The organism is [Clostridium] polysaccharolyticum, assembly GCF_900111595.1.
Classification (GTDB): domain Bacteria; phylum Bacillota; class Clostridia; order Lachnospirales; family Lachnospiraceae; genus Clostridium_AI; species Clostridium_AI polysaccharolyticum.
In genome coordinates this window covers 195,658-236,221 of record NZ_FOHN01000003.1, presented here as the reverse complement: position 1 = coordinate 236,221, position 40,564 = coordinate 195,658, and the positions used below count along the sequence as shown (strand labels likewise).

At 37.0% G+C, this 40,564-nt stretch carries 28 protein-coding genes and 1 other RNA gene; 8 read left to right on the top strand and 21 right to left on the bottom strand.

The window, feature by feature from the left end:
• The first annotated feature begins 728 nt into the window (after positions 1–728).
• From BMY85_RS03330 to BMY85_RS03320, 3 genes are all read left to right on the top strand, one after another.
• Positions 729–1,907: an ROK family transcriptional regulator gene (locus tag BMY85_RS03330; protein ID WP_092476447.1), complete on the top strand. Its 1,179-nt coding sequence runs from the start codon at positions 729–731 to the stop codon at positions 1,905–1,907.
• 194 nt (positions 1,908–2,101) lie between these two features.
• Positions 2,102–2,311: a small, acid-soluble spore protein, alpha/beta type gene (locus BMY85_RS03325; RefSeq protein ID WP_330387199.1), complete on the top strand. Its 210-nt coding sequence runs from the start codon at positions 2,102–2,104 to the stop codon at positions 2,309–2,311.
• A gap of 192 nt (positions 2,312–2,503) precedes the next feature.
• A complete protein-coding gene (locus tag BMY85_RS03320; protein WP_143066309.1) occupies positions 2,504–3,229 on the top strand; it encodes a hypothetical protein in 726 nt (241 codons plus the stop codon).
• 314 nt (positions 3,230–3,543) lie between these two features.
• Here the strand turns inward: BMY85_RS03320 and BMY85_RS03315 are convergent, their stop codons facing one another.
• From BMY85_RS03315 to addB, 3 genes are all read right to left on the bottom strand, one after another.
• Positions 3,544–5,640 (bottom strand): methyl-accepting chemotaxis protein, encoded by a 2,097-nt coding sequence (locus BMY85_RS03315; RefSeq protein WP_143066308.1) that lies wholly within the window; start codon positions 5,638–5,640, stop codon positions 3,544–3,546.
• 75 nt (positions 5,641–5,715) lie between these two features.
• Positions 5,716–9,378 (bottom strand): helicase-exonuclease AddAB subunit AddA, encoded by a 3,663-nt coding sequence (addA, locus tag BMY85_RS03310; RefSeq protein WP_177180601.1) that lies wholly within the window; start codon positions 9,376–9,378, stop codon positions 5,716–5,718.
• Positions 9,335–12,802, bottom strand: a complete 3,468-nt coding sequence (addB, locus tag BMY85_RS03305) for a helicase-exonuclease AddAB subunit AddB (protein ID WP_092476440.1) — start codon at positions 12,800–12,802, stop codon at positions 9,335–9,337. The genes addA and addB overlap by 44 nt, the downstream gene beginning before the upstream one ends.
• 135 nt (positions 12,803–12,937) lie before the next feature.
• Between addB and BMY85_RS03300 the strand changes: the two genes are divergently transcribed.
• On the top strand, positions 12,938–13,360 hold the full coding sequence (locus BMY85_RS03300) for a hypothetical protein (RefSeq protein ID WP_092476438.1): 423 nt from the start codon (positions 12,938–12,940) through the stop codon (positions 13,358–13,360).
• Positions 13,361–13,439: 79 nt separating this feature from the next.
• Here BMY85_RS03300 and BMY85_RS03295 read toward each other — a convergent pair whose 3' ends face one another.
• The 5 genes from BMY85_RS03295 to BMY85_RS03275 form a co-directional block, all read right to left on the bottom strand.
• On the bottom strand, positions 13,440–13,727 hold the full coding sequence (locus BMY85_RS03295) for a hypothetical protein (protein WP_092476436.1): 288 nt from the start codon (positions 13,725–13,727) through the stop codon (positions 13,440–13,442).
• On the bottom strand, positions 13,717–15,660 hold the full coding sequence (locus tag BMY85_RS03290) for an NAD(+) synthase (RefSeq protein WP_092476434.1): 1,944 nt from the start codon (positions 15,658–15,660) through the stop codon (positions 13,717–13,719). The genes BMY85_RS03295 and BMY85_RS03290 overlap by 11 nt, the downstream gene beginning before the upstream one ends.
• Positions 15,661–15,834: 174 nt before the next feature.
• A non-coding RNA gene (ssrS, locus tag BMY85_RS03285) (6S RNA) lies at positions 15,835–16,013 on the bottom strand.
• Positions 16,014–16,026: 13 nt separating this feature from the next.
• A complete protein-coding gene (locus BMY85_RS03280; protein ID WP_177180600.1) occupies positions 16,027–17,529 on the bottom strand; it encodes a sensor histidine kinase in 1,503 nt (500 codons plus the stop codon).
• An 11-nt stretch (positions 17,530–17,540) separates the two neighbouring features.
• Positions 17,541–18,230: a response regulator transcription factor gene (locus BMY85_RS03275; RefSeq protein WP_092476429.1), complete on the bottom strand. Its 690-nt coding sequence runs from the start codon at positions 18,228–18,230 to the stop codon at positions 17,541–17,543.
• 198 nt (positions 18,231–18,428) lie between these two features.
• On the opposite strand from BMY85_RS03275, the gene BMY85_RS03270 reads away from it, so the two are divergent.
• A complete protein-coding gene (locus BMY85_RS03270) occupies positions 18,429–19,070 on the top strand; it encodes an Ig-like domain-containing protein (RefSeq protein WP_092476427.1) in 642 nt (213 codons plus the stop codon).
• 147 nt (positions 19,071–19,217) lie between these two features.
• On the opposite strand, the gene BMY85_RS03265 is transcribed toward BMY85_RS03270, so the two are convergent.
• The 5 genes from BMY85_RS03265 to rfbA are packed head-to-tail and all read right to left on the bottom strand — an operon-like array spanning position 19,218 to position 23,602.
• Positions 19,218–20,171 (bottom strand): AEC family transporter, encoded by a 954-nt coding sequence (locus tag BMY85_RS03265; protein ID WP_092476425.1) that lies wholly within the window; start codon positions 20,169–20,171, stop codon positions 19,218–19,220.
• Complete coding sequence (gene rfbB / locus BMY85_RS03260; RefSeq protein ID WP_092476423.1) at positions 20,171–21,247, bottom strand: dTDP-glucose 4,6-dehydratase; 1,077 nt, start codon at positions 21,245–21,247, stop codon at positions 20,171–20,173. The genes BMY85_RS03265 and rfbB overlap by 1 nt, the downstream gene beginning before the upstream one ends.
• 1 nt (position 21,248) lies before the next feature.
• A complete protein-coding gene (rfbD, locus tag BMY85_RS03255) occupies positions 21,249–22,130 on the bottom strand; it encodes a dTDP-4-dehydrorhamnose reductase (protein WP_092476456.1) in 882 nt (293 codons plus the stop codon).
• 42 nt (positions 22,131–22,172) lie between these two features.
• Entirely contained in the window at positions 22,173–22,715 is a 543-nt protein-coding gene (gene rfbC, locus BMY85_RS03250; RefSeq protein ID WP_092476421.1) for a dTDP-4-dehydrorhamnose 3,5-epimerase, read from the bottom strand.
• A gap of 14 nt (positions 22,716–22,729) precedes the next feature.
• Positions 22,730–23,602, bottom strand: a complete 873-nt coding sequence (gene rfbA, locus BMY85_RS03245) for a glucose-1-phosphate thymidylyltransferase RfbA (RefSeq protein ID WP_092476419.1) — start codon at positions 23,600–23,602, stop codon at positions 22,730–22,732.
• A gap of 178 nt (positions 23,603–23,780) precedes the next feature.
• Here rfbA and BMY85_RS03240 point away from each other — a divergent pair, with 178 nt between their 5' ends.
• Complete coding sequence (locus BMY85_RS03240) at positions 23,781–24,386, top strand: TetR/AcrR family transcriptional regulator (RefSeq protein WP_092476417.1); 606 nt, start codon at positions 23,781–23,783, stop codon at positions 24,384–24,386.
• A 21-nt stretch (positions 24,387–24,407) separates the two neighbouring features.
• Here the strand turns inward: BMY85_RS03240 and BMY85_RS03235 are convergent, their stop codons facing one another.
• Entirely contained in the window at positions 24,408–25,289 is an 882-nt protein-coding gene (locus BMY85_RS03235) for an alpha/beta hydrolase (protein ID WP_092476415.1), read from the bottom strand.
• 21 nt (positions 25,290–25,310) lie between these two features.
• Positions 25,311–26,189: an alpha/beta hydrolase gene (locus BMY85_RS03230; RefSeq protein ID WP_092476412.1), complete on the bottom strand. Its 879-nt coding sequence runs from the start codon at positions 26,187–26,189 to the stop codon at positions 25,311–25,313.
• Between the two features lie 103 nt (positions 26,190–26,292).
• Here BMY85_RS03230 and BMY85_RS03225 point away from each other — a divergent pair, with 103 nt between their 5' ends.
• Both BMY85_RS03225 and BMY85_RS03220 read left to right on the top strand, forming a co-directional pair.
• Positions 26,293–26,946, top strand: coding sequence for a peroxiredoxin (locus tag BMY85_RS03225; RefSeq protein ID WP_092476410.1), 654 nt, complete (start codon positions 26,293–26,295; stop codon positions 26,944–26,946).
• A gap of 174 nt (positions 26,947–27,120) precedes the next feature.
• Complete coding sequence (locus BMY85_RS03220; protein ID WP_092476407.1) at positions 27,121–29,622, top strand: Ig-like domain-containing protein; 2,502 nt, start codon at positions 27,121–27,123, stop codon at positions 29,620–29,622.
• Positions 29,623–29,697: 75 nt separating this feature from the next.
• Here BMY85_RS03220 and BMY85_RS03215 read toward each other — a convergent pair whose 3' ends face one another.
• The 6 genes from BMY85_RS03215 to BMY85_RS03190 form a co-directional block, all read right to left on the bottom strand.
• Positions 29,698–30,438, bottom strand: coding sequence for an ABC transporter ATP-binding protein (locus tag BMY85_RS03215; protein ID WP_092476406.1), 741 nt, complete (start codon positions 30,436–30,438; stop codon positions 29,698–29,700).
• Positions 30,439–30,558: 120 nt separating this feature from the next.
• Positions 30,559–31,335, bottom strand: a complete 777-nt coding sequence (locus BMY85_RS03210; protein WP_092476404.1) for an ABC transporter permease — start codon at positions 31,333–31,335, stop codon at positions 30,559–30,561.
• A gap of 12 nt (positions 31,336–31,347) precedes the next feature.
• Positions 31,348–33,486 carry a Coenzyme F420 hydrogenase/dehydrogenase, beta subunit C-terminal domain gene (locus tag BMY85_RS03205; RefSeq protein ID WP_177180599.1) on the bottom strand — a complete coding sequence of 713 codons (2,139 nt, stop codon included), beginning with the start codon at positions 33,484–33,486 and terminating at the stop codon, positions 31,348–31,350.
• A 27-nt stretch (positions 33,487–33,513) separates the two neighbouring features.
• A complete protein-coding gene (locus tag BMY85_RS03200) occupies positions 33,514–35,802 on the bottom strand; it encodes a polysaccharide pyruvyl transferase family protein (RefSeq protein ID WP_092476401.1) in 2,289 nt (762 codons plus the stop codon).
• Positions 35,803–35,831: 29 nt separating this feature from the next.
• Positions 35,832–38,213: a CDP-glycerol glycerophosphotransferase family protein gene (locus tag BMY85_RS03195; RefSeq protein ID WP_092476399.1), complete on the bottom strand. Its 2,382-nt coding sequence runs from the start codon at positions 38,211–38,213 to the stop codon at positions 35,832–35,834.
• A 182-nt stretch (positions 38,214–38,395) separates the two neighbouring features.
• Positions 38,396–40,276 carry a ComEC/Rec2 family competence protein gene (locus BMY85_RS03190; RefSeq protein ID WP_177180598.1) on the bottom strand — a complete coding sequence of 627 codons (1,881 nt, stop codon included), beginning with the start codon at positions 40,274–40,276 and terminating at the stop codon, positions 38,396–38,398.
• Between the last annotated feature and the right edge of the window lie 288 nt (positions 40,277–40,564).

Here is a 40,564-nt window from a genome sequence, read left to right as displayed (position 1 = left end):
AATTTTTCTTCTAAATACTGGTTCATTGTTTTCTCTACATATTTCTTCATAACACTCACATACCTTTCATTTGAAAATAACGTCCATCTCTTAGAATCTGACCTCCTGTCTGTTCTGTAAGACTTCGGTTACGGTTTACATTTATTTGTTCGTTTGATTTATCTAGATTATAGCATGTCAAAGGAGATATGTGTCGAAATATGAGGCTAATCAGTAATTAGAGGGGTTTTACATATAATTTTAAAGATACTAGTACACTTTAGAACAACATTAGAAATTTTTGGATCTCGATATATAAAAAGAAGTTGTGCACTTTTCCCATAATGCACAACCTTTATAAAAAATACTCCCTTAATCATTTCCTCATCATATGATTATGGAATAATCATACACCATAAACTCCCTAAAAAAACAAATGTGTTAAAATTGCAAACTTTGATGTAAGAATTTAAAATTTCATTCTTAACAGGATAAATTTCACTCCTTTTATTTACATGGACATGATTCCTTTATCTTATATTTTTTCCCACATACTATTGTATTTCACCTCATCTTCCTTAACTTATCCTATAATATAAATTTAATGATTTTTCCTCCTACTTAAATGCTTTTTCCCCCATAATAAAGGCCCGAAAAGATGCCTACTTTATACTTTTATGATCTTTGCTTTTATGATAAAATAAAGGAGAAGCAAAACACTATATAATCTAACAGAAAGGTATGACGTGATGATAAGAGGCAGCAAAGAATTAATACGTAATATTAACTGTACAAATGTTTTAGAAGAAATCATAACTTCCGATCCAATTTCCAGAGCTTTTCTTGCGAAAAAGCTAGGCTTAACAAAAGCTACCATTTCCAGCATCGTTCAGGATTTATTAAATCAGAAACTTGTATTAGAGATTGGAAGTGATGAAACAAAATTTGGCCGTAAGCCAATTCTTCTATCATTTAACCAGAAAGCGGGCTATGCGATTAGTATCGATTTGGGGGATACTATAATTTCTGCATCCCTAACGGACTTAAGAGGGGAAGCCGCACAGTATAAAAGCATTCAAGTACCAGAAGATCCAGATAAGATTACCGAATGCTTAGTTGAATTAATTCAGTCCATGGAGAAACTCACTTCCAACTCTATTTATGGAATTGTAGGTATTACCATTGGCATTCATGGGGTTGTACATCGTAACAGAATTACCTATGCAAAACATTTTGCATCTCATTCGGATATTTCTAATATTGATTTAATAAACAAATTGGAACAAATATTTCAAATTCCTGTGTATATTCAGAATGAGGCTAACTTATCAGCAATAGGCGAGTATACTTTCAAATCTACATACGACAATATTGCGAACTTAAATATACATAATACTGTTTCACTTGGCATGGTCCTGCACAATGTGCTTTACACTGGCAATAATGGCTATGCGGGTTCTATTGGCCACATGATTGTTGAGCCAGATGGAAGGCAATGTTCCTGTGGCAATCACGGATGTCTGGAACAGTATCTGTCTATCCCAAGTCTGTTACAGGATTACTCCGAAAAAATCCATGTACCAGATGTAACATTAGCAGATTTATTCCAAGGGTATGAAGATAAAACACCTGAAGCATTTGAAATCATGGATCAGTTCGTTAAATATGCTGCTATTTGTGTAAATAACGTAATGAATCTTTACAATCCAGATTACTTTGTAATCAATTGTGCTTTAACAAACCGTTTTCCAAGTTTAGTCGGGAAAATTCAAACTGTTCTTAACTGTGATTTAGGCTCACAGAAAAAAATTGCTGCATCCAGTTTAAATAATTCTGTCCTGTATGGAGGAATCTGTGTTGCTGTCAGAGAATTTTTACATATTAGTGACTTTACTCAGGCAGAGGAAAATACAGCACATTTATTTTAACTTTAAATTGCTATGATATATAAAACTCTAGGGCTGCTACACTCTTTCTTGACTGTAGCAGTTTTTCTGCTTTACAGCCAGATCCACTCAAAGTCCTTACTCTCTATGTATATTTCCATGTTATATGGTTACACTTTCATTATAATATGTTTTAAAAATCACTATGAATCACAAATTATGAGGGAGTGGTATTTGTGCCTAAAGAAAAAAAAGAAAAACCCAAAATTCTGAATATGGAAGATGTAAAGCAGCTTCCCAAAAAAGATCAGTTAAAATATGAAATTGCCGAAGAAATCGGTGTAGTAGATAAAGTGTTTAAAACTGGATGGCGTTCTTTATCTGCTAAGGAAAGTGGACGTATCGGCGGCATTTTAGCTAGCAGGAGCAAGCAGAAGGGTAACTAAGATAAAAAAATTAAAATCAGATTTATGTTTTGGGTTGGGTATCTGAATTCAGATTTTCAACCCTTTATTTTTTAGAACAAATCATTTTAAACCCTAAATGTATTTCTAAAAAAGGAATTTACTTCCTTTGTGCCATGTACTATAATGTTGAAAGTATTGTTTATTAATATAATTTTAATGGTGCTTACCATTTTGGGAACTTGTTATAACACCAATTGTATCAAATTAAATGCTCAAGAAAACACCAGTCAACATTACGAGATTAATGGAAAGGAATTTGATACTATTAAATACATAGATGATGGTAAAGTATATTTAACAGTCACACCAGCTGACTCCCCAACTGACGTTTTAAATTACATAATTTCTGAAACAGAAATAGCTGTCACATACAAAGGTAACACATATATAACACCACAAAATAATGTTTACGGCGAATCAAAAACAATCTTATTTGCTAAAACGCTAGCCACATCTTCAATAAAATATGGAAATAAAGTTTATGAAAAAATGAATAAGAAATACTATTATTGTTATGGTGTAAATGGAGAAATTGATTACCTCAAGATAGGTTGCAATTACAATTATCGTATTAACTTAACGTCCTTGTCATCTACAAGAAAAAGTAATGTTAACAAGTACATAAATTATATTGATAAATGCAATTCTGATTATAACGCTGTAATCGCTGCAGAAGGAGCTGCATTTGTTTCTGAAGTAATAGGATTCGGTGGTGGCGGTATTTTATTAGCTGCTGTAGCACCAGAAGCACTAGTTGTTGCAGTTTTAGCTGCTGGCTTTACTGGAACATTGGGTGGGTTAACCGCTGCTATCACAAAATTAATAAACGCTGCTGGAAACGCAAAAAAAGCAGGTGATATATACGATACAATAAAACTCTATGGTACGAAATTATAAAAACAAAGGATGGTGATTAAATAATATGGATAGAAAGAGACTAATTTTTATATTCTTCTGTTCAGCCTTTATAGGGCTTGTATCATTAATTACCCTTTTATTCGGTGTAGCAGGAATAATTGAACTTAATTTATATATGTTAATATTCTTTATTTTTATTATATCCGTTATCTTACTTTTGGATTCCGTTGCATGTCTACGCTACTTTATAGAAAAACGAACAAAGAAATAATATTTTAAATGTATCCAAAAAATACTGCCAATTTCATGACTTCACTACATCATGAGACTGGCAGTATTTATTTTTATAAATATTATACCGTAAACTTCTGAATTGCGTTCTGTAACAGTGATGCATCCTTTGCCATCTTATCTGCGGAACCTGACAATTCAAACATTTCCTCTGTCTGGCTTTGTGTTGTCGCATTAATCTGCTGTGCAGATGCGGCTGACTGCTGTGAAACAGCGGAAATATCCTGAATGGAATCTAAGGTATCTGCTTTTTCTGTTTCCATAGCTTCTACCTGTTCTTTAATTTTGCTCATATGCTGTACAAGCTTATTCATGTTAACATTAATTGTTTCAAAGGCATCTATGGTATTTGCCAATGCTTCTTTCTGGTTCTCTATCATCTGCCCAGCATTTCTTGCTGAATTGGCAGTTTCTTTTGTTTCTTCTTGTATGGAGCCAACTACTTCACTTATCTGGTTCACTGCTTCCATGGATTTTAAAGCCAGCTTTCGTATTTCCTCTGCCACAATGGAAAATCCTTTTCCAGCCTCTCCAGCTCTCGCAGCTTCAATAGAAGCATTTAAAGAGAGTAAATCTGTCTGCTCCGATATGTCGGTTATCACTTGTATAATCTTTTCAATCTCAATGGATTTACTTTCAAGTCTCTCAATTCCATTTGTAATTACGCTCGTTGCTTTAATAGTAGCTCTTGACTTTTTATTTAAATCATTTACTACCTCGATTCCATTATCTACTTTATTTTTTGTTTTCTCAAAAACTTCATCAATTCTTCTGGTTTCTACAACAACATCACCAATTCTATTGGAAAGCTCATTCATCTGCCTTACGCAAATGTCGGCTTCTGTTACTTGTTTAATTGCTCCTGTTGCCATTTCATTTACTGCTTCTGAAACCTCTTTCGAACAAGTCAGCATGGTATCAGAAGTTTTGGAAAGGACTGTAGCTGAACCAAGTACACTGCTGCTGACTCCTGAAACCTCTCCAATTAATTCCTGCATGTTTTCAAGCATATGGGATAACCGCATAGCCAATACTTTAAACTCATCATTTCTCTTAGTTGTAAACCTTGCAGTCAAATCACCCTCTGAGGCTTGGTTTATGGTTTTTAAAATCCTCTTAATGGTATTTCCTATCCCACTTGATATGTATGCACCAATTAAAATAGCCACTATTGCTGCTAACAGGGTAAATGCTATTGTAGCCTTGCCAATGGCATTGGCATTGGCAACCATCCGGCTCTTTGGAATCAGGTTACACAGCATTGCTCCTGTTTTTCCTACCTTATGGTAAAGGAACAGATAATCTTCCCCATGTACTTTTTCATAGGAGTATCCTGTCTCAGCAGCTCCCTCCACTGCCTTTTTATAACAGTCCAGTTCCGTAAATATATTTTTTTCTCCCTTTTTGACAGTTTTGCTTGCATACACTTCTCTCCCATCACGGGAAACCAGTGCCGTCTTACTTCCATCCAGATACATATCATTTAACATAGAAATAATAAACGCTTTATCTATATCTGCAAATACAAAAGTTTTCCCATTGGAGCTTTTTCTGATATATGCCAGCCCATAACTATCTTTTTTCAGGCCCATAACTTCATCTGCAAAAGCATGATATCCAAGCCAGGTATCCTGAAACTTTTTATCCTCTTCCAATTTCTTTCCTTCCGGTGTCTTCAAAAACTGTTCAAAGAAGGTCGGATCCATTTTCACATTCTGATTGGTTATTGGATTACGGTCTTTTCCAATCATAACAATGGAACGCAGTGCATCCACAGTAACACCCGAATTAATCAAATCTACTTTTACTGAACGGAACGATGCATTTTTTTCCAAATCACTTACATGATTGTTTGTAAAATATGTACTGTAATCAGAAGTAGAAACAATTCTGATTACATGCTGCACCACATTTTTAGTAACCATACTAAAATAATTATTGCTTGCCTGCATAGTATCATTTGCCGTAAGTTCGTATTGTTTCATCATTGCCCTGGAAACCTGTCTATAGGAAAATCCCCCTAGTGCAACAATAAAACATACTGGAATCAAAAACGAAATAATAAGTTTCGAGCGTAAACTTCTTATTTTAGAATCATTCTTAGACTTAGGAACTGTCCTTTCAGGCAAATCACCTTTCACGACCTTTTTCCTTTTCAATCGAATCACCCTTTCGTTTCTTGATATCCTAATTGTACCATATTCCAAATTTATCTTCCATATATAATTGGATATTTATTCAATTTTTAGTACCTTTTTCATAGCGAATGAATATAAATACTTTTCCGTAACCTCTTTATTCAAAACCTTGTTTAACGCCAATGCATAATATTCAACCTGAGAGGCATATTTTTTTACAAATTCTTCCTCTTTGCCATAAGGAATATAATCTGTCTTGTAATCTATTAATACCACCCCATCTGCTGTTTCGTAGTATGCATCAATAATACCCTGAATCAAAACTAATTCTTCACTGGTACTGCCAATTGGAATGGTATTGGCCGGAACCCCCATAACAAACTGTTTCTCCCTGAAAAGACGGTTTTCACACTCTGCCTGCTTCATTTGTTTTGCCAAATCAGTATGAAAAAATGCCTGTATTTTTCTAATGTCTAAACTTTCTTTTTGATCTCTGGTAATTTTCTGTTCCTCTACAAGCCTGTCTAATTCCTCACCCACATCTTCTTTCTCATTTATCTTTGCAAAGCAGATTTCCTGCATAACCTTATGATATAGGATACCTCTTGCTGCTGGTGTTTCCTCTGTCTCTTCTTTCATGAACTTAGGTATCACTGCAGCAGAGCCTTCTGTTCCTTCCTTATTTTTTTCCTCTTGAACTGGTGACACAAGATTCTTAGCCTCCTCTTCCTGTCCATATCTTAACTTTAACTCTGTAACAGAAAACTTGGCTGGTATTTCCTGTTCACGACTAAATGGATACGGAAAAGAAAGCTGGTATTTTATCTGATCCCGAATTTCACCACTATGAACCTCTTGTGTATCCCACTGAAGCAATGCCTCTCTATCAAACTGATGTCCCACAGACTTTTCTACTTCTGAAACAATAAATGGGTGCCAGCTTTTTTTGGTGATTTCAATTGGCAAAGTATTTGGATAGAACAAACAAGAACCTACCCAGCTAAAATACGAGTTTGCTTGGGAAAGTTCCAGATAACTCATTTTTTCACTCTGTCTGTCTCTGGATTTCTCCCATTTTGCCATGGTATCTTCTAGCTTTTTCACAAAACCAGTTAAAATGAGCTTCTCTTTGGCACGTGTCAATGCAACATAAAGCACTCGAAGTTCTTCCCCTAAGCTTTCTAAAGCTATCCTTTTCTGAATTGCACGTTTCCGTAATGTAGGCTTTTTTAATCTGATATCCACATCAATAAAATCTGCTCCCAGCCCCAAGTCCTCATGTACAATCAATTTGCTTCTTGCATCCTGAAGATTAAACGGTTTGCCCATGCCTGATACAAAGACTACTGGAAACTCAAGCCCTTTGCTCTTATGAATGCTCATAATGCGTACAGCATCCATTCCATCTTCCGATAAAAAAGCTTCCCCAAAATCTATGTTATATTTATGAAGACGCTCAATATAGCGGTTGAATTGAAACAAGCCTTTATAGCTGGTTCCTTCAAAATCCTGTGCTTTTTGTAACAGCATATCCAGGTTTGCCATTCTCTGCTCACCAGCAGGCATTACCGATACATATTCATAGTACCCCGTATCCTGCATTACCATTTCTATCATCTGATGAATAGGCGTGTAGGGAAGCATTTTCCGATACTGCCAAAGTTTTTCCAAAAAGATTTTCAGCTTCTCTTTCAAGACTTCATCCTCGCCATTTTCTCCATAAAAGACTACTGCATCATAAAAGTCATCTGCTTTATCTTTTGCACGAATCTTCCCCATTTCCTCGGAGGTCAGCCCAAACATTGGGGAATGAAGTACCGATGCAAGGGGAATGTCCTGTTTTGGATTATCAATAATGTGAAGCATATTCAGTACCGTTTTTACCTCGATGGCAGAAAAATACCCACTCTGAGTATCGGATACAGCAGGAATTCCTTCTCCTGTAAGAATTGTTACAAAATCTTCTGACCAGCCTGAAACGGTTCGCAGTAAAATTACAATGTCACTATACCTGACAGAACGGTACTCCTGAAGTTCTCCATCAAAAACCTGAAATCCATCTGCCATCAACGCCTTGATTTTCTCAGCAACAGCACGTGCTTCTAGCTCTCTTTGGCTTTCTTCTGCTGTTTCTTCTAATTGCTCTGCTTCTATTTCCTCTTCGTCCGTTACGAAAATGATTTCTACACTTTTTGCATAATTCGCATCATTTTCTGGATATCCAGCTCCAAGATACAGTGCTGCCTCTTCGTCATATTCTACTTTTCCTAACTTATCCTGCATAATCTGGCCAAAAATAAAGTTGGTAAAGTCTAATACAACACCACGGCTTCGAAAATTTTTACGCAGATCAATTCTCTGGTACTCACTATCCCCTTCTTTCCAAGGCTTGTAAGACTTTAATTTCTCCATAAACAGCTCAGGCCTTGCAAGACGGAATTTATATATGCTTTGCTTTACATCTCCTACCATGAATACATTAGGCTTTCCAAAACGGATTTTGGATACACTGGCCAGCAGAAGTTCCTGCACATTATTGCTATCCTGGTATTCATCGATCATGATTTCTTCATAATACTGGCTTAACTCATTGGCCACCTCTGAATAGGTCACCTTATCCCCATCGTGATCCGCAATAAGTATATTAAGGGCATAATGCTCCAGATCATTAAAATCCATAACCTTTTTTTCAAGCTTTTCCGTCTGAAAACGGTCATAAAAATCCATTGCCAGATTTAAAAGAACGCACATATCCTCCTTGGTATTAACCAGATCCTCATACATACTTTGTACATCTTGATAGAAGTATTTTTTCCTTACATCCTCCACTGCATCTTTTACTTCTTTTCGTAATGCTTTTACTTCCTCTTTAAGTTCTGGGTCCACTTCGTCTTTCTTTGAAATCCTCTTTAATTTCTCCCATTCCAGACTGGAAAGTGCTTCATACAATTCCTGGTAAGTTTTCTTTGTAACAAGATTCTTAAGAATCTGATAATCCGATTCCAGTGCACTATAATAAGCAGCTGGACCATTTGCCTCACCACATAGCTCCATAGCATATTCTATCTTTTCTGGAAGGCTTTCAAACATGCTACAGATATATTCTGTCAGGAAATGCATCCAGTCTGTCTGCTCCATATCCTCTACTGAACTTATTAAAAGGGACTCTTTCTGTTTTTCAAGCCATTCCTTTGGCCAAGGATAACTAATGGAAAAATTGTAAAGCTGCAGAATGAATTTTTCAATTCCTTCATCCGTTTTTCCTGTGGAATATGCTTCAATAAAATGCAGAAAAGCTTCCTCTTCTTTTGCATACTCCTCTTCTAACAGTTCGGCTACTACATCCGCTTTTAATAACTGCAGTTCTACTTCATCTACTAAGCGCACACTTGGATCTAATTCAATTACACTAAAATAATTCTTTATAATGGATTTACAAAAACTATGAATGGTCGTTATCTGGGCACTATGAACCAATGTCATCTGCTTTTGCAAATGAAGATTGTCCGGATTCTCCATTAATTTTTTCTCCAATGCCTTTTCAATACGTTCCCGCATTTCGGAAGCTGCCGCCTTAGTAAATGTCACAATCAAAAGATGGTCAATATCAATAGGCCGTTTTTCATCCATTACCATCTGAATAATTCTCTCTACCAGCACCGCTGTTTTTCCAGAACCTGCTGCCGCAGAAACAAGAATGTTTCGATCTCTTGAATCAATTACTTTCTGTTGTTCCGTTGTCCATTTCACACTTGCCATGAATCTCCTCCCATATAGAATCTTTGTCCATTTTCTTAAGCATTCGGTACTGGCTTCCCGGCAGCTTCTTATCAAACCCACAGATTCCATCATACTTGCAATAATCACACGCCGTCCGTTTTTCTAATTTATATGGCTCTGCCTTAGTATTTCCCTCTACAATTTCCTGCCCAAAATCCTGCAGCTTACTTTTCGCATACTGAGTGAGAGCGTAAAACTGTTCCTCTTTTGCCACGCTGGAATACGCACTAAATGCTCCTTTCGCCGTCAACTCTACAGGAATTACTTTAGATTTTACGGACTTTTCTTCTGCAAATATATGATCCAGTTTTTTCAAGATTTCTCTGTCTTCATTTACCAGTCCATTTACCTTTAATTCTTTTAAAATGTCCTCCTCCATTTCTTCTTTAGATGGTTTTCCTGCCAGACGTTCAATCATGGGATCCTCAATGCGGTAATAGAAAATTCCTGCTGGAATTACTTTTTTTACTGGATATGCCTCCTTGGTAATCTCCATCGCTGCATCTAGATACACCACAAGCTGTAACTGTAATCCGTAATAGATTTTCTGCAAATCAAATCCCGTTGTTCCCGACTTGTAATCAATGATTTTTACATATACATTTTCCTCATCTTCACAAGAATCCACACGGTCAATTCTTCCTTTCAGACGCATAGTAAACTCCTCTCCTAACGGCATAGTTGCAGCTTTCCGATTGTCAATTGGAGTGAAGGATACTTCATATCCCGCTGGCTCAAAATCCCCTTGGGCAATCTGTTTACATAACGCCCATACGGTACGAGATGTCATCCTCTCTAGCCTGGTTACTAGATATTCATTTCGTTTTGTACTGAAAATAGCATCATTTCCACGTTCTTCAACAGCCTGTATAACAGCTTCCTTAACAAACAGTTCTCTCTGGCCTTCCATATCTTCTGTACTTAGCTGATGCCAGGTAAATCCATTCTTTTTTATCTCCTTAGAAAAATTCTCTATGGCTGCATGGAACAAATCTCCGATATCTGGTATTGCAACCTGAAACTGCTTTCTTTCCTGCAATGCCAGCCCATATGCCATAAAATGAGCAAATGCACAGGAAGCGTACTGTTCTAATCTAGTAACACTATTCTCTAACTCTTCCCCATAAAGTGCTTTTACTACTGCTTTCGAAAGTCCTTTTTCCTCACTTTTGTAATACACGCCATCCAAAAGATGTAACAGTTTTTCTCTTCCCTTTTTTGTAGACCAGTAATACGTAAATAATTCCTTCCAGGCATCTTCCTGTTCTTCCTTTGGAAAATTCCGAAGACCTCCAAGCAAATAACGAAGCCCCTTGTCTGCGTCCAGAATGTATTGTATTTTCGTCTGCAGATTACTTTCCTCCAGCACTTGAAGCTTAGAGTAAAGTTTCTTCATCTTTCCAATCAGATAAGATGGCTTTTTCGCCTTTCCATCTGCTCCTATATTACAATAAGTCAAATACAGCCTTTCACTAGGTTTTGTCATATTTAAATATAAATAAAACTGCTCTGTATAAGCATTTTCCCGCTTTGTTGGTGCAAGTTCTAACTTAGCCGCCTGAAATGCCTCACGGTCCATATCCGATAACAGGCCACCACCGTCTCCTATTTTAGGAATTACGCCATCATTTACTCCAATAAAGAATAACGCTTTAATGTCCTTTAAACGGGTTCTTTCAATATCACCAATTACAATCTGGTCTACCCCTGGAGGAATTAAACCGACTTTAATTTCCGAATACCCTGTATCTAATAATTCCTCATATTCTTTTAAAGTTACCGTTTCATCTCCAAGCAGTTCCACCATTTTATCAAACAAATCCATAATGATACGGTAAATCTGCTGGAACTCCTTCACTAAAAGCGGTTTTTCTTCTTCTTCAAACTGTCCGCAATATGCCTCAAGCTTTTCAAAAATGTTCTGGCCTGCAATAAACTGATACAATGCTTTTGTATAAGCAAGAACCGTATTTGATTCTTTCACTTCCTGTTCAAATACCAGAAGCGGTTCCATCATTTTACCACGGATATTATTTAAAAGTCCATAATCCAATCCATTTTCTCTTTTGCTTCGGTTCCGAAACGGTTTCTTCCAGCTGTTCAGCCCACGTATACCATGTGCAATACAATAATTCTCTAATACATCAATTTCTTTTTCGCTAAAGTCTAGTAATCCTGTTCTTAGATAGCGGAATACGCTTTCATAAGTAAAGTTACTGTTAAACATCGTCAGCATAGAACGAAGTAATTCAATAAATGGATTGGAGCGGATATCTTTCTTATGATCTAAGAAAAAAGTAAAGCCCGCCTTATAAAATTCTCTCTCAATAATATTGGCATAGCTTTCTACATCCCCTGTTACCACTGCAATATCCCTATAACGATAGCCTTTTTCCCGAATCAGATAATTAATCTGGCTTATAGTATACAAAACCTCTCCTTTCGGACTAGAGGCACACATAATCTGAATGTCATTCTGCTCATGACTATAACTTTGATATGGAAAACGAAACAAGTTCCTTTCTAAGACAGCAAGCGGCTTACTGTTACGATAACGGTACGGAACCTCTTGTCCCTTTCCTGCATACCACGGTTCTAAAATCTCTGTCTTCGTATCTCTTGCAATCTGATACAGCTTATCTATAGTCTGTTTACTTAAATGAAAGAGCTGGAACTTTTCCGTTTTCTTACTAAGGGATTCCCTGCGGTCCAGAGTTACGGTAACATAAACCTTTGGACATAGTATCATTAACTTTTCCAGTACCTTATACTGATTAGGAGTAAACCCAGTGAATCCGTCAAAGCAGATGGTACTGTTTCTTATGATTCTGGATTCCTCAATACTGTCACATAAGGCTTCTAAAACTTCCTCTGCTGTAATATATTTATGTTCTAAAAGTTCTCGAAAACGCCTGTAGACTAGGAGAGTATCTTCTAGTTTTGCCTGCAGCAATGGCTTTTTCTCTGTTAACTCCACCATCTTTTCCAGTTCTTCTAAGCCAATGCTGTACTGCATAAATTCAGATAATAAAGACTTTACCTCTGCCACAAATCCAGATTTCTTAATATCCCCTTTTAACACAGTCAGTGATTCCTTTTTCTCTTCTAATGCTTTTCGCACCAGCATGCTCTTTCCCGTCTCTTCAAGCACAACCAGATCCTGCTGCCCGATTTCCTCAAAAATACGATAGGATAAACGCAGAAAGCTCAAAATATCTATATTCATAATGCCATGCTTTGGGTCCATGGCAACCAGTTCTTTCTGCGTCTGTAACGTAAACTGTTCTGGTACAATGATGATAAAATTCTGTTCTGGATGCTTTCTTGCATCTTTAATTATTTTGCTATAAAGTTCGTAAGATTTTCCTTCTCCTGAACTTCCAAGCACAACTTGTAACGCCATATATGCCTCCCTTTTCCGATCTCTTTGTCATATTTTTCGCTTTTGTCTCATACTATTGTATTAATCATTTATTATATTACTAAAGGCGAATGATACGTTACTTCGCACAATTTAGTTAGTATTTTGGAGGTTCTCATGTCAAAAACTAGAATTGTCGTAATCCAAATGAAAGAAATTGTCTATACTGCAATTTTTGTAGGACTTGGAATTCTGCTCATTTTACTTTTAGTCTTAATGTTCCTTCCAAAAGGCAGACATAAGACTTCTCAGGCACAATATGTACCTGGCGTTTATACTCACCAGATAACACTAGGGGAATCCTCTCTAAATCTTGAAGTTGTTGTAGATGAGAACCATATCAATAATGTGTCCATTACCAACTTAAGTGACTCCATTACAACAATGAATCCATTAGTTGAGCCAGCCTTAGAAGATCTTACGAAACAGCTTAAAAACAACACTTCCTTAGAGGAAATCGTCATTTCAAAAGATTGTAAATACACAGAAATGCTTTTGATTCAAGGTGTTGAAGAAGCATTGGAGAATGCCGTATCCTAACGATTCCCTTACATATTTATTTAAAGAAATAGTTCTACCGCTAAGCTTCCTGCTTTACGATAGAACTTTTTTTCATTGGCTACATCAACTTAAAATCGTCCCAGTATTTCTCCACTGCATCCTCTCTTACTGCACGATAGTATAACCTTGCTATTTCCTGTGGCACTTCCACTTCTGCATCTTCATTTTTTAATTTTACTATGATATCATCGGATGATTTATATTTCAGGTAAGGCTGTTTTGGATTTTCATCAACCCAGGCACGTGCTTTTTCTTCCCATTCCATAATATCATCTTCTGTTAAACAGTCATACTCCGTCATTTGAAACTTAATCTCTTCTATAAAATCTTCAAAATCAAACTCCATATTCAGCCTCCAATGTTTTTAAATCATCTAACCAGATCTGCACGCTTGCATCACTTGGCATTCTTAAATCACCTCTTGGTGATACTGCAACACTTCCAATTTTTGGACCATCTGGCAAGCAGGAACGTTTAAACTGCTGAGCAAAAAATCTTCGGTAAAAGCTGGCCAGCCATTTGTAAATGGTCTTTCCATCATATTTTCCCTTAAATGCCTCTGTCGCAAGGAAAAATATTTTAGCTGGCATATAGCCAAAACGTAAAATATAGTATAAGAAAAAGTCATGTAACTCATAAGGACCAACGATATCCTCTGTCTTCTGTGCAATCTCACCATCCTTTGGCGGCAACAGTTCTGGACTGACTGGTGTATCTAGTACTTCATTTAAAATATTAGCAAGTTTTTTATCCTCTGTGGTGTCTGCATAGTATTTTACCAGATAACGCACAAGAGTTTTTGGTACGGAAGAGTTTACCCCATACATCGACATATGATCTCCATTATAAGTAGCCCATCCCAACGCAAGTTCCGATAAATCTCCTGTTCCAATTACCATGCCACCAAGCATATTGGCAATGTTCATAAGCACAAGAGTACGCATACGTGCCTGTCCATTTTCATACGTAACATCCTGTGTCTCTAAGTCATGTCCAATACTTTCTAAATGCAAAGCAACTGCATCATGAATCGGAATCTCTTTTAATGTTGCACCTAGTACTCTGGTTAATTCCACCGCATTGGTATATGTTCTGTCTGTAGTTCCAAAGCATGGCATGGTCACGCAGATGATGTCTTTTCTGTCTAGTCCTGCTTTATCAAACGCCAAAGCTGTTACTAATAAGGCTAAAGTAGAATCCAATCCACCAGAAATACCAATAACTGCACTTTTACAATGTGTATGCTGTAACCTTTTCTTCAGTCCCATTGCCTGTAACAGAAGGATTTCGTTGCAACGCTCTTCCTGTTCGTGTTTGCTGCTGGGTACAAATGGTGTCTGACGGTACTTTCTTGTAAGCTTCACTTCCTCCACTTTAGAAAATGCAAAATCTATAAACGTATAACCTTGTTTTGACTCATCTTCTACAAGATAGGTAGAGATTCTTCTTCGTTCATTCTGGATATGCTGTAAATCAATTTCTGTTACAATCTGCTCGTTTAAAAATCGCTGCGATTCCTTTAACACGATACCATTTTCAGCAATAATATTATGTCCGCTGTAAACTAAATCAGAAGTAGATTCTCCTTCTCCTTCGTCTGCATAGATATAAGCACATATCAAGTTGGAAGACTGCCCACTAATGAGTTTTCGGCGATATTTTGCTTTTCCCGTTGTTTCGTCACTTGCAGATAAATTGGCAATTACAGTTGCTCCTGCATTTACGTGCATGGCTGATGGCGGTACAGCTACCCATACATCTTCGCAGATTTCCAGACCAAGTATAAAATCTTTCATATTGGAACAGCGGAACAGAAGCCGGGTACCAAAAGGAATTGCCTCTTCTTGTCCATCCAGATAAACATGGTCTGTTATGTTATTACCGATTGCAAAATGACGTGCTTCGTAAAACTCAGAATAATTAGGAATATGGGTTTTAGGAACAATTCCGATTACTTTCCCGTGAAATAAAACAGCCGCAGCATTATAAAGAACTGCATCTTTTGTCATTGGAAAACCTACTGCTATCACACTGTCACAGTCTTTTGTTTCTTTCGCAAGATACACAAGCTGCTTTTTGGTTTCCTCTAGCAAAATGTCTTGTAAGAATAAATCACCACAAGTATATGCTGTCATGCATAGTTCAGGGAAAACAATAAGCTTTACGCCTTCTTTTTCCTTTTCTTTTACGATCTTTAAAATCTGTTCTGTATTAAATTTAGGATTTGCAACCTGAACGTCTGGAGTCGCAGCACAAACTTTCAAAAAGCCACGTTTCATATTGATCCTACCTTTCTATTTTGTCAAATCATTAAAGATTATTTTCATATAAGATTTATTATATGTATTCTACTGGAAAAATACAAGGTTAAGCTGGAAAATGGAAGTACAGCAGAATTTCTCTTCGCTTCATGTATTAAAAAAGCAGTGCCGAAGCACTGCTTAATTATCATATACTCTCCCAAAATGCCGGTTCTTGGATTTTGACGCCTAGCCAATGCTAGGTGGGCAACCGCAAACAAGCCTCTGCCTTCCTCTCCAGTCGGAGGCCTGGCATCCTCTTGTTAATATAGGAATCCCAATTCAATAAATGTAGGTTCAAAATACAAGATTGTCGAACACCCCAGGAATCTTTTGTTTGTTCTATTATAGCATCTGGTTACATGTCTTGTCAAAGACAAATTGAAATGTGGAACCTTTTCCCAGTTCACTTTCCACATTTATTACGCCTCCGTGCTTCATTGCAATCTGCTTTGCAATCACAAGGCCAAGGCCAGAACCCTGCTCATTTTGTTTTAATTTAGATTTATAAAACTTCTCAAAGATATACGGCAATTCTTCTTGTGCAATGCCAATTCCCTGATCCGTTATCTTTATTGTAATGTTAGTATGTACTTCTATTTCAATTTTTATGTGCGACTGCTCATTGGAAAATTTAACTGCATTATCCAGTATAATCAAAAACATCTGGCGTAATCGATCGTAATCTCCCATCATCATAATGCATTCTTCTGTATGAAGGCATTCTATCTCAATCTGCTTCTTAGCAGCAACAACATGTATCCCCCGAATAATATCGTGAAACACCTGAATTAGATTTACTGGTTCTTTTTCAATCTGAAAATCCGGATTCTGCATTTTTGATAAAATAAGCAGATCTCCTACTAGACGTTCCATTGACTTACATTCGCCTAACATTCTTTCATAATACTGCTGCTTCTTTTCTTCCTTTGAAACCACTCCATCAACTAACATTTCCGAATACCCACGCATGACTGTAATAGGTGTTCTAAGTTCATGGGAGACATTGGCAAAGAAATCTCTTCTAGTCTGTTCCATATTGTTTCTTATTACTTCATTTTCTTTTAACTTATCCGACAAAACATCAATGGAACATGCCAGTTCACCAATTTCTCCACCGTTACGAATGTCTGATTTTGCTTCATAATCACCTTCCGACAGCCGCAATGCAACTTTTCTCATAGCAGAAATTGGCCTTGAAAATTTTCCTGCCAAAAATATTGAAACTACAAAAGAAACAATTAGTGCTGCAATACTGCTGATTATGATATAACGTTGCCCATTATAAAGAAGCATCTGGTCTTGTGGTGCTGATACCAGCATTACCGCACCAGTAACATTTCCACCAGTGTCCTTTACAGGTACTGCTACACATACACTTTGCCGATGGTACAGCTGGATATAGCCTTTGTTAGACGCAACCTTCCCTTCAAATGCAAGCATTACTATTTTATACATTGCTTTTGGAAGACTCTCTATCTGCGATACTGTATTGTAACTTGTAAAATAACTGCTTAATGCGATTTGGGAATTTACATTCGAAATAATATAAATATCTGTCTCATTTTTATCAAATAGGGATTGCATAGTTTCTAGATAAGATGAAAATCCTTTGTAATCGTTCAGTTTGGCATAGTTTGATACATTTTGCGAAATACGCTCTGACTTCTTGACTAAATCATTGCGAAATGTCCGGATTGTGTTATCTTCATAGAGTTTCATATAAATAACACCAAGCAGAATTGCAAACATGCAGACTACTAATGCAAAATACATAAATAGCTGGAATAGCAGTTTCTGATAAAAACGCTTTATAATTCCACCTTCTCTTCGTCCTGTTTTTTCCATTCCTTTCTCCATTATTCACTCACATCAAACTTATAACCAACACCCCATATGGTTTTAATAGACCATAACGGATGCTCTACCTTATCCAGTTTTGCACGCAGTCTTTTAATATGAGAATCAACCGTCCTTGAATCTCCAAAATAATCAAATCCCCACAGACTGTCTAATAAATTATCTCTGGTAAAAACTTTATTGGGATTATTGGCAAGAGTCCACATGGTTTCTATCTCTCTTTTGGTCAATGACATTTTCTGCCCTCTTATTGTCAGAACATATTCATCTAAATTAATTGTCAAATCTGCAATTGAAACCTGATTTCCGCTTTTGCTAGGACTGCCTGTATTTACTCTTCTTAAAACAGCTCTTAAGCGGGCCATGACTTCACTAGGACTAAATGGTTTTACTATGTAATCGTCAGCCCCAATGTCTAATCCCATAATCCTCTCAAAATCCTCTCCTCTGGCAGTAATCAGAATAATCGGCACATTGGATCTGCTTCGGATCTTCCGGCACACTTCATAACCGTCTTCCTTTGGCATCATAACATCCAAAAGGATTGCCTGTGGCGTGTGTTTTTCAAATAATTCAATGGCTTCTGCCCCATCTTTTGCTATAAGAGGATCATATCCTTCTTTCTCAACATAGGTTGATAAGATATCTGTAATATCCTCGTTATCATCTGCTATTAATATGGCTCCCACTATAATCCCTCCATATACATGTAATTTCCCACATTTATATTACATTATTATAATCAATTCTGGACTTTTTCACAAGTATCAAAAAATATTTGTAAATATATATTTTTTCTTAACTTTTTCTTAAGCTGCCACTTTTTTGACAAATGTACTAGTTATACTAAAGTAAGATGTATACTAATATAGAAAGGGGGTCAAATCATGAAATTATCTTCTTTTGTAAAGAAATTCAGCATTGGTGCAGTTCTATTTCTTGCCTTTTTCATTTTGCCAAATCCAGTTCTGGATAAACATGTCTGTAAGGTAAAAGCATCTGAAGTAGAGATAGATGATGATGTATCAAAGATAAAACTGAATGTGAAGTCCAAATCTTGCATTGTGGATGAAACATACACTTTAAAAGTATATCGTACAACCAGAAAACAGAAGATCAGTTTTAAGTCTAATGACTCTTCTATTATAACGGTAAAAAAGACAAGTGATAAAGAAGCCGAAATTGTCGCCAATGAAGTCGGCGAAGCAACGGTTACTGTTACAGTAAAAGAAGGTTCTAAGACTGTAACATCCCTAAAATGCGATGTCACGGTTACGCCTCCTGCTCTTAGTGTAAAACTAATTGATGGCAAGCTGAAATTGTCCGTAGACGACAAAGTAAGTCTGAAAAAGGATTTAAAACCATCTATAACATGCGAAACACCAACTTATATATCAACCAGGCCGAATGTTGTAACTGTAAGTTCAAGAGGTGTTGTCACAGCAGTTGGTGAAGGAAGTGCCTACGTATATGCCAGTATTGCCAATGGTACCTATGACCGATGTTACATTGAAGTTGTCAAAGAATAATATGCATCTCAGCAGTAAAAGCCGAGATAACATAAGCATGCAAATAAAGTGAGAATTCCCACAGGAACATTGATTCCTATTGGAATTCTCACTTTGTTTACATAAAGAAAATACATCCTTTACATTGTTTCTCATCACAAGCATAGATTAAATCAAGCCTGTTACTCTCAAGATATAAATCCCCCCTGTTAATGTAATAGAGGATAGAAGCGTGGATAATACAACAATTCCAGAGGCAAGAACACCATCGTTGTTCATATTAACAGACATAATGTAACTAGTAACCGTTGTTGGAGCTCCTAACATAATCAGAAATGCTATTAAATCATGATTCCGAAATCCAAGTGCTACTGCTGCTGGCATAAATATAAGAGGCAGGCCTACTAATTTTAAGAAAGTTGCCCATATAACTGGTTTTACTTTCTCTAATGCTTTTCCCGTTTCAAATCCAGCTCCAATAGCCAGCAATCCCAAAGTAGAGGCCATACTTCCCATATTTGCCATAGGTTTTTCTACAATCGGTGGCAATTTTTCATATATATGTAGCAAAGAACCAATCATGCCTAAAAAGATTCCTATAATAATTGGATTTTTTAAAATATTAAAAAAAGCCTTTTGTATGCCATTTTTACGGTCATCTTGCTGGAAGTTTCCTCCAAATGTCAGTACAATAACCGAATAAATATTGAATAACGGAACTGCACCTATAATCATCATAGGTGCCATTCCAGAATTGCCATACATATTTTGAATAAAAGCAACTCCTAGAATAGCTGCACTTCCTCGAAATGAGCCTTGTACAAACGATCCAATGGATGTTTTCTCCTTTAGAAAAACACAGGCTAGCCCCCATATTCCAAAAAATGCAATAGAAGTGCTAATCATACAGAATAAAACAAAACGAATATCAAATATATCACGGATATTGACTGTTGCAATGTCCCGAAATAATAAAAGCGGCAACGCAACCTTAAATACAAATTTATTGCTAATGCGGACAAACTCCTGTGTCAGCATTCCTGTTTTTCCAAAACACCAGCCAGCCAGCATTAATACAAATACTGGCATGGTAGCATTTAAACTAAAATAAAAATCTTTCATTATATAGAATACATTTCCTTATAGTATTCCTGATATTGTCCTGAGGTAATGTTCTCCATCCATTGCTGATGCTTTAAATACCACTGAATCGTCAAACGGATGCCATCCTCAAATTTTGTTTCCGGATACCAGCCAATGTCCTCTTTAATTTTATCAGGCGCAATTGCATATCTTCTGTCGTGTCCCTTTCTGTCTGCAACATAAGTAATCAGTTCTTTGGTAACACCTGCCCTTCTGGCATCGTCTGCTGGAAGGATTTCCTGCAATGTATCTAAAATAATCGTTACTATCTCTATATTCGTTTTTTCATTATGCCCACCAACGTTGTATACTTCACCTAGTTTTCCATTATCAATTACCATAGAAATAGCTTTGGCGTGATCTTTTACGTAAAGCCAGTCTCTTACATTTAACCCGTCTCCGTAAATCGGCAATTTCTTTCCAGATAAAGCATTATTAATCATAAGAGGAATTAACTTTTCTGGGAACTGGTATGGACCATAGTTGTTACTGCATCTTGTAATATTGACTGGGAACTGATACGTATCTGCATAAGATTTCACAAGCATATCTGCTGATGCTTTACTTGCAGAATATGGGCTATGCGGGTCTAGAGGAGTTGTTTCATAGAAAAATGTATTTCCTTCCTCTAAAGAACCATATACCTCATCTGTTGAAACCTGAAGATATTTTTTCCCTTCTTTATAACCATCTTCTGTCTCCCATGCATTCTTTGCTGCATTTAACAGATTCAAGGTGCCCATTACATTGGTCTTTGCAAATACTTCTGGATTACGGATACTTCTGTCCACGTGTGTTTCTGCTGCAAAATGTACTACATAGTCCACATCGTGGCCAGCAAATATCTGTTCAATGGCTGCTTTATCGCAAATGTCTGCTTTTACAAAAATATAGTTAGGATTGTCTTCTACCCTCTTTAGATTTTCAAGATTTCCTGAATACGTTAATGCATCTACATTAATCACTTTTACAGCTTCTTTTTTCGTTTCAAATAAGTATTCAATAAAATTGGCTCCAATAAATCCAGCGCCGCCTGTTACCAAATAAGTCTTCATGCTACTTTCCTCCCTTTTTCTGGAACCACTCTGCATAATCCTGCAATGCTTCTTTCCATTCTTTCATCCGATAATCTGTCTCTTTATTTAATCTGCAGTTGCAAAGAACGGAATACTCCGGCCGATTGGCAGCTGCATTATATTCTTTACTGGTAACTGGATGTACAAGAACTGTTTTGCCAAACACGTTAAAAATTTCCTTGGCAAACTCATACCAGGTTGTACTGCCTTCACATGTTCCATGATAAATTCCATAACGGCTAGTCTGTGCAATAAACCAAATCATCTTTGCCAGTTCTATAGCTGTTGTTGGTGTTCCATGCTGATCCATTACCACACTAAGCTCTTTATGTGTTTTAGAAAGATTAAGCATTGTTTTAACAAAGTTCTTGCCATCTCCGTATAACCATGCTGTCCGGACAATAAATACTTTATCCCATTCTTCCATAACAGCTTTTTCACCAGCTAGCTTTGTACGGCCATAGGCACTTACAGGGTTTGTCTCATCTGTTTCAACATACGGTTTTTCCGACTTTCCATCAAATACATAATCCGTAGACACTTGAACCAGCTTAGCATCTACAAGCTTTGCTGCTCTTGCAAGATACCTTGGCCCATCTTCATTTACCTTTGCCGCATTTTCTTCATCTGTTTCACACTGATCCACCTTGGTATAGGCAGCACAATTTATAATAATATCTGGTGCTTCTTCCAGCACCACGGAACGGACCGCTTCCTTGTCTGTAATATCCAGTACAGTAACTGGAAATGGTGCTTCCAAAGCAGATGTCTTGCTTGCCGTTGCAAAAACTGTTACCTCAGGCTCCTGCTGCAATAATTCCTGCAAAGCACGTCCTAACTGCCCATTGGCACCCGTTAGCATAACTTTCACGAAACTACCTCCTGCTTAATATTCATATGTTTCCTATTTTGTAAATGGAGCGTATTTTCCATCTTTCTCAGACAAAATTACTTCTGCATCAATCTCAGGCCACTCAATTCCGATTGCTGGATCATTCCACATGTACCCTGCTTCTTCTTCTGGGTGATAATAATCTGTTAATTTATATAAAAACTCAGCATAATCCGATAATACCAAAAAGCCATGTGCAAATCCTTCTGGAATATAGAACATATTTTTCTTTTCACTGTCTAGCACAATGCCATACCATTTTCCATAAGTCTTTGAATCTTTTCTGATATCAACTGCAACATCAAATACTTTTCCGCTTACTACACGCACTAATTTTCCCTGCATATGTTCTTTCTGGTAATGAAGGCCTCTTAATACCCCTTTTTTGGATGCACTTTGATTGTCCTGTACAAATACCATATCCAGGCCAGCTTCTTTAAACTGCTCATATTCATAAGAGACAATATTGTATCCTCTTGCATCACCAAATACCTTTGGCGTAATTTCATATAATCCTTCAATGTCTCCGCATTTTTCAAATGTAAAGTTATTCATTCTTTTGTCCTCCTCTATATCAAATCCTGGGCAATATCCATTAAATATTTTCCATATTCGGTCTTAAGCAATGGCTGTGCCAGCTTAATCAGCTGTTCTTTCGTAATAAATCCCTTTTTATATGCAATTTCCTCAATACAGGAAATATATAGCCCTTGTCTTTTCTGAATAGATGCAACATAATTAGAAGCATCTAAAAGAGAATCATGGCTTCCCGTATCTAACCATGCCAATCCTCTTCCCATCTTTTCTACATACAGCTGTCCCTTTTCCATATACGCATTGTTTACAGCAGTAATTTCCAGTTCGCCACGGGCAGACGGTTTTATGCTTTTTGCAATTTCAATTACCTGATTATCATAAAAATACAATCCTGGAACTGCATACTTGGATTTTGGATTCTCTGGCTTTTCTTCAATAGAAATCGCTTTTCCTTCTTTATCAAATTCTACGACTCCATAAGCTCTTGGATCTCGAACCAGATATCCAAAAACAACTGCGCCTTCCTTCAATTCTGCACATCTTTTCAAAGTACTGGAAAAACTTCTGCCATAAAAAATATTGTCCCCCAAAATCAAACAGACCGAATCATTTCCAATAAACTCTTCTCCTAAGATAAAAGCTTCTGCCAGACCATTTGGTTCTTTTTGAATTTTGTATGAAATTGACAGCCCATATGGTTCCCCTGTTCCTAAAAGCTGTTCAAAACATGGCAGATCACGTTCTGTTGAAATAATCAATATTTCTTTTATTCCTGACAGCATCAATGTAGACAGTGGATAATAAATCATAGGTTTATCATACACTGGAAGAATCTGTTTGGAAACTGCTTTTGTAAGGGGATACAGCCTGGTTCCTAAGCCTCCCGCTAAAATTATGCCCTTCATTTTCTTACCTCCATTACAAATCTCAATTCTTTTATTATATCCCACCTATTGTTTTCATTCAATAATAAATCATAATTTTATATTTTACATTGACTTTACAGAAAGGAACTTCTTATAATAGAAGAGGAACTTAGATCAAAAAACTAATCTTCTAAACCTGAATGAAAGGATGTTTACTATGGGAAAGGTAGAGCGAAAAAAGAAGGAAAAGAAAGATGCTCTTTTAAGTACAGCTTTTGAATTATTTACAACAAAAGGCATACACAAAACTTCTATCGCCGACATTGTTGAAAAAGCAGGTGTTGCAAAGGGTACCTTTTATCTCTACTTTACTGATAAATACGATATTCGTAACAAACTGATTTCTCATAAAGCAAGCCAGCTATTTCACAGTGCTAAGGAAGCAATGCATAAAGAGGCAGATCTGACGGAAGTGTCTGACCGGATTATTTTTATTATAGATCATATTTTAAACCAGCTTTCGGAAAATAAGGTTTTATTGAACTTTATTTCAAAAAACCTAAGCTGGGGAGTTTTTAAAAGTTCTATTATTACCAAAAAAGATGCCGATGAAATTAATTTCTTTGATGCTTATGCTGCATTAATAAAAAACTCTGGCTATACATTTCAGAATGCTGAAATTATGCTGTATACCATTATTGAACTAGTCGGTTCCACCTGCTACAGTCCGATTCTATACAACGAACCAGCTACAATTGAAGAATACAAACCATTTTTATATCAGACAATCCGGCATATAATAGAAACCCACCGCCTTTCATAGGGGTGGGTTTCTTTCTTAAATTTATCCGTCAAAAACTTCTTGTATAAAGTTCTTCATTTCTATCCATGCTGCTTTTGTTTCTTCCAGATCTGGCACAAATATCTGAAAATCATGTGACTGTCCTTTGTAAATTGTATGTGTAACATCTACACCTGCTTTTCTTGCAGCTTCAGCTACCATCAAAGCGTCATCTTTCAATATTTCAAATGAACCACTTTGTATCAGCAATTTGGGAAAGCCTGTATAATCAGCATAAACTGGTGATACATAAGGTTCTTTCAAGTTTTCTTCCTTAAAATATCTGGAGGCCATTACTTCGTCGTATATAAACTTATCATTAATACCTAATATAAGGTCATTGTACTTATTTTCTTCCCTAGAACCTGCTTTTGTCTCAATACATGCCCACGGAGATATTATAATCGCTCCCTTTGGCAATGGCAGCTTATTATCTCGTAAATAGAGCATAGTTGTCAATACAAGATTGCCACCTGCTGAATCTCCTATAAACACAATATTCTCTGGATTATATCCTTGCTCCAGTATCCACTTATACACAGACAAAGAATCTTCTAATGCACTTGGTGCCTTATGTGTCGGTGCCAGACGATAATCTATGCTAAACACTTCCGCACCACCAGCAATCTGAGAATACTGTACCGCAACTTCACGGTATAAGTCCAATAATGGTGCAATATATCCTCCCCCATGAAGATGATAAATTACTTTTCCATTTTTGTTTTTTGGTATCAGATGTTCTACAGGTACAATCCCTTCCGTTGTCCTTTCTAGTATAAAATCATCTGTAGGCTTCCAGTCAGATGGGATAAATACTCCTGCTTCTATTTTTGACAAGTTTTCAACTAAAACATTCACAAACTGCTTTTGCTGTTCATACGTCATAAGTAGTCCTCCTTAAGTACTTTATTGAAATACTTTATTCATAAATAACTGCATCTCTTTCCATGCCTTTTTACTTGCCTCTTCTTCTGCCAAAGATAATGGAAATGCATGGGACTGCCCTTCATAAATAATGTGCTTTACATCTACTCCTGCTTTTTTTGCCGCTTCTGCAACTGCACTAGAATCGTCTCGTAATACCTCGTAACTTCCTGCTATAATAAGCAGACTTGGAAATCCCGTATAGTCTCCATATGCTGGAGAATTGTAAGCATCTTTTAAGTCACTATTTTGAAAATATCTGGAATTATATACTTCAGATGCGATTTTTAATCCATTTGTACCGAGTAATAAATCTTTCTCTCTGTTTTCTGTCATAGATGGGTATGTAGACTGGATGCATGTCCAAGGTGATAGTGCTATAATGCCTTTAGGTAAAGGAATTGAATTATCTTTTAAGAAAAGCGTTGTAGTCAAAACGAGGTTACCACCTGCAGAATCTCCTACGAATACAATATCTTCTGCATGGTATCCCTTCTCTAAAATCCATTGATAAACTAAAACAGCATCTTCTAATGCCGCTGGTGCCTGATCTGTTGGTGCTATACGATAATCTATCATAAATATCTCTGCATCTCCTGCCATTTTAGAATAATGGACTGCTGCCTCCCGATACATATCGCTTAAAGCAGTCACAAATCCTCCTCCGTGTAAAAGATAAATTACCTTTCCATTGCTTTTGGGTGGAATTAAGTGCTCCGTTGGCACATGGTGCAATGTATATTTTTCCAATACATATCCCTCAGGTACTTTCCATACGGAAGGCAGAATTTCACCACATGGCACTGAAGCGAATGCCTCAATCGCTAGTTTTATTGCTGCTTTCTGTTCTTCATATGTCATATTAATTACCCCCTAAATAAATAATAACTACAATTAAATTGTACCACATTTTTCAGAAGCCGCATACAATAAAGTGTTTATTTTAACCAAAAGGAGTTCGTGTATGGAAAGAAAATCATTAAGCATCGGCCAGAAGGCTCCAGATTTTACCGCTGTAACTACTCAAGGTGATCTTAAGATGTCCGATTACAAAGGAAAATGGGTTGTATTCTTTTCTCATCCAGGAGATTTTACTCCTGTCTGTTCTACTGAGTTTCTTGCATTTGCAACTATGGCAAAGGAATTTGAAGCACGAAATGCGCAATTACTTGGCATCAGCATTGACAGCAATCCTTCCCATCTTGCCTGGGTCCGTGCAATCTTTGAAACAACTGGAGTTACTGTCCCATTTCCAATTATTGCAGATCGTGTCGGTGACATAGCAAAAGCTTACGGCATGATAGCTGATGATGTAAGCAGCACAGAAACCGTCCGAAACGTATTTCTTATTGACCCTGAACAGAAGATCCGTGCAATTCTTATTTATCCTCTTACTAACGGAAGAAATATTCCAGAAATTCTTCGTCTGCTTACAGCACTACAGACAACTGATAAATACAACGTGGTTACTCCTGCCAACTGGGAACCAGGAGAGGCTGTGCTTGTTCCTGCTCCAAAAGACTATTCCAGCCTGCTGGTACGTGAAGATAACCAGGAATCTTTAGGTCTTGACTGTGCTGACTGGTTCTGGTGCTATAAAAATATTAATGATAAATAGTCCAGAATTTTTATTTACCGATTCTGCTAGACAGATAAAAATTTTCTATCCTTTTATCTGTCTAGTTCTTTACTGGTATATATCTGTATATTTTTACTTCTCTCTTTTACTTATAGGAATTTTATAGTAAAATGGATACGGAAATATAATGCAAAGTTAAAAAGGAGGAGTATAATGAAAAAAAGATTTTGTCTATTCTTATCACTATGTTTAGTTTTCATCATGTGCATTACGGTTACCCCGTTAAATGCTGCAGCTACATATAAACTAAATGCCAGTAGCCGCACTTTAAACGGAGTTGGTAAAAAATGCACTTTAACCTTAACTGCACCTCGAGGAACAAAGGCAACATGGAAGTCTTCCAGCTCTGCTATCGCCAGTGTTTCTTCTAAAGGAATTGTTACAGCGAAAAAGAAAGGTTCTGTTACCATTACCTGTACTGCCAAAAAAGGCACCCTAGTAAAAAAACTCACATGTAAAGTAACTGTAAAAGTTCCAGCAAAGGCTGTTGAATTTACTAATGCCGTCATTGATGAAGAATACGATGCCCACATAATTGAGCTAGGCACCACCTATGATTTCAATGCCCGAACAATTTCATCTTCTAGTAAAAGCTCATCCACTGATGTAATCCGCTTCTATCTAAAAGATACCACAAAGGCTGATGTAAATGAAAAAACAGGCCTTGTCACTCCAAAAAAAGCTGGCTACACAACTTTAACTGCCTGCTGTGGTGCTACAGCTGAAAAAGCAGCTGCACCAGAGAATACCAAAAAACAGTCCATTCATCTGTTTATTAAAAAACCATCTGTAACTGTAGTAGATTGTGGTTTACTCAGCAGTCATGAATTGCTTATTACCTTTAATCAGGCTATGGATCCTTCTACCCTGCTGGCAAATACCAAACTGCTTCCTGCTATTGCAATTCAAGGTGATAGCAAAGCCAGCCAGTTAGGCACTCTAACAGGAAGCATTTCAGAAGACCAAAAAATCCTAACCATCCATAGCCAAAATGCATTTAACGGTGTTTATACTATCTCATTAGGCAAAACCATAAAATCTATGTCCGGCTATCCTTTGACACCATTTTCAGAAAGCAGGACATTAAAGGATACCGTTGGTCCTACCTATTTAGGATGTACTGTGGATGATACAGGATTAATTGTATCCTTAAACTTTAATGAACCTGTTTCCATCACCAATTTAGTAGCAAAAGATGCAAAACGTTCAGATGGCAAAACCCTTGTAAATCCAGCAGCATTTACTACAACTGGCAATTACAAGCTTTCAGAGGACCAAAAATCAATCCTGCTAGATCTGACAGGACTTTCACCAGTGGATCAGAATGCTGGAATCAGTTTAACATTATATGGAATTGTGGATTTGGCAAATAACCCAACCAATCCTTATCCTTTAATCGCTGCCATTTATACCAACACTACTTCTACTGGGCAAGCCCAGCTACAGAATCTCTATCGCAATGGAAACAGTGTTGTCGCTGTTTTTGATAAATCGATTCAGATTCCTGGATATGCTCTTGTCAACAATGTTATGCTAAATGGTGAGGTAAATAAATTTAATAAAAAAGAAGTCATTTACCAGATTCTTGATACTGGCCTGCTTAATACAAAGACTTCTGTTTCTGCAGTATTGTACAATTATAGTGCCTACAATGCTGGAGCTACTGCCACCTCTATGCAGCGGACAATAAACTTTGGTACTGCTTGTGCAATACCAGCGGTTACTTCTAGCAGCTTTACTACCAAAAAGGGGAATTCCTCTTCTTCTACTGTACTTACTTTAACCTTTAATGAACCAGTAACCCTTCTTGCTTCTAATGGCAAGATTAGTGGAAAGAGCATGTTAGATGGCATTATCGGAGCCGAAACCAGCTACAATTATACGGCGGAAGCTTCCCAGAACATTGTAACACTTACTTTCACTAATACCTTTACAGACCTTGCAACCTATTCCTTTACACTTCCTGATTTTATGGTTTTGGATGGATATTACAATTACAATGGTTCACAAACTATTACTGTAACCAAAGAAGTGGGGGAAACTGCTGCATTGCCAGCCCCATCTGCCATTCAGCTGGCAGGGAATGCGAATCAGTATATCTACATAACCTTTGACAACATGCTTGATAATGTTTCTGCTGAGAATAAAGCAAATTATAGCATTTCAGGTGTAACGGTTCAGTCTGCACAGCTTGTTTCCAATTCCTATGGCTGTCCTTCCGTTGTAAAACTTACGGTAGCTCCTGATCCCATTACTGCTAACGCACCTTATCCAATAAAAATTTCAAATATTAAGGGATATAAAAATGCATATTCTGCTATGGAACCTTATAGCATAATGATTATTTTAACCAATAACCAGGCATTAGAACCATCTAGCCTAAAGGCCTCTGCTACTGGCAAAACCATTACGCTTGATTTCCCAGTTTCTTTAAGAACAGGGAATCCTCATAACGCTAATTATACTGTTACGGTCAATGGCAATGCACTCACTGTAGAAGACAGCAAAATAAAATCCAATCAGATAATACTTACATTAAAAGAAACTTTGACAAAAGGACAGCTTATCCAGCTTAAGCCTTTAGCTGATAACTATATCATGGATATGAATAACCAGAGACTTTTAAATCTTCCTATCACGATTACGGCAAGCTAGGAAGAGAAAGCAATCGTGAATTTGCTAATCCAAAAAGAGATACACATCCTGTTTTGTGTATCTCTTTTTTCATCTCTATCTGGTTTTTTCTGTATAAACGGCAGCAACGTCTTCAATCTCTCCAATGGCAATTAACTTGCCATGCTCTAATATTATTCCTTTATTACAGATACGTTTTACCTGTGGCAAGGAATGTGACACAAATAGCACTGTAACTCCACTATCAAACATTGCTTGAATCTTTGCCTCACATTTTTTACGGAATTTTGCATCTCCTACTGCAAGCACTTCATCTAGAATCAAAACATCTGGCTGTACCACAGTTGCTATTGCAAATCCTAAACGGGATTTCATCCCGGAAGAATAATTTTTTACTGGAACATTGATAAAATCCCCTAGTTCTGAGAACTCTACAATTTCATCATATTTTTCACGAATAAAATCTTTTGAATACCCAAGCACCGTTCCATACAGATAAATATTCTCTGCTCCAGTGTATTCTTTATCAAATCCTGCTCCAAGTTCCAGTAATGGTACAATCTTGCCTCTTACTGTTACAGAACCCTCTGATGGTTTCTGAACACCCGCAATTACTTTCAAAAGAGTACTCTTGCCAGCACCATTTAAACCTAAGATGCCAAGCCGGTCTCCTTTATTTAACTGAAAAGTAACATCATCCAGGGCAAGAAATTCATTGTACATAATTTCCTTTTTAATAAACTTGATAAAATATTCTTTTAAGTTATCTACTTTTTGCGAACTAATATTATAACGCATCGTGACATGATTCACATCAACAGCTACTTTACTCACCATGTACCTCCATTTTCAAGAACTACGTTTCTCTGCATCTTCTTTACACGTAAAGAACTTTATACATAAAGAACTTTATACATAAAGAACTTTATACATAAAGAACTTTATACATAAAGAACTTTACACGTAAAGTATAAACTTATCCTGTTTCTTATAGAACATCAGCATGCCAATGAACAAGGTACCAAAGCTGAACACACATGCATATAAAATATGTCTTACTTCAATCGGTGTGCTAAATACTGCACAACGGAATAAAGAAATCAGATTATAAATCGGATTCAGCTCTAAAATCCAGCCCTTCCCAGTTTTATATAATCTTTCTACTGGATAGAAAATGGCAGATGTATACATGATAATCATCAATGCAACGCCCCACAGATATTCTAAGTCACGGAAAAATACGGACATGGTTGCCAAAATCATTCCCACTCCATAAGCCATTACAAAAAGCAAAATTAATGGCACAACAGAAAACAAAATATAATAGGATATATTTACCTTTAATACAATACTTACAGCTACTAGCACAATCAGTGAAATTAAAAATGTCACATAATTGGAACATACGCTAGATAACGGATAAATGTATTTTGGTACATATACTTTCTTAATCATTCCACTATGGCTCCGAATGGATCTCATACATGCCTTGGTTGAATTTGCAAAATAAGCATATAAAAGACGCCCTGTCAATACATATACCGGAAATGTTTTATCCGTTCTTCCATATAAGCTTCCAAACACAGTACTTAATACAATCATTGTTAAAAGCGGCTCAATCAGCGTCCAAAGGATTCCCAGATAAGAACGTCTGTATTTTAATTTAATATCTTTTTTTACTAACTCACCTAACAAATGCCTGTATTTCAAAAAGTTTTTAAAATATTTATTCATAGTTATCTCCATCTACTTCTTCAGATCATTAAATTCCTCAAGTAACTGATTGATATCCTCTCCCTTTTCCATTCTATGGAAAAATTCATCACTATCCATTTTATAGGAAATGGGTTCTCTATGGTTCTTTTTAAATATCTTTTCTACACTGCTGTCAATCCATATAAACTCATCTTTTGCCATGTCCCAAAGTTCCTGGCCTCGTTTATTATTAATTAATACAAAACTAGCTCCCTGATTATCATACATTTCCGGATGAATCTCCTGAATACCCCAGAAATCACCGATTGTTACGTCTCCTGCCCTGTTTAAATAAGTAAAACGGCAGCTGGTACAGCTTTCTCTGGCAATATAATCATTCGCAAAAATCCTGTAATAATTATTGGAACGATTCACCACCCGTAATGGTTCCCTGTCTTGAAACTCAACGACCATGCTGGTCTGATGTGCCTGCCAGCCATTTTTCTTCTGCCGGAAGGTCACATTGGTTACTTTGGAACCAAACTTATCTTCCAAATACTTCACATATGCTTTAAATACCTTTGCAGATGGGCCTGCATGGCAGATAATTTCACATATGAACAGTTTTTCGTAGTCCTTTCTTAAGAAAGCACGAAGTGCGGAACACTCGCAAGGAAGACCTGAGAATAATACATATTCCCCCTGATCAAGCAGTTCCTTGATTCGCTTATAGCTTCCATCTAACAGACTCTTACAGTATTTAGAACCATAGAATGCTTTTACACCTTCCATTGTATTGGCAACGTCAGATACTACATTCATATCTTCATCATATTTTGCTCCAGCAACGTAACCATGCTTGTCTTCAATAATATGTCTGGCAAATCCAGGAAACATAGCACCTGAAGTGCTTCCCTTTCTCGTATCCAGTTCCTTATGGTATGCGGCAATTGCTTTCGGATATGTTTCCTCTTTCCCTGCAAGTCGAGGCTGTTGTATGACACAGCTCTTTTTACACAATCCACAGGAAATACAAGTATCTTTATCCACAACAGGAAAATAATGTCCCCTTTTGTCTGGTGTCATTTGAATAGCTGTTACAGGACAGACTTCTGCACAGGCATAACAGCCACAGCAATCCTTCTTCAAAATATCTGTTGGTGCATCAACAAATTCATCTTTCTTTGGTTCTACACCTGTCAGCATGTCTAAATGGGCATATGCTCCCTTTTTCTGCTCTGAAAGACGTTTATGCAATGCATAGCCATTATATAGCTTAAACTGTTCTATTCCCTGATACTCATCTGCATTCGCCAACATGTTTCCTTTTAATTTCACATCCTTAAGGAGTTTTGCAAGCCATTCCTGACCTTCTGCATTTTCGTTTACATACAAAAAAGGTCTTTTATAAATCATTGAAAACATAACGCTTCGTTCATTATCCGTAATGACATATTTTGCGCCCTTAACTACTCCTAGGAATTTCTGTGAAGTTTTAATGGTTTCCCCCTGAAAACCATGTTTCAACGCAAATCCACCATCTAACGTGATTACCCTTAATCCAGTATCTCTTTTGACCTTTTTGGCTAATTCAATCAGTTTCGGATCCTTCTTTCTGGTATCTAACAAAATGTAATCTCGGATGGAGTTATATTTTTTTAAAATCAAATTATATTCATTGGTCCGAAGAAGAAGGGTATTGTCACATAAAAGCGGAATCTCCTTCACATATAAACCGGCTAAATACTTCTGATCCTCTGGCTTGCTTACAGATATGGATTTAAACTCCTGAATCAGCTTCTTAATTGGACCTTTCTCAATTAACCCATATTCAGAAGAATCCATACCTACATTGTATGCATATTTTTCTATATCAATACCCTTTAACATAAGTGCTTTTTTGGCAGCACCTGCATGTCTGGATTTCCATGCCTTTACGCCTGTTACAAAAACCAGGCTTTCTTCCTCCAGAGCCTCCTCAAGTTCTTGACGGGAAGCAATTCTTTTATAATTAGGAAAGAGTTCCCCAAATGCTTCCGCCTCACTTCTCCCCATATTGGTTTTTTCTTCTATATCTAAAATCTGCACTTCCAAATCACGTTTTGCAAGTGTTCTTTGCAGGCTCCATAGACGAAGGCACTCTAATACATCTTTTCTATCTAAACTAGTTACCAAATTCACTTTCATCATTTTCCCCATTTCCGGACTATGAAAAATCTAGCGTTTTCTTCTTCTTCTTTTTTTCTTGGTAGAATTAAATGCCGCTAAAATCTTCATAATGTCAGCCTCCCCGATCTGATTCATAAGCTGGCTTCTCTGCATTGTCAATTTAATTGGATGTTTTACAGAAAAGTCTGGGAAGCTGTCCTTGTCTGTCTCTTCAAAAATTAAGTCGCCATTTGCCTTATTCCAGAGTTCCATGCCTTTTCTAGTATTTACTTGTACATAAGATGTGCCGAACTCATCGTTCATCTCTGGGCAATTCACCGCCGCATTTTTATATCTGCCAAGGGTAATATCAGACACGCTCTTTGTACCTTCCATAAATTCACAGGAATAACAGGATGGACGCTGGATATTATTATTTTTATAAGCATTCATATAATCATTCTTTCTCGTCTCTTGTAAGAAAATCTCACCAGATTCAAATTTCACGATCAGATAGCCTTTTGTCTTGCCACGGAATTTATTATCAAATTCTATGCTTTCGATTTTGGAATGATACTGTTCTTCCAGCTGGTTCATATACTGTGTATACACTTCTGGTGAAGCAAAACCTGTACATAACATATCAACCGTATATAAATTCTCATACTCTTTTCCAAGATAAGCTTTTAATCCTGCAATTTCACAAGGATTTCCACTATACAATACCATCTGGCCTTTTTCTAACAGTTCTTTTACTTCCTGCTTGATTCCAGCACTTTCTGGAGTCACATATTTGGCATCACGGAATGCTGCTGCTTCTTTTCTATTGCCTGCAACCGCATATTCTCCCTGATTATCGTCTTTTAGACGGACACCTGAAACCTTACCGTTTTCCTCAATTACTTTATTGGCAAGAGCTGAGAACACGCCACCTGCCGAACTTGTAATCTTAGTAGCCACATCTTTATTGTAAGCAGCAAAGATTCTCCTCTCCTCTTTCTCCTGATCATTAAACAAAGATGGATGCTTGTAGATACAGACTTTCTGGCAGTCTCCACATTCCTTGCACTTGTCACTGTGGATCTCTGGATATATAAAGCCTTCTTTATCTGCTTCCATTGTAATGGCATTGGCTGGACAGACAATTTCACAGGCACGGCATCCATAACAGGTAAATGGATCTGGGAAATCAAAGTATGTCTTGCGTTCTGCCTGTTCTCCTGTCCTTCTAGGTCCTGCAAGTGCTTTCTTTAAAAATGCTTTGGAACTGCCCGCCATATGATTCCGTCTTTCTTCCACCTTATCATAATCAATTGCAAGTTCCCTTAAATCCTCTGGCAATTCCTCCGGTGTACCCAGCAGATGACTGCCGATTCCCAATTCTCCTAAGAAGAATCTCATACGGTCTGGATTCTGGAAATGGGGAATCGTAATAAACTCTCTATGGTAAATCATGGAAAATACCGTTGCGTGGAATGAATTTGCAACTACATATCTTGCATTGGCAATCCAGCCTAGGAATTCTTCCGGGCCACCATCAAGAAACTTTCCACACTCATTTTCAAAGGAATAATCTGGCCTATTATGAACAATCGGAAGACCTGTTCTCTTGGAAAGTTCTTCTGCCATTGCATTCAGACGCTCATCCACTTTAACCAAATGGACATTATGCACATAAATGTATTCCTGTTTTATCTTTGGATCTTTTTTCAGCTCATCATATTTGCTTCTAGGAAGCAATAAGGTTGGATCACATACCACTTCTACTTCATCGTCAATAAAACGAAGTACCTGTTCTTTCGCCTTTTGTTCACGTACCGAAACATAATCAAAGTTATGAATATATTTCTGGAACTGAAGTGCTTCTACATCTGAGATTTCATCTTTGCCAATACTAGCCGCATAGGAAATACGTTTTACTTCTGGCTTGCCAAAATTCAGGAAATAGCCTGGATTCATCTTGGTAAATACACCATTCCAGATCTGGTCACTGCCTGCAATCATGGCATCAAAGTCAAATTCTGCTTTCGATAACTGTGCAAAATTGTACACTGGAGGCTGTGTTGTATTTAATGTGTGATTGATAAAATGCTCAAATGCATGGTGTCTTTTGAATTTATCTTTATCACGGGTATATGCTTTCAAATCCTGTGCCTTATGCACTGCCTTATTGAAAACCGCCTTTTTGTATGGATTTCTAGGCTTGTATAAACGGTATAATTTATCAATATCAAAGATTCTGTAATTTATAACAGAAGGCTCATGCCCCTCGCTTTTTAAATACTCTTGCAGTGCCCACGCCTGTAATACCGCACCGTAGTTGTGTGCACTGTTAAATGTTACAATACCAATTTTCATAGTAACCTCTTTCCCATCATCTTAATCCTTTAGTCAAATAAGCTCTCAAACTGTGCAACCGCTCTTTGGTTATATTGTTCATAATCAACATTCATGGCTTTTACAGTTCCATTCATAAACGCCTTCATTCCGCCTACTAGTCCTGCCTGGCTTGGTTCTACCAGATAACCGCCGAACTCTCTCATAAAGCCCTGTGGCCCAACAATATCCGTTGACATGCTTGGAATGCCTAATGCATCTGCTTCTAGCATTGTAAGTCCCAGACCTTCGTAAACAGAAGAAAGAATGAATAAATCACAGCGTTTTAAAAGCGGCATAGGGTTACTCATAGCTTTAATCGTAATAATCTTCGCCTTTGACTTGCTGGCGTATTTCATCGTTTCTTTCCAAAGAACTCCATGTCCACCAATAATGATTAATACAGTGTCTGGATATTCTTGTGTAAACTCTTCAAAGGATTCCATTAACATCTGATGTCCCTTTTCAGGTGAATACCGTCCAATGGTAATGAATTTCTTACAGTCACTGTTTAAGACATCCATTACTTCATCAAAACTTACATTGCAGGCTGTATTCGGATCAAATGCCACAGGCTGTTCAGCACGCTTGCGGATATCCAGATGTGCATGGCAGTTGTTTACTACCACTATATTCTCTTCCTTCCCGCTAATCTCTACTGTTGCCGGAACAATATCCTGCGTAACTACTGCAACCTTATCATAATTACGGTATGCAGACTCTAGTGTCAGCTTATGCTGGTTTCCACGTGTCCTGATTTCCGCCACCATGTCATTGTGTACATAAATGAATTTAGGTCCATCAAATCGTTCAAACATGTTGATGATTTTCTTTTCATATCCAGCAAACTGAATCATATAATCAAATTTTACGCCGCCAAAATGTTTCAGAAGTTCTCTTTTATACAAACGGTCTAAGTATTTCTTTGTAAAACCATTGTTAATATCTTTTTTAAAGTACATCAGATAAGCTAATGCTTCTTTTATCGTAAAGCTTGCATCACTTGACATTGGCATAATGCTTACGCTTTCTGGTATTTTGGATACTCTAAGGGGCTGTTTTTTTACTGCCATTTCGGTAAAGGATACAAAATACTCCCGTTTATCTGTATCAATGTTGTGGAACAGGTTTAGCAAGGATGTTGTTAAGCCATTCTGTGCCAGAGCAGAACCATACATTAATACTTTTGGTTTTTTGCTGGTATCGAAGGTTTCTTCTTTACATACCTTTTCCCCTTTGATTACATGGGCACAGATTCTCTTTGCTGCATCTGGGCCATCGTAAGTACAGCATTCTTTCCTGAATTCTGTGTCATCATAATTTTTCGGTGTATTCATTTCATGGACTAACTCTTCTACTCGTTTTACCACTGGAAACGGGTAATCGTTAATGTTTACATATACCCCCCGTTCACCAAGGTACTCTGTCTCATCATATGCCCATAAAATAATCTTTTTCCCTGTATTGGCAAAATCATAGAATACAGAAGAATAATCGGTAATTAAGCCATCACAAGTATTCATAAACTCATATACATCATATTGTGACGGATAATCCTTAATATGCTCATATTTTGAAATATCCAATGCACTGCTGATAAATGGGTGCAGCTTCACATACATAATCTGATCTTCTGGCATCTGTCTGTCCAGATCATTTAACAGATATTCTGTAATAGCAAGCAAATGTCCTGTATTTTTATTGGTCAATGTTCCACGCCATGTTGGCATGTAAATAAATATTTTTTTATCTTCCACTCCTAGTTCTTTACGAATGGCACTTCCTGCATTTTTATCAAAAAATACGGAGTTTCTAGGATAACCTTCCTTTAAAACTGTTCCCTGGTATGCCTTGTCTAACTCATAAGCGGATACCATTTTTTCTTTCATATATTCATTTGGATATACTAGATAATCTGCGTACAATAAGTTTCTTTGTACATTTCCCATAGCATATGCACGGTCTAACACATCCCGTCCCATATATTTCAGAGGGGTGCCATGCCATGTGTTGGTGATAACCTGACCTTCTTTTTTAATATACGTTCTAGTGAAGGTTGTATCCGTAAATAAATATTTAGCTGTAGCAAGAATCTTATAGTACTCATATGTGTTTGTTTCCACAAAGGTATAATTGCCAATCTGGTACTTATCTAACCTGTCCTTTATTTCTTGGCGCTTTTTTGCGGTGCAGGAAAGCACTACCTTATAATCCTTATATGAACTGCCTGTTACTTCTTTCAGGATATGGAACATATTTCCTGCTAAATCTCCACCATTTTTGGATTCTACCAGAATTAAGTTTTCCTTGATGCTTTTTTTCTCGTAACAGTGCACGTAATAAGAATTCAGCGCAATTACTTTGCATTTTTTCACAACCTTGCCAAGTTTCATCTTCTTTACTCCTTTACTAGCCTATCCATGTATTCCTAATTTCAATATCCTTAATATAATATAGCACATTCCTTTAAAAGTCAATGTCTGATACTTTGTGCCCTTTACACAGCAAAAAGCAGTTATCCTTATTCCTTTTCCATAGGATAACTACCTTTTCATCCTTTTATTTCGATACCTGATTATACAACATGAATAAAATTGGTTTTTCTTAATGTAGTCCGATTGGAACGATCTACAAATTTTATATAAACAGTTCCTGCAAAACCTTTTCCAAGAGTTATATTACTTCCTGTAATCCATTTTGCTTTTGCACTGTACTTTTTTCCTCTTTTCACAAACTGATAACGAATTGCCTTTCTGCCTCCATGACCAAAGTCGGCTGTAAAAGCCAGCTTAACCGTCTGCTTCGTTGATAGCTTTTTTGCTGACTGCTGCTGCCTAAGAAGCTTTACTCCACTTACATTAGACGCCATCACAATATTGGTAGGACTTCCTTTTATATAAGTAAATCCCTGTGTCTTATATATGGCTTCGTTACCAGCACCATCTGTAAACCTGACATATACCCTGCCGATAAAGTTTCTTTCAATTCTTGCCGTTGCCCCCTGTTCCCATATATCATCTACATGAAAACTTGCCCCTTTCTCCACAAGCATATACTCAACAGAACCTTTTCCACTGATTCCATAATTACAGGAAAAATCCAAAATGGGAGACTCGTTATAGGCAGTATAACGCCTATAAGAGTTTGGGTCATGGATATCTAGCAAGGACAGGTTTTTCAAATTGGATTTCACTTTACATTTTGCTGGAACATGACAGTCTAAGATAAAACTGTCTGTCTTCCGAATTAAAATATTCCCTAGTTTATTGCTAAACTTCACATATACACACCCCTGGAAATCCTTCTTTACGGTTACACTGCCATGCTTTAATTCCTTCCAGTCCATATCACTTAAACTGGGCGTCTCGCCAGCAGACACTAACGCATACTCAATGGAATCTAACTTTGTAACTCCCGGATCCGCTTCAAAAGACAAGGTAACCGGATCCGTCAGAATCAAATCATAATTTTCATCTGCTGAAATTCTATGTAATTCTATTTCATCATATTCTGATGATACCACTGGATCTTTTAAAAGTGCACTCTCCGCTACCATAGTCCTAGTAATTTTTCCAGTACTGCTGTTAAATCCAGAATTGGCATAAAAATATGGATCCGCATCTGTTATAATCTTTTCCCCATCACTTACCATAACTATATGTCCTGCTATATCGGTCCTGTATATATTGGTTTTCTTTAGTTTTGCAATGGTTGCCAGTCTTGGAAATCCCGATGCTCCCGCTTCATCACAAGATATAACGGACATAGAAGGATTCACTGCATTGAGAAATTCCTGCGAGGTTGAAGTCAAAGCACTATGATGGCCCACCTTTAACACATCCGACTTTAGATTATATCCTTTTTCAAGCATTTCTTTTTCAGACACTTTTTCAGCATCTCCAGTTAAAAGAAACGAGTTTTCGCCATTTACCACTCGTATCACAATAGAATTATCGTTATATGCTTTATAATCTTTCCCATTTGGTGCTAAAAACTCAATCGTTGCACTTCCCAGTTTCATAGTACTGCCTGCAGTTGGCACACTAGTTAGAATCTGTTTTTTCCTAATTAATTCATTGGCATTTTTACTATTGGTATTATCTGTATATCGTAAACCTGTGTGCAAAATCTTCCTGACTTGAATGCTTTTCAATATGCTGTTATATCCGCCAATATGGTCTGGATCATCATGCGTAATCAGCGCATAGGACAATTCTGTAATTCCTATGGATTTTAAATACTCTACCACATTAGAACCATATTCTGCCCTTCCCCCATCTACAAGCATGCTTTCTCCTTCGCTTTGAAGCAGAATACAGTCTCCCTGTCCCACATATAAAAATGTTACGGTTAAATATCCTGGTTCATTGGCTGCCGTTATCTTGGATCTGCTAAGCAAAACCGATGCCAATAACACCATACATGACAAATACAAATATTTTGTCCACTTTCTCATTGTAGTCATTTCCTTTCTATTAAGATAACCCTCAATAGTATATTGTATAAATGTGGTAAAAGTGTGGTAGATATTAAAATTTTACATTAAATAGCTGATATCGAAATAAATTTGTATGCTAAAAAGCCTTGAGACAATGCTCAAGGCTTTTTATTAGTTCATCAAACGATGAATATTATTTAGAATTTGAATTATGGTTCTACTGGTGCTTCACTTACCACTGGTGCTTCACTTACCACTGGTGCTTCACTTACCACTGGTGCTTCACTTACCACTGGTGCTTCACTT

Coding starts and splice junctions, on each gene's coding strand:
- BMY85_RS03330 (WP_092476447.1), top strand. CDS start 729: ATGATAAGAGGCAGCAAAGAATTAATACGTAATATTAACTGTACAAAT.
- addA (WP_177180601.1), bottom strand. CDS start 9,378: ATGGCAAGTGTGAAATGGACAACGGAACAACAGAAAGTAATTGATTCA.
- addB (WP_092476440.1), bottom strand. CDS start 12,802: ATGGCGTTACAAGTTGTGCTTGGAAGTTCAGGAGAAGGAAAATCTTAC.
- BMY85_RS03300 (WP_092476438.1), top strand. CDS start 12,938: ATGTCAAAAACTAGAATTGTCGTAATCCAAATGAAAGAAATTGTCTAT.
- BMY85_RS03295 (WP_092476436.1), bottom strand. CDS start 13,727: ATGGAGTTTGATTTTGAAGATTTTATAGAAGAGATTAAGTTTCAAATG.
- BMY85_RS03290 (WP_092476434.1), bottom strand. CDS start 15,660: ATGAAACGTGGCTTTTTGAAAGTTTGTGCTGCGACTCCAGACGTTCAG.
- BMY85_RS03280 (WP_177180600.1), bottom strand. CDS start 17,529: ATGGAAAAAACAGGACGAAGAGAAGGTGGAATTATAAAGCGTTTTTAT.
- BMY85_RS03270 (WP_092476427.1), top strand. CDS start 18,429: ATGAAATTATCTTCTTTTGTAAAGAAATTCAGCATTGGTGCAGTTCTA.
- BMY85_RS03265 (WP_092476425.1), bottom strand. CDS start 20,171: ATGAAAGATTTTTATTTTAGTTTAAATGCTACCATGCCAGTATTTGTA.
- rfbB (WP_092476423.1), bottom strand. CDS start 21,247: ATGAAGACTTATTTGGTAACAGGCGGCGCTGGATTTATTGGAGCCAAT.
- rfbD (WP_092476456.1), bottom strand. CDS start 22,130: ATGCTAACGGGTGCCAATGGGCAGTTAGGACGTGCTTTGCAGGAATTA.
- rfbC (WP_092476421.1), bottom strand. CDS start 22,715: ATGAATAACTTTACATTTGAAAAATGCGGAGACATTGAAGGATTATAT.
- rfbA (WP_092476419.1), bottom strand. CDS start 23,602: ATGAAGGGCATAATTTTAGCGGGAGGCTTAGGAACCAGGCTGTATCCC.
- BMY85_RS03240 (WP_092476417.1), top strand. CDS start 23,781: ATGGGAAAGGTAGAGCGAAAAAAGAAGGAAAAGAAAGATGCTCTTTTA.
- BMY85_RS03235 (WP_092476415.1), bottom strand. CDS start 25,289: ATGACGTATGAACAGCAAAAGCAGTTTGTGAATGTTTTAGTTGAAAAC.
- BMY85_RS03230 (WP_092476412.1), bottom strand. CDS start 26,189: ATGACATATGAAGAACAGAAAGCAGCAATAAAACTAGCGATTGAGGCA.
- BMY85_RS03225 (WP_092476410.1), top strand. CDS start 26,293: ATGGAAAGAAAATCATTAAGCATCGGCCAGAAGGCTCCAGATTTTACC.
- BMY85_RS03220 (WP_092476407.1), top strand. CDS start 27,121: ATGAAAAAAAGATTTTGTCTATTCTTATCACTATGTTTAGTTTTCATC.
- BMY85_RS03215 (WP_092476406.1), bottom strand. CDS start 30,438: ATGGTGAGTAAAGTAGCTGTTGATGTGAATCATGTCACGATGCGTTAT.
- BMY85_RS03210 (WP_092476404.1), bottom strand. CDS start 31,335: ATGAATAAATATTTTAAAAACTTTTTGAAATACAGGCATTTGTTAGGT.
- BMY85_RS03205 (WP_177180599.1), bottom strand. CDS start 33,486: ATGATGAAAGTGAATTTGGTAACTAGTTTAGATAGAAAAGATGTATTA.
- BMY85_RS03200 (WP_092476401.1), bottom strand. CDS start 35,802: ATGAAAATTGGTATTGTAACATTTAACAGTGCACACAACTACGGTGCG.
- BMY85_RS03195 (WP_092476399.1), bottom strand. CDS start 38,213: ATGAAACTTGGCAAGGTTGTGAAAAAATGCAAAGTAATTGCGCTGAAT.
- BMY85_RS03190 (WP_177180598.1), bottom strand. CDS start 40,276: ATGAGAAAGTGGACAAAATATTTGTATTTGTCATGTATGGTGTTATTG.